The sequence below is a fragment of the Salinivibrio sp. ML290 genome, from assembly GCF_001995695.1.
Taxonomy (GTDB): domain Bacteria; phylum Pseudomonadota; class Gammaproteobacteria; order Enterobacterales; family Vibrionaceae; genus Salinivibrio; species Salinivibrio siamensis.
On sequence record NZ_MUEY01000019.1, the window covers coordinates 1 to 57,671 of the forward strand.

The 57,671-nt window shown below is 51.8% G+C and carries 50 protein-coding genes, 4 tRNA genes and 2 rRNA genes (1 of these 56 running past the window's edge); 28 read left to right on the forward strand and 28 right to left on the reverse strand.

The genetic code is table 11. The annotated features are described in order from the left end of the window. Both BZG23_RS14470 and rrf read left to right on the forward strand, forming a co-directional pair. Positions 1–120, forward strand: a 23S ribosomal RNA gene (locus BZG23_RS14470); the annotation flags it as partial. 86 nt (positions 121–206) lie between these two features. Further along, positions 207–322, forward strand: a 5S ribosomal RNA gene (gene rrf, locus BZG23_RS14475). 326 nt (positions 323–648) lie between these two features. On the opposite strand, the gene BZG23_RS14480 is transcribed toward rrf, so the two are convergent. The 4 genes from BZG23_RS14480 to BZG23_RS14495 all read right to left on the reverse strand — a co-directional run bounded on the left by BZG23_RS14480 (position 649) and on the right by BZG23_RS14495 (position 5,984). Continuing rightward, on the reverse strand, positions 649–3,234 hold the full coding sequence (locus BZG23_RS14480; RefSeq protein WP_077607336.1) for a family 20 glycosylhydrolase: 2,586 nt from the start codon (positions 3,232–3,234) through the stop codon (positions 649–651). Positions 3,235–3,433: 199 nt separating this feature from the next. Beyond that, the gene (locus tag BZG23_RS14485; protein WP_077607337.1) at positions 3,434–4,078 is read right to left on the reverse strand and encodes a nicotinamidase; all 645 of its coding nucleotides are present in this window, start codon (positions 4,076–4,078) and stop codon (positions 3,434–3,436) included. Positions 4,079–4,089: 11 nt separating this feature from the next. Continuing rightward, complete coding sequence (pssA, locus tag BZG23_RS14490) at positions 4,090–5,439, reverse strand: CDP-diacylglycerol--serine O-phosphatidyltransferase (protein ID WP_046074503.1); 1,350 nt, start codon at positions 5,437–5,439, stop codon at positions 4,090–4,092. Positions 5,440–5,552: 113 nt separating this feature from the next. After that, positions 5,553–5,984 (reverse strand): GNAT family N-acetyltransferase, encoded by a 432-nt coding sequence (locus BZG23_RS14495; RefSeq protein WP_077607338.1) that lies wholly within the window; start codon positions 5,982–5,984, stop codon positions 5,553–5,555. A gap of 76 nt (positions 5,985–6,060) precedes the next feature. On the opposite strand from BZG23_RS14495, the gene murB reads away from it, so the two are divergent. Both murB and birA read left to right on the forward strand, forming a co-directional pair. Beyond that, positions 6,061–7,095 carry a UDP-N-acetylmuramate dehydrogenase gene (gene murB / locus BZG23_RS14500; protein ID WP_077607339.1) on the forward strand — a complete coding sequence of 345 codons (1,035 nt, stop codon included), beginning with the start codon at positions 6,061–6,063 and terminating at the stop codon, positions 7,093–7,095. Further along, a complete protein-coding gene (gene birA / locus BZG23_RS14505; protein WP_077607340.1) occupies positions 7,092–8,060 on the forward strand; it encodes a bifunctional biotin--[acetyl-CoA-carboxylase] ligase/biotin operon repressor BirA in 969 nt (322 codons plus the stop codon). The genes murB and birA overlap by 4 nt, the downstream gene beginning before the upstream one ends. An 18-nt stretch (positions 8,061–8,078) precedes the next feature. Here the strand turns inward: birA and coaA are convergent, their stop codons facing one another. After that, positions 8,079–9,017 (reverse strand): type I pantothenate kinase, encoded by a 939-nt coding sequence (gene coaA, locus BZG23_RS14510; protein ID WP_077579423.1) that lies wholly within the window; start codon positions 9,015–9,017, stop codon positions 8,079–8,081. A gap of 209 nt (positions 9,018–9,226) precedes the next feature. Between coaA and BZG23_RS14515 the strand changes: the two genes are divergently transcribed. From BZG23_RS14515 to rpoC, 13 genes are all read left to right on the forward strand, one after another. Then, a tRNA-Thr gene (locus tag BZG23_RS14515) sits at positions 9,227–9,302 on the forward strand. A 7-nt stretch (positions 9,303–9,309) separates the two neighbouring features. Then, a tRNA-Tyr gene (locus tag BZG23_RS14520) sits at positions 9,310–9,394 on the forward strand. 37 nt (positions 9,395–9,431) lie between these two features. Next, positions 9,432–9,506 (forward strand) — tRNA-Gly (locus BZG23_RS14525). Positions 9,507–9,519: 13 nt separating this feature from the next. After that, positions 9,520–9,595, forward strand: a tRNA-Thr gene (locus BZG23_RS14530). Between the two features lie 104 nt (positions 9,596–9,699). Next, complete coding sequence (gene tuf / locus BZG23_RS14535; RefSeq protein WP_077607341.1) at positions 9,700–10,884, forward strand: elongation factor Tu; 1,185 nt, start codon at positions 9,700–9,702, stop codon at positions 10,882–10,884. Between the two features lie 226 nt (positions 10,885–11,110). After that, positions 11,111–11,482, forward strand: coding sequence for a preprotein translocase subunit SecE (secE, locus tag BZG23_RS14540; RefSeq protein ID WP_025674747.1), 372 nt, complete (start codon positions 11,111–11,113; stop codon positions 11,480–11,482). 11 nt (positions 11,483–11,493) lie between these two features. Next, the gene (nusG, locus tag BZG23_RS14545; RefSeq protein ID WP_025744447.1) at positions 11,494–12,039 is read left to right on the forward strand and encodes a transcription termination/antitermination protein NusG; all 546 of its coding nucleotides are present in this window, start codon (positions 11,494–11,496) and stop codon (positions 12,037–12,039) included. A gap of 122 nt (positions 12,040–12,161) precedes the next feature. Continuing rightward, on the forward strand, positions 12,162–12,590 hold the full coding sequence (rplK, locus tag BZG23_RS14550) for a 50S ribosomal protein L11 (protein WP_046074509.1): 429 nt from the start codon (positions 12,162–12,164) through the stop codon (positions 12,588–12,590). A gap of 4 nt (positions 12,591–12,594) precedes the next feature. After that, entirely contained in the window at positions 12,595–13,299 is a 705-nt protein-coding gene (gene rplA / locus BZG23_RS14555; protein ID WP_046074510.1) for a 50S ribosomal protein L1, read from the forward strand. A gap of 229 nt (positions 13,300–13,528) precedes the next feature. Continuing rightward, on the forward strand, positions 13,529–14,017 hold the full coding sequence (rplJ, locus tag BZG23_RS14560; protein WP_046074511.1) for a 50S ribosomal protein L10: 489 nt from the start codon (positions 13,529–13,531) through the stop codon (positions 14,015–14,017). Positions 14,018–14,074: 57 nt separating this feature from the next. Continuing rightward, a complete protein-coding gene (rplL, locus tag BZG23_RS14565; protein WP_046074512.1) occupies positions 14,075–14,443 on the forward strand; it encodes a 50S ribosomal protein L7/L12 in 369 nt (122 codons plus the stop codon). A 229-nt stretch (positions 14,444–14,672) separates the two neighbouring features. Then, the gene (rpoB, locus tag BZG23_RS14570; protein ID WP_046074513.1) at positions 14,673–18,698 is read left to right on the forward strand and encodes a DNA-directed RNA polymerase subunit beta; all 4,026 of its coding nucleotides are present in this window, start codon (positions 14,673–14,675) and stop codon (positions 18,696–18,698) included. An 83-nt stretch (positions 18,699–18,781) separates the two neighbouring features. Further along, a complete protein-coding gene (gene rpoC, locus BZG23_RS14575) occupies positions 18,782–22,996 on the forward strand; it encodes a DNA-directed RNA polymerase subunit beta' (RefSeq protein ID WP_046074514.1) in 4,215 nt (1,404 codons plus the stop codon). Positions 22,997–23,153: 157 nt separating this feature from the next. Here the strand turns inward: rpoC and BZG23_RS14580 are convergent, their stop codons facing one another. Beyond that, complete coding sequence (locus BZG23_RS14580) at positions 23,154–23,639, reverse strand: Rsd/AlgQ family anti-sigma factor (protein ID WP_077607342.1); 486 nt, start codon at positions 23,637–23,639, stop codon at positions 23,154–23,156. A 144-nt stretch (positions 23,640–23,783) separates the two neighbouring features. Here BZG23_RS14580 and nudC point away from each other — a divergent pair, with 144 nt between their 5' ends. Further along, positions 23,784–24,554, forward strand: coding sequence for an NAD(+) diphosphatase (gene nudC / locus BZG23_RS14585; protein WP_077579420.1), 771 nt, complete (start codon positions 23,784–23,786; stop codon positions 24,552–24,554). A 217-nt stretch (positions 24,555–24,771) separates the two neighbouring features. Further along, complete coding sequence (gene hemE / locus BZG23_RS14590; RefSeq protein WP_077607343.1) at positions 24,772–25,836, forward strand: uroporphyrinogen decarboxylase; 1,065 nt, start codon at positions 24,772–24,774, stop codon at positions 25,834–25,836. 42 nt (positions 25,837–25,878) lie between these two features. Here hemE and BZG23_RS14595 read toward each other — a convergent pair whose 3' ends face one another. Together BZG23_RS14595 and BZG23_RS14600 are read right to left on the reverse strand one after the other, a co-directional pair. Beyond that, on the reverse strand, positions 25,879–26,466 hold the full coding sequence (locus tag BZG23_RS14595) for a uracil-DNA glycosylase family protein (RefSeq protein ID WP_077607344.1): 588 nt from the start codon (positions 26,464–26,466) through the stop codon (positions 25,879–25,881). After that, positions 26,466–27,371, reverse strand: coding sequence for a D-2-hydroxyacid dehydrogenase (locus tag BZG23_RS14600; RefSeq protein WP_077607345.1), 906 nt, complete (start codon positions 27,369–27,371; stop codon positions 26,466–26,468). Before BZG23_RS14600 ends, BZG23_RS14595 begins: the two co-directional genes overlap by 1 nt. Before the next feature lie 91 nt (positions 27,372–27,462). Between BZG23_RS14600 and BZG23_RS14605 the strand changes: the two genes are divergently transcribed. Next, positions 27,463–28,053, forward strand: coding sequence for a YjaG family protein (locus BZG23_RS14605; protein ID WP_077607346.1), 591 nt, complete (start codon positions 27,463–27,465; stop codon positions 28,051–28,053). 44 nt (positions 28,054–28,097) lie between these two features. On the opposite strand, the gene BZG23_RS14610 is transcribed toward BZG23_RS14605, so the two are convergent. Beyond that, positions 28,098–29,186, reverse strand: a complete 1,089-nt coding sequence (locus tag BZG23_RS14610) for a CNNM domain-containing protein (RefSeq protein WP_046074521.1) — start codon at positions 29,184–29,186, stop codon at positions 28,098–28,100. Between the two features lie 223 nt (positions 29,187–29,409). Here BZG23_RS14610 and hupA point away from each other — a divergent pair, with 223 nt between their 5' ends. Both hupA and BZG23_RS14620 read left to right on the forward strand, forming a co-directional pair. Then, positions 29,410–29,682 carry a nucleoid-associated protein HU-alpha gene (hupA, locus tag BZG23_RS14615; protein WP_046074522.1) on the forward strand — a complete coding sequence of 91 codons (273 nt, stop codon included), beginning with the start codon at positions 29,410–29,412 and terminating at the stop codon, positions 29,680–29,682. A 59-nt stretch (positions 29,683–29,741) separates the two neighbouring features. Beyond that, positions 29,742–30,416, forward strand: coding sequence for a DUF1481 domain-containing protein (locus BZG23_RS14620; protein WP_077607347.1), 675 nt, complete (start codon positions 29,742–29,744; stop codon positions 30,414–30,416). 62 nt (positions 30,417–30,478) lie between these two features. On the opposite strand, the gene purD is transcribed toward BZG23_RS14620, so the two are convergent. Together purD and purH are read right to left on the reverse strand one after the other, a co-directional pair. Beyond that, positions 30,479–31,765 carry a phosphoribosylamine--glycine ligase gene (purD, locus tag BZG23_RS14625; RefSeq protein ID WP_077607348.1) on the reverse strand — a complete coding sequence of 429 codons (1,287 nt, stop codon included), beginning with the start codon at positions 31,763–31,765 and terminating at the stop codon, positions 30,479–30,481. A gap of 20 nt (positions 31,766–31,785) precedes the next feature. Further along, positions 31,786–33,375 (reverse strand): bifunctional phosphoribosylaminoimidazolecarboxamide formyltransferase/IMP cyclohydrolase, encoded by a 1,590-nt coding sequence (gene purH, locus BZG23_RS14630; protein ID WP_077607349.1) that lies wholly within the window; start codon positions 33,373–33,375, stop codon positions 31,786–31,788. 273 nt (positions 33,376–33,648) lie between these two features. On the opposite strand from purH, the gene zntR reads away from it, so the two are divergent. Next, entirely contained in the window at positions 33,649–34,074 is a 426-nt protein-coding gene (gene zntR, locus BZG23_RS14635) for a Zn(2+)-responsive transcriptional regulator (protein WP_369795702.1), read from the forward strand. Between the two features lie 91 nt (positions 34,075–34,165). Here zntR and fis read toward each other — a convergent pair whose 3' ends face one another. The 3 genes from fis to prmA form a co-directional block, all read right to left on the reverse strand. Further along, entirely contained in the window at positions 34,166–34,462 is a 297-nt protein-coding gene (fis, locus tag BZG23_RS14640) for a DNA-binding transcriptional regulator Fis (RefSeq protein ID WP_021024113.1), read from the reverse strand. A gap of 22 nt (positions 34,463–34,484) precedes the next feature. Then, a complete protein-coding gene (gene dusB, locus BZG23_RS14645; protein ID WP_046074526.1) occupies positions 34,485–35,450 on the reverse strand; it encodes a tRNA dihydrouridine synthase DusB in 966 nt (321 codons plus the stop codon). Positions 35,451–35,680: 230 nt separating this feature from the next. Further along, positions 35,681–36,568: a 50S ribosomal protein L11 methyltransferase gene (gene prmA, locus BZG23_RS14650; protein ID WP_046074527.1), complete on the reverse strand. Its 888-nt coding sequence runs from the start codon at positions 36,566–36,568 to the stop codon at positions 35,681–35,683. 241 nt (positions 36,569–36,809) lie between these two features. On the opposite strand from prmA, the gene BZG23_RS14655 reads away from it, so the two are divergent. After that, positions 36,810–38,444 carry a methyl-accepting chemotaxis protein gene (locus BZG23_RS14655; RefSeq protein ID WP_077607350.1) on the forward strand — a complete coding sequence of 545 codons (1,635 nt, stop codon included), beginning with the start codon at positions 36,810–36,812 and terminating at the stop codon, positions 38,442–38,444. Positions 38,445–38,551: 107 nt separating this feature from the next. On the opposite strand, the gene accC is transcribed toward BZG23_RS14655, so the two are convergent. The 6 genes from accC to BZG23_RS14685 all read right to left on the reverse strand — a co-directional run bounded on the left by accC (position 38,552) and on the right by BZG23_RS14685 (position 45,800). Continuing rightward, positions 38,552–39,895: an acetyl-CoA carboxylase biotin carboxylase subunit gene (accC, locus tag BZG23_RS14660; protein ID WP_046074529.1), complete on the reverse strand. Its 1,344-nt coding sequence runs from the start codon at positions 39,893–39,895 to the stop codon at positions 38,552–38,554. 10 nt (positions 39,896–39,905) lie between these two features. Then, complete coding sequence (accB, locus tag BZG23_RS14665; RefSeq protein WP_046074530.1) at positions 39,906–40,364, reverse strand: acetyl-CoA carboxylase biotin carboxyl carrier protein; 459 nt, start codon at positions 40,362–40,364, stop codon at positions 39,906–39,908. Positions 40,365–40,390: 26 nt separating this feature from the next. Next, positions 40,391–40,846, reverse strand: a complete 456-nt coding sequence (gene aroQ, locus BZG23_RS14670; protein ID WP_046074531.1) for a type II 3-dehydroquinate dehydratase — start codon at positions 40,844–40,846, stop codon at positions 40,391–40,393. 339 nt (positions 40,847–41,185) lie between these two features. Then, entirely contained in the window at positions 41,186–43,135 is a 1,950-nt protein-coding gene (gene acs / locus BZG23_RS14675) for an acetate--CoA ligase (RefSeq protein WP_077607351.1), read from the reverse strand. A 243-nt stretch (positions 43,136–43,378) separates the two neighbouring features. Then, the gene (locus tag BZG23_RS14680; RefSeq protein WP_046074533.1) at positions 43,379–44,002 is read right to left on the reverse strand and encodes a 3'-5' exonuclease; all 624 of its coding nucleotides are present in this window, start codon (positions 44,000–44,002) and stop codon (positions 43,379–43,381) included. A 1-nt stretch (position 44,003) separates the two neighbouring features. Beyond that, positions 44,004–45,800, reverse strand: a complete 1,797-nt coding sequence (locus tag BZG23_RS14685; protein WP_077579411.1) for a DUF294 nucleotidyltransferase-like domain-containing protein — start codon at positions 45,798–45,800, stop codon at positions 44,004–44,006. Between the two features lie 195 nt (positions 45,801–45,995). On the opposite strand from BZG23_RS14685, the gene BZG23_RS14690 reads away from it, so the two are divergent. The 3 genes from BZG23_RS14690 (at position 45,996) to BZG23_RS14700 (ending at position 50,989) form a co-directional block, all read left to right on the forward strand. Then, a complete protein-coding gene (locus tag BZG23_RS14690) occupies positions 45,996–47,171 on the forward strand; it encodes a 3-phenylpropionate MFS transporter (RefSeq protein WP_046074535.1) in 1,176 nt (391 codons plus the stop codon). A 150-nt stretch (positions 47,172–47,321) separates the two neighbouring features. Continuing rightward, positions 47,322–50,768, forward strand: a complete 3,447-nt coding sequence (locus tag BZG23_RS14695) for a hybrid sensor histidine kinase/response regulator (protein ID WP_077607352.1) — start codon at positions 47,322–47,324, stop codon at positions 50,766–50,768. Beyond that, positions 50,765–50,989: a hypothetical protein gene (locus tag BZG23_RS14700; RefSeq protein ID WP_077579409.1), complete on the forward strand. Its 225-nt coding sequence runs from the start codon at positions 50,765–50,767 to the stop codon at positions 50,987–50,989. The genes BZG23_RS14695 and BZG23_RS14700 overlap by 4 nt, the downstream gene beginning before the upstream one ends. A gap of 17 nt (positions 50,990–51,006) precedes the next feature. On the opposite strand, the gene BZG23_RS14705 is transcribed toward BZG23_RS14700, so the two are convergent. The 8 genes from BZG23_RS14705 to BZG23_RS14740 form a co-directional block, all read right to left on the reverse strand. Continuing rightward, entirely contained in the window at positions 51,007–51,519 is a 513-nt protein-coding gene (locus BZG23_RS14705; protein WP_046074538.1) for a hypothetical protein, read from the reverse strand. A 69-nt stretch (positions 51,520–51,588) separates the two neighbouring features. Continuing rightward, on the reverse strand, positions 51,589–53,316 hold the full coding sequence (locus BZG23_RS14710; RefSeq protein WP_077579408.1) for a sodium:solute symporter family protein: 1,728 nt from the start codon (positions 53,314–53,316) through the stop codon (positions 51,589–51,591). A 12-nt stretch (positions 53,317–53,328) separates the two neighbouring features. Further along, complete coding sequence (locus tag BZG23_RS14715; protein WP_046074540.1) at positions 53,329–53,595, reverse strand: DUF4212 domain-containing protein; 267 nt, start codon at positions 53,593–53,595, stop codon at positions 53,329–53,331. Between the two features lie 180 nt (positions 53,596–53,775). Next, complete coding sequence (locus BZG23_RS14720; protein ID WP_046074541.1) at positions 53,776–54,408, reverse strand: MarC family protein; 633 nt, start codon at positions 54,406–54,408, stop codon at positions 53,776–53,778. Between the two features lie 36 nt (positions 54,409–54,444). Beyond that, on the reverse strand, positions 54,445–55,077 hold the full coding sequence (locus BZG23_RS14725) for a response regulator (RefSeq protein ID WP_046074542.1): 633 nt from the start codon (positions 55,075–55,077) through the stop codon (positions 54,445–54,447). Between the two features lie 87 nt (positions 55,078–55,164). Continuing rightward, on the reverse strand, positions 55,165–55,674 hold the full coding sequence (locus BZG23_RS14730) for a thioredoxin fold domain-containing protein (RefSeq protein ID WP_052708048.1): 510 nt from the start codon (positions 55,672–55,674) through the stop codon (positions 55,165–55,167). Positions 55,675–55,807: 133 nt separating this feature from the next. Beyond that, positions 55,808–55,951 (reverse strand): type B 50S ribosomal protein L36, encoded by a 144-nt coding sequence (ykgO, locus tag BZG23_RS14735; protein ID WP_046074543.1) that lies wholly within the window; start codon positions 55,949–55,951, stop codon positions 55,808–55,810. Then, entirely contained in the window at positions 55,948–56,217 is a 270-nt protein-coding gene (locus BZG23_RS14740) for a type B 50S ribosomal protein L31 (RefSeq protein WP_046074544.1), read from the reverse strand. Before BZG23_RS14740 ends, ykgO begins: the two co-directional genes overlap by 4 nt. 357 nt (positions 56,218–56,574) lie before the next feature. On the opposite strand from BZG23_RS14740, the gene BZG23_RS14745 reads away from it, so the two are divergent. Next, positions 56,575–57,671, forward strand: the 5' portion of a protein-coding gene (locus BZG23_RS14745; RefSeq protein ID WP_046074545.1) for an anaerobic C4-dicarboxylate transporter family protein. It continues 214 nt past the right edge of the window; the window shows 1,097 of its 1,311 coding nt (coding positions 1–1,097); it begins with the start codon at positions 56,575–56,577; the stop codon falls past the right edge of the window.

The window sequence follows — 57,671 nt, forward strand, 5'->3', positions numbered from 1 at the left end:
ATCCCTAGAGCTTCGAGCTCTCTAAAGGGTTGTTCTAGACTAGAACGTTGATAGGCAGGGTGTGTAAGCGCTGTGAGGCGTTGAGCTAACCTGTACTAATTGCCCGTGAGGCTTAACCATACAACACCCAAGAGGTTTTGGGTTGGACTCGAATAAAGCCAGTTGATTGTGGCGAGAACGAACAGCTTTCTAGATTACCGAATTTGCTTGGCGACCATAGCGCTTTGGACCCACCTGACTCCATGCCGAACTCAGTAGTGAAACGAAGCAGCGCCGATGGTAGTGTGGGGTCTCCCCATGTGAGAGTAGGACATCGCCAGGCTTTGATTATAAATTGCGCCTATTGCTTGCGATTTTTGATAGATGCGATGCTCATGTATTGGCATACACTGTGCGTCTCGCTTCAAAACTCACTGCGCATAGCTCGCAATTTAAGCATCAAAGCAAATAGATGTAAGACTTTGATGAGAAAACACCAAGCCCTGACCTCACGGTCGGGGCTTTTTTGTATCTTGAGGGTGTATTAGCCCTGTGCGCTTTGCTTTAAACTGCCTGCCGAGTAGATGTCTTTTCCTTTTCCATCTATCCAATAAAAAGCCCCGTCTTGTCGACGGGGCTTTGTTTTTTCTAAGCTGTGTAATAGCTTGATTATTGAATTTTACTGACTCGACTTACTCGATCACCTGAAATGGTACGCAGCTGCACTGGTGCAGTGACGTGAGGAGCGTTCGCCGCATCATAGGTCTGCCAGCTTGCACCATTATCGGTTGAGTACTCAATGGTGAGTCCAGGGAATGGCGAGTTCGCTTTCAATATACCACTTTCTATCACTCCACCCGGAACGGGTAAGCGGAAGCCCACACCCTGTTGCTCTAGTTGTGGGAACCAGTAGTTCGCTAACTGATTAGCAAAGAGGTTGTAATCAATGTTGCGCTTGGTTTGATTCGCCTCTTGTCCGGTTTGAGTGCTTGCTTCCCATTCGGCACGGTGCCAAGCTCGCTCAGCCATGGCGAAGAGGCGAGGGAAGGTCATGGATTCAAATTGGCCATCGGAGCGAATAGTTTCGCTCCAAATAGATGCCTGTAAACCAAGCACATTGTCTGGACGCGTCAGTGTTTTCACGGTGGCAGCGTCTAGTACTTCCTGTTTGGTGATAGGTGCACCGTTGCGCTTTGCATCTGCGTTAGCGTAGAGATCATCGGGCATAAAGCTAAACGTCTTACGGGTATCGGTAAAACGGGGTGCCCAATAATAGCCACGCTCACTTGGGTCTGGTTCATAGGGGTGGTCAAAATAGAGATGTGTGGCTTGGTTATAGATAACGCCATAGCCATTGTTGGCGAGATTATAGGCGCGATCGGCAACGCCCCACTCCCAGATATTTTGCCACGCGTTGCCATAGACGTGCTCATTGGCAAGTTGTGCGCGTGGATAGACTTTATTGTTGTGCATGAGGCCATCTTCCCAACCACCGAGATCGAGCTGATGACGTTGGGTAATGTGCGAAATACGCTCAACAAAGTACTGACTCAGATCGTCAACACTGTTCACACCTGCATCGTTATCTGCAATAAAGGACTGACAGACGGGCGACTCTTTCCAGGCACCGGCAATTTCATCACCGCCAAAGTGAAATGTATCGAGCGGCTGTATGTCTCGATGCGCGTCGACGAGCGCGGCAACCACCGTATCGACGAAGCGATAACTGGATTCCATACAGACATTTATCGCGTTGTCGGTAAACATCTGCACAGAGAGGTATTGTGTGTCGTCTTCAAAGTCCGTGAGCAAATATTCTTTCGCTTTGGCTTCATCACCTTGTGCCATGTACTTGTGGTAACGCGCTTCCATCGCTTTGATGGCCGCGTGCGCGTGACCTGGCATATCTACTTCTGGAATGACGGTGATATTGAGCGCCTCTGCTTTACGCAAGATCGCTTGATAATCTTCCGTGGTGTAATACCCATTGGATGCTTCTGTGCCGTCAGGCCCTGCACCTAAGAAGGGCAACACGCAGCGGGTTTCCGACAAATCATGACAGCGTTTGCTACCGACGTCCGCCAGTTCTGGCAGCGCTGGGATCTCAATACGCCATGCTTCATCATCACTGAGGCGTAGATGCAGTTTGTTGAGTTTCAAAGCGGCCATCTGATCGAGTAACTTAAAGATGGCTTCTTTGCTGCGGAAGTTTCGCGCCGCATCGACAGACAGGCCTCGGTAAGCAAAGCGTGGTGCGTCAGTTAGCGTCACCGCCTTGAGTGCGTCGCCGGTTTTGAGTTGCAGCAGGCTTTGCGCAGCATATAGGGCTCCCGCTTGATCAGGGGCATCGATGTCAATACGCTGCTGCTCAGGTTGTACATCTAAGCGATACGCTTCATGCCACTGGTCGCTTCCATTCAGGCTGACTTTTCCCCAGCCCACATGAATAACTTTTTGGTTGGTAGGTGCCCAGTCGGTGGCTGAAATGCCAAGTTGATCGGCAAGCCATTGTGCTTGCGCTTGATAGCCATTGTCGTAGACCACGGTCCACTCGCTATCGAGGATGACATGGCCATTTTTCTCAATGCGACTGGCAGGGGTGGGTAGCACGTGCCCTTGGGTATTGACCAACGACAGATCAGCATTGCGCGCATAGCGCTGTTCGGCCGTGAACGGGTCATAATGGTCGGTGAGTGCACCGCCGTAGCGCTTCCACTGTGCGGGCGTGTCAAAGTCACCGACAAAGGCGAGCTCATCATCCGGCTTGGTGGGCACTTGGCCATTTTTGTGGTTACTGGTACTGGTAATCAATGCGGTATGCATGCCAGCTTCACCGTCGGACGCTAAATACCAGTTTGGCATGATATCGGATTTTGCGACTTGCCAGTCAGAGGCATTAAAGCCGACGACTAATTGATCACCAGGGGCGAGCGGAACAAAGCTGTCCGTGGGCTCGAGTTTGAAGAGATCCCCATTGACGTGTGAGACTTTAAGTTGATCGGTATCGATCGAATTGATCATGCGGATGTGACTGAAATAAATCGCCCAGCCTGTTTTAGGCAGTGTCTGAGTGCTTTGGTTGGTAAAGGCGACGTTACCCATAAATGAACGCCAGTCATCTTGCTTATTATCAATGACTTGGTATTGGACATCGAGGCCGTTTCCGAGTGCATCAAGCTGCGATGCAGGCATCGCCCAAGCGGTGCTACACAATGACGCGCCGATCAGGAGACCCAGTGCGGTAGGTTTGAGCATGCTATCCTCCAAACTTATTTTTTATTGTGAAAATAGTTAACAAGACAGTAGAGGATAGTGGTTAACAAGCCTAGTAATCTTGTTAGTCAAAATGCATTTATGTCTAAAGACTCAAACTTATTGATGTGTGCGGGCTATGATTTTCGTTAAAATAGCGAGGAAGATCGCAGCGGAAATTGATGATCCACTGCGATACAAATTAACGCGGAAGTAAGCAGCTTAACGCGATTTGACTATCCACGAGTCGAATACCGACGGCGACCATTTCGTCACAAGCCGACGATACCGTGTCGGGGTTAATACCACGACACGCGGCAAGGTTGACAATGACGTCAAAACGGCCGCGCTTTTTCAATTGGATAGCCGTGGTTTTGACGCAGTAATCGGTAGCTAAGCCACCGACAACCACGGTTTCTACTTCTTGGCTGTGTAGCCATTCAATCAAGCCCGTGCTGAGTTTTTCTTCAATATCATGAAAGCATGCACCGTAGGGGTGAAGATCAGGCTCAATACCTTTCCAAACCACATAGTCGTATTCGGTGACCGGGGGCAAGCCATCGATGGTTTCAAATCCTTTGGTGCCGGGCACAGCATGCTTGACCCAAGTTAGATCAGCATTCTTATGTGCTAAGGGCTGCAACATATCAGCAGGTTTATCAACCACCCAGACAGCATTGGTGGGGTGTGCATCTTTGGTGAGTACGCGTAGGTCAGCCAATGCCGCTTGCTGATTCAGAGCTGGCCCGATGGTGTCGCCCTCAGGCACAGGCAGCTCATCAGGACAAAGCGGTGTGAATGTGCATTGTGCATCAACGTCAATCGCGGCAATTTTGGCTTGTTTCATCGCATCATCACCTAGAGTATTTGATTGAGTAAATGATCGGCCTTAACCCGCTTAATCCGCTTGAGCAGACGTTTGACCGGGACGGGATAGTCCTCCATTTTTTCGATCTGTTTATAGCTGCCGACCAACTGAGTGTGTGCCAGTATCTTATCTACTTCTTGCTGTTTCTGCGCTTCGAGTTGCTGATGCTTATCATGGATCAAGATAGCGTTTTCTAAGTCTAGCTTCCATGCGCGTGGATTCAGGTTATTGCCCGTCAGCAACATGTATTGGCGATCGACCCAGATTCCTTTTAAGTGAAAACTGTTGTCATCATGCTTCCAAATATGGATGTTTAACTGGCGTTTGGCAATGGCTGCTTCGTTACGGCGCGCAAAGTTACGTAGGTTGACTTCATACAGGTAGGGGAGTGCCGAAATGGTCTTAAAGGGCGCTTCTGGCGGCGAGTAAAAGTCATTGGCGGTTTTATCGCCAACAATGATGCTCACTGTCACACCTCGGCGTAGTGCACGGCGGATTTCTCTGACCACACTGCGTGGCGGATTAAAGTAAGGGGTGCAAATCACCAACTCTTTTTGCGCGCTCGCAATTAGATGGCAGATATAGCGATTGAGCTTGTTCTTACGTTTACCCAATCCGACCATAGGAGTTAGCCCGACTTGATCCTCACGGAGAGGCTCATTATCGTAGCGATAACTCGCACGCTGCAGCTGAGTTCGAAACTCACGAATGCTAGGCTTAAGTGCTTTGCTATTTGGCCGATCTGGCGAGGTGAGGCAATTGACCGCACTATCCGCCGTTAGGGTATTAACAATAAAGTCTGCCATGGTGTCGGCAAGCGCTTTATTGTCGAGCACATGATAGCGGTCGTATCGATATCTATTATGTTGCGCTAAATAAACATCGTTTAAGCTTGCACCGCTGTAGAGCACTGTGTCATCAAACACAAAGCCTTTTAGGTGCAGCACGCCAAACACCTCTCGGTTTCTGACTGGTACGCCGAGTACCTCTATTTTGTGCGGGTAACGCTCAGCATAGGCGCGATATAATCCCGCATTGCCGTCAGATTGCTCTGCCCCGATCAAGCCTCTTTGCGCGCGATGCCAATCGACTAATACCTTGATATCCAGATCAGGATTGGCCTGTTTCGCTTCATACAGTGCATCAAGCACGCTACGTCCAGCCTCATCATCCTGCAGATACAAGGCGACGAGGTAAATCCTGGATTTCGCCTTTTTTATTTCACTAAGCAAGCGCTCTCTAAACGAGACGGCATCTAATAAGGTTTCGAGATTTTCTGGCTGGTGCGCAATGGTGGGCAGACGGTCGATAAGCTGCCGGTTTGCGTTCGCTGAATCCATTGTTACCTCTTGTTGTTCGACGGCCAGAGTCGAGCGGTTTGATGCTAAACCCTGAATTATACCAGAAATTAGGTCAAGTCACGGATGACTGCGCGGTGGCTTTGTTGTAAATGTCACGCTTTAGGTGCGTATTGCATCGCGACTAAGTCTTTACCGCTATGACAGTAGCTTTGGTAGCGTGCCGCCAATTCCTCTGGCAGGGCTGGCGTGTCCACACTGCTGAAACCGTGTTGCACGTATAAAGCGGTCAATGGTCGAAATGCCAAGCAAAAGCTTGGACGATGCGCCAATACGGGCTGGACGGCGTCGAGTAGTCGATGACTTAGCCCCGACCCGCGCAAGTGTGGGTGCAGCAACATGCCAGTGAGTAATTGGTAATTTTGACGTTGTTGAAAGCGGACCGCACCACATAAGCCGCTGGGTCCATCCACCACCCAGATATGTTCATCTTTTTTCGGTTTACCCGGTGGATAGTAGGTTTTATAGAATCGTGCCACGAGAGGAAACCGTAACGGCTCGAGTGGGTGAATGTGGTAATTATCCATAGCCTAATAGATGCGCAATACGAGCAGGACAGGTAGTATACCTATCCATGATTTTTTCTGACAGCGTAATGCATTGATGAAGTGGTTATCTGATGTGTCCTTGACACCCCATCACACCTTTGGTCTCCCCGCCCACGCTCATGCGATCGTGGAAGCGCACACCGTGGAGGATTTATATGCGATTTGGCAGCATGCTGACGATCTGACGCTTCCTAAGCTAGTGGTGGGAGAAGGCAGCAACCTGCTTTTTTGCCAAGACTTTCAGGGCGTGGTGGTGCTTAATCGCCTGGCTGGTATATCAGTCGATGATGAGGGCGACCACTGGGTATTGCATGTAGGGGCTGGAGAATCCTGGCATAACTTAGTCGCTTGGAGCATTGATAATGGGTTCCCTGGGCTGGAAAACCTCGCGCTTATTCCTGGCTGTGTTGGTGCGGCGCCGATTCAAAACATTGGTGCTTACGGTGTCGAGTTTTGCGAGCGGTGCGCGTATGTCGATATCGTCAATCCATTGACTCAGCAAACACGTCGTTTGACCCGAGCAGCCTGCCAATTTGGCTATCGCGACTCGATATTTAAAACCGACGCGATGACAGGGTGGGTGATTACGCAAGTGGGGTTGCGATTAGCGAAGACGTGGCAGCCCGTGCTCAAATATGGTGCGCTGGCGGATCTCGATCCAGAGCGGGTATCAGCGCAAACCATTTTTGACGCGGTCTGTGCGATTCGCCAAGCCAAGCTCCCTGATCCCCGTGAGTGTGGCAATGCGGGAAGCTTTTTCAAAAACCCAGTGATTGATGCACACCAGGCGCAAACCTTGCAAACCTGTTATCCCGAGATACCCATGTACTTTGCCGGAGAGGGGAAAAAGAAGCTCGCCGCAGGCTGGCTGATTGACCAATGTGGTTTGAAAGGCAAGCAAGTGGGAGGCGCGCGTGTACATCCAAAACAAGCCTTAGTGCTGACCAACGCTAATCATGCAACCAGCCAAGACGTCATTCAGTTAGCAAAGCAGGTGGTCGACGAAGTCAAGGCGCGGTTTGGTGTGACCTTGCACCATGAGGTGCGCTTTATGGGCGCCAAGGGCGAAACCAGCTTGGAGGCACAATGAGCAGTGCACATACCGCAAGGCTTACCCTTATCGATCGTTTATCCGATGGTGAGTTCCACTCTGGCGAAATGCTAGGCGATGCGCTAGGCATGAGCCGAGCGGCGGTCAGCAAACATATCAAAGTGTTGCAATCGTGGGGACTGGATATCTATCGGGTGCAGGGCAAAGGCTATTGCTTATCACAACCGATTGAGTTGCTCGATGACGTCTGGCTCAGTGAGCATACCGATGTGCCCGCTTTATCCGTGATCCCGGTCATTGATTCGACCAATCAGTACTTGATGGAACGTGTTGGACAACTTGCGTCAGGCAGTGTTTGCTTGGCTGAATATCAGCAGCAAGGACGGGGTCGCCGTGGTCGCGCGTGGCAGTCGCCTTTTGGCAGTAACTTGTATTTGTCGATGTATTGGCGTTTAGATGCCGGCCCTGCGGCGGCGATGGGACTGAGCCTAGTGGTTGGTGTGGCGATCACCAAAGCACTCCATGAACTAGGCGCGCCAGGTGTGAAGGTGAAATGGCCCAACGACCTGTATTTTCAGGATCAAAAGCTCGCTGGCATCTTAGTGGAAATGACGGGGCAAACGGGCGATGCGGCTCACCTTGTGATCGGCATGGGGTTGAATATTGGTATGGGGGCGCATTTGCGTGACAGCATCGATCAGCCTTGGGCTCGATTAGCGGACGCTTGCCATCCAATGCCATCGCGCAATACATTGGCGGCAACCTTGATTGAGCGTTTAAAAGAAGCACTGATTGACTATGAGCAACATGGGCTATCGAGCATCATGGCCGACTGGCCCAAGTTGGATAACTTTATTGATCGCCCCGTCAAACTACTCATGGGAGAGCGGGAAGTCCGCGGTATTGAGCGCGGTATCGACGAACACGGTGCCTTATTACTTGACGTTGAGGGTGACATCACGCCTTATTTAGGTGGAGAGATTTCTCTAAGACGCGATGACTAATCTCGGCGATTGTAAGGACTATTTGCGCACACGGATGCGTTGAACAGAGTGGTTGGCACCTTTTTCTAGGATTAAACTGGCGCGCTCACGGGTGGGTAAAATGTTTTCCGATAAGTTTTTCCCGTTAATGTCATCCCAGATGGTCGCCGCCTTTTGAGTGGCTTCGTCGACCGATAGCCGCGTGTAGTGATGAAAGTAAGCCTGTGGATCGAGAAAGGCACCTCGGCGGAACTTCATAAAGCGCTCAATATACCAATGCTTTAGTAACTCTGGTTCGGCGTCGACATAGATAGAAAAGTCGAGAAAGTCGGAAATAAACACATGATGTGGGTCATGCGGGTAATCCATGCCACTTTGCAGGACGTTGAGCCCTTCGAGGATCAATATGTCGGGTTTCTCCACTTTTTGCACGTCAGGAGTGATGTCGTACACCAAGTGAGAATAAATCGGCGCGGTGACGCAGTCTTTTCCTGATTTGACGTCGGCCACAAACTCAACCAGCTTGCGCATGTCATAAGATTGCGGAAACCCTTTTTTATGCATAATGCCACGCGACTCAAGCTCGGCGTTGGGGTATAAAAAGCCGTCAGTGGTCACGAGTGCAACTTTAGGATGATCTGGCCACCGTGTCAGCAGGGCTTTTAAAAGACGTGCGGTGGTACTTTTCCCCACGGCGACGCTGCCCGCGATGCCAATGACATAGGGCACATGATTTGAGACGGGCTGGGATAAAAACTCGTCTAGCACTTCCGTCCGGCTTTTGCGCGCTTTCACATAGAGATTAAGCAGCCGGGATAGAGGAAGATAAATATCGCGCACCTCATCCATCGACAAATGCTCGTTAAGGCCGCGCAAGCGGTCAATGTCATCTTCGGTGAGCGTCATGGGCACTGCATCCCTCAGTTCAGCCCATTGTTGACGCTCGAACGACAAATAAGGCGTTAGCGTTGCATTCATGATCCATGTGCCTTAAGCCAGTAAAGAGGTTGACGATACCGCAAACGAAAGGGAAGGAAAAGCGCCGACGATTGGCGTTGAGTGGGCGGGCTGGTTATTTTCGCAACAATCACGCGAAAAAATGCGCAAAAGACGAAAAAATCACCCATTTTTTTAAAATTCCCTATTGCACCCCTCAAATCCATGGCATAGAATGCGCAGCACTTGTCGCCGGCTTAGCTCAGTTGGTAGAGCAACTGACTTGTAATCAGTAGGTCGCCAGTTCGATTCCGGCAGCCGGCACCAAAATTTAGGTGGAATTCCCGAGCGGTCAAAGGGATCAGACTGTAAATCTGACGGCTCAGCCTTCGAAGGTTCGAATCCTTCTTCCACCACCATTTTCAAATTGTTTGAATAGCTCTACGAGTAACGATTGCGGGCATCGTATAATGGCTATTACCTCAGCCTTCCAAGCTGATGATGCGGGTTCGATTCCCGCTGCCCGCTCCACTCTTTTTAGAGTGCTGATATAGCTCAGTCGGTAGAGCGCACCCTTGGTAAGGGTGAGGTCGGCAGTTCAAATCTGCCTATCAGCACCATCCTCTCCAAGGTAACTTCAAGCCGTTTGATATATACTCAACAAACCTGATTGTTGGTTGTGTGGTCGTAATGCCACCGAAATACCGTGCTTAGAGGGACTGTCATGTCTAAAGAAAAATTTGAACGTACGAAAACGCACGTTAACGTTGGTACTATTGGCCACGTTGACCATGGTAAAACTACGCTGACCGCAGCTATCTGTACGGTACTTGCAAAAGYACACGGCGGTGCTGCTCGTGACTTCGCGTCAATCGATAACGCACCAGAAGAGCGTGATCGTGGTATCACCATCGCAACGTCTCACGTTGAGTACGATACGCCAAACCGTCACTACGCACACGTTGACTGCCCAGGACACGCTGACTATGTGAAAAACATGATCACCGGTGCGGCGCAGATGGACGGTGGTATCCTGGTTGTAGCAGCAACTGATGGCCCAATGCCACAGACGCGTGAGCACATCCTACTTGGCCGTCAGGTTGGTATTCCAAACATCATCGTGTTCATGAACAAATGTGACATGGTTGATGACGAAGAGCTGCTTGAGCTGGTTGAAATGGAAGTACGTGAACTACTTTCAGAGTACGACTTCCCAGGTGACGACTGCCCAGTAATCCAAGGTTCAGCGCTGGGTGCCCTGAACGGTGAAGAGCAGTGGGAGCAAAAGATCGTTGAGCTATCTGAAGCGCTGGATTCTTACATCCCAGAGCCAGAGCGTGCGATCGACAAGCCGTTCATCCTGCCAATCGAAGACGTCTTCTCAATCCAAGGCCGTGGTACCGTAGTCACTGGTCGTGTTGAGCAAGGCATCATCACTGTGGGTGACGACGTTGAAATCGTGGGCATGAAAGACACCACCAAGACCACTTGTACGGGTGTTGAAATGTTCCGTAAGCTTCTAGACGAAGGCCGTGCGGGTGAGAACGTTGGTGTTCTTCTGCGTGGTACTAAGCGTGACGAAGTAGAGCGTGGTCAAGTACTGGCGAAGCCTGGTTCAATCACTCCGCACACCAAGTTCGAGTCAGAAGTATACGTACTGGGCAAAGACGAAGGTGGCCGTCATACGCCGTTCTTCAAAGGCTATCGTCCACAGTTCTACTTCCGTACGACTGACGTAACCGGTACTATCGAGCTGCCAGAAGGCGTTGAGATGGTAATGCCTGGTGACAACATCAAGATGGTTGTTACGCTCATCGCACCTATCGCGATGGACGAAGGCCTACGTTTCGCTATCCGTGAAGGTGGCCGTACTGTAGGCGCTGGTGTTGTTGCTAACATCATTGAATAATGATTTGACGAAACACTAGTAAAAAGGGCATCATTTGATGCCCTTTTTCTGCGTTTGACGCTCCTATTGGTGTGAATTTAGCCAGCAGTCGTTAGCAAGCGCAGAGTTTAGTGATCGTATCGTGCTTGATTGAGACGTTATGGTCACCATGCGCCTTTGCCAAACACTGATTGTGGATGGCTGAAAAGGCACTGCCGTCTATGTAGACTTGTTACAGGTAGAATGTATGAAAGCGAACGCTGAGACCCAATCCGGTTCGATGGACATCCTTAAATGGGGTGTTGTTTTTGTCCTATTGGCCGCAGCCGTGATAGGGAATAGCCTGTACAGTGACGTGTCTGTGGTAGTGCGAGCTGCTGCCGTGGTGGTATTGGTTGCCGCTGCCGGTGGTGTCGCTGCACTCACGATGAAAGGAAAAGCTGCGATCACGTTTGCACGCGAATCGCGTATGGAAGTGCGTAAAGTGATTTGGCCAACCCGCCAAGAGACTTTACAGACTTCTCTCATCGTTCTGGCTGTTACTGTTGTTATGGCGCTCATCTTGTGGGGCGTTGACGGAATCATGGTCCGTCTAGTCCGCCTAATCACTGGCGTGTGAGGTAAAAGTACATGAGCGAAGCTCCCAAAAAACGTTGGTATGTGGTCCAGGCTTTCTCTGGTTTTGAAAGCCGTGTTGCGCAGTCACTGCGCGAACATATCAAAATGCACGAAATGGAAGACTATTTCGGGGAAGTCTTGGTGCCAACCGAAGAAGTGGTTGAAATGCGCCAGGGACAACGTCGCAAGAGCGAGCGTAAATTCTTCCCAGGTTATGTGCTCGTCCAAATGGTGATGAACGATGAATCTTGGCACTTGGTACGTGGTGTGCCACGTGTGATGGGTTTCATTGGTGGCACCTCAGATCGCCCAGCACCTATTTCTGATAAAGAAGCGGACTCTATTCTCAATCGCTTAGAAAAAGCGAGCGAGTCTCCGGTTCATAAAACCGTGTTTGAAGCGGGCGAAGTGGTGCGTGTGACCGAAGGACCGTTTGCAGACTTTAATGGTGTCGTAGAGCAAGTTGACTACGATAAGAACCGCCTTAAAGTCTCGGTGTCTATATTCGGCCGTGCGACCCCTGTTGAGCTGGAATTCGGTCAGGTAGAAAAAACCTGATCAAAAAAGCACCGCTAATGGTTGGCAAGGGCGCGAAATTTGACTATAATTTCGCGCCCTTTTGTTAAACGGGGAGTTTATCGCAAGATAGACGTTAGTACCCAAAATAAGGTAATTGAATAATGGCAAAGAAAGTAGAAGCTTACATCAAGCTGCAAGTTGCAGCGGGTGCAGCTAACCCATCGCCACCGGTTGGTCCTGCTCTGGGTCAACACGGTGTGAACATCATGGAGTTCTGTAAAGCGTTTAACGCGAAGACCGAATCTATCGAGAAAGGTCTACCAACTCCAGTTGTTATCACTGTATACAGTGACCGTTCTTTCACCTTCGTAACCAAGACTCCGCCAGCCGCGATTCTTCTTAAGAAAGCAGCAGGCGTGAAATCTGGTTCAGGTCGTCCGAACACTGAAAAAGTGGGTACCGTGACTGACGCGCAGATCCAAGAGATCGCAGAAACCAAAGCGGCAGACATGACCGGTGCGGACATCGAAGCGATGAAACGCTCCATTGCGGGTACTGCCCGTTCAATGGGCCTGAACGTAGAGGGTTAAGACAATGGCTAAAATGACTAAGCGCATGCGCGTAATCCGCGAAAAAGTTGATGTGACCAAAGAGTACGACATCAACGAAGCCGTTGCTCTACTGAAGGAACTGGCGACTGCAAAATTCGTTGAAAGTGTTGATGTTTCTGTCAACCTTGGCATCGATGCTCGTAAATCAGACCAAAACGTTCGTGGCGCGACTGTACTGCCTAACGGTACAGGCCGTGACATCCGTGTTGCTGTGTTCACACAAGGTGCGAACGCTGACGCGGCGAAAGAAGCGGGTGCTGATATCGTAGGTATGGAAGATCTTGCTGAGCAAGTGAAGAAAGGCGAAATGAACTTTGACGTCGTCGTCGCTTCACCAGACGCAATGCGCGTTGTTGGCCAGCTAGGTACCATCCTAGGCCCACGTGGCCTGATGCCAAACCCGAAAGTGGGTACTGTCACGCCTAACGTTGCTGAAGCGGTTAAAAACGCGAAAGCAGGTCAGGTTCGTTACCGTAACGACAAGAACGGCATCGTTCATACCACCATCGGTAAAGTTGACTTTGACGCAGACAGCCTGAAAGAAAACCTGGAAGCGCTGTTGGTGGCACTGAAGAAGGCGAAGCCAACTTCAGCTAAAGGTACTTACATCAAGAAAGTTAGCCTTTCAACAACCATGGGTGCTGGTGTTTCTCTAGACCAGAACTCTTTGGAAGCAAGCGTTAACTAATTGCGACAAGCGAGTGAGTAGTTTATACTCTCTCGCTTGACAATTTTATGGCTGAGTTTGCCACGGCAAACTTCGTCCAAGACCGTAGGCGTTCATTACGAACTTAATATTTCCTACGTAGACGGTGCCAGAACATGATAGATTTCTCGTCTTTCTTGGATCTGCACCGTACAAGCTCTCTCTGCAAGGCTGTAGAGAGTGGTGTTAAACAATCCAGGAGCAAATCCAAATGGCTTTAAACCTTCAAGACAAAAAAGCAATTGTTGCTGAAGTCAACGAAGCTGCCAGTGGAGCCCTGTCTGCAGTAGTTGCTGATTCTCGCGGTGTTGCCGTTGACGCAATGACTTCTCTACGTAAACAAGCGCGTGAAGCGGGCGTTTACATGAAAGTTGTGCGTAACACACTGGCTCGCCGTGCAGTTGAAGGCACTGAGTATGAGTGTCTGCAAGACACTTTTGTTGGCCCAACTCTGATTGCGTTTTCTAACGAGCACCCAGGTGCCGCTGCGCGTCTTTTCAAAGACTTCGCAAAAGAAAACAAAGAGTTTGAGGTTAAATCTGCTGCATTCGAAGGCGCGATCACTGACCCAGAGGTACTGGCGACACTGCCAACGTACGACGAAGCAATTGCACGCCTAATGATGGGCTTGAAAGAAGCTTCTGCCGGCAAGCTGGTTCGTACTATCGCCGCTGTTCGCGATCAAAAAGACGCGGCCTAATCGCCCGTTTAATTTGGTTGCTTAATCCTTTTATTGTTGACTTTAAAGAGAATTGTTATGTCTATCACTAACGAGCAAATCCTAGACGCAATTGCAGACATGTCTGTAATGCAAGTTGTTGAGCTTATCGAAGCTATGGAAGAAAAATTCGGCGTATCAGCGGCAGCAGCCGTTGTTGCTGGCGGTGCTGCTGAAGGCGGCGCGGCTGAAGAGCAAACCGAATTTGACGTTATCCTAACTGAAGCGGGTGCGAACAAAGTAGCCGTTATCAAAGCGGTACGTGGCGCAACTGGTCTAGGCCTGAAAGAAGCGAAAGCGCTTGTTGACGGCGCGCCTGCACCTCTGAAAGAAGGTGTTGAGAAAGAAGAAGCTGACGCGCTTAAAGCTCAGCTAGAAGAAGCTGGTGCTTCTGTTGAAGTTAAGTAATTTATACTTAATTTCCTAGCCTGAAAAGGCATTGGCTGGTGGCTAAAAAGCCACCGGCCTTTTTGCGCTGTAGGGCAGTAGTGAAATTTTCACCCCGTTTTATCACTGCTGACCATGCAAAAAAAATCAAAGCAAGCGCTTTGATTTTCCTACACTAAACGGTGGTTGTTTAGTCACTGTCCCTTGTACTGGACAGTTTGGGTCACTTATCAGCGAGCTGAGGAACCCTATGGTTTACTCTTATACCGAGAAAAAGCGTATCCGTAAGGATTTTGGTAAGCGTCCGCAAGTTCTGGACGTGCCATACTTGCTGTCGATCCAGCTTGAATCTTTTAAGAACTTTATCGAGCAGGATCCAGAAGGGCAATACGGTCTTGAAGCTGCCTTTCGCTCTGTCTTTCCAATTCAGAGCTACAACGGCAATTCCGAGCTGCAATACGTTAGCTATCGTCTCGGTGAGCCAGTTTTCGATGTCAAAGAATGCCAAATTCGCGGCGTAACCTATTCGGCCCCACTGCGCGTCAAACTGCGCTTGGTGATGTTTGATAAGGATGCCCCGGCTGGTACCGTTAAAGACATCAAAGAACAAGAAGTCTATATGGGCGAAATACCGCTCATGACTGAAAATGGTACCTTTGTCATCAATGGTACTGAGAGGGTTATCGTATCCCAGCTGCACCGTAGTCCGGGCGTCTTTTTCGACAGCGATAAGGGTAAAACCCATTCCTCAGGAAAAGTGCTATATAACGCACGCGTGATCCCATACCGTGGTTCATGGTTGGATTTCGAATTCGATCCTAAGGATATCGTATACGTTCGTATCGATCGTCGTCGTAAGCTGCCAGCTTCGATTATTCTGCGTGCGCTGGAATACACCACTGAAGAGATCCTAGACCTGTTCTTCGAAAAAGTTGTTTTCGAAGTAAAAGGCAAGTCTCTGGTGATGGAACTGGTGCCTGAGCGTCTACGTGGCGAAACCGCCAGCTTTGATATCGAAGCGGACGGTAAAGTCTACGTGGAGCAGGGTCGTCGAATCACTGCACGTCATATCCGTCAGTTGACGAAAGATAACGTTGATCACATCGAAGTGCCAGTTGAGTACATTGCGGGCAAGATTTCTGCGCGTGAGTATGTCAATCAGGACACAGGTGAAGTGATTGTCTCGGCTAACCAAGAGGTCAGCCTGGAGACACTGGCGCAGTTGTCGCAAGCAGGTCACAAACGTATCGAAACCCTGTTTACCAATGACCTGGACCATGGCCCGTACATGTCCGATACCTTGCGTATCGACAACACCACGGATCGTCTCACGGCGCTAGTCGAAATCTATCGCATGATGCGTCCTGGCGAGCCGCCAACGCGTGAAGCAGCCGAGCAACTGTTTGAGAGCCTGTTCTTCTCAGATGACCGCTATGATTTATCATCTGTTGGTCGTATGAAGTTCAACAGCTCGTTGGGTCGTGACGACCTCACCGGGCCTGGCGTACTGAGCAAAGAAGACATCATCGAGGTGATGCGTAAACTTATCCATATCCGTAACGGTATTGGTGAAGTGGACGATATTGATCACCTGGGTAACCGCCGTATTCGCTCTGTGGGTGAAATGGCAGAAAACCAGTTCCGTGTTGGTTTGGTACGTGTAGAGCGTGCCGTTAAAGAGCGTTTGAGCTTGGGCGATCTCGATAACGTGATGCCACAAGACTTGATTAACGCCAAGCCTATCTCTGCGGCAGTGAAAGAGTTCTTTGGTTCTTCGCAGCTGTCACAGTTTATGGACCAAAACAACCCATTGTCTGAGGTGACGCATAAGCGTCGTATCTCTGCCTTGGGTCCAGGTGGTCTGACGCGTGAGCGCGCCGGCTTTGAAGTGCGTGACGTTCATGCGACGCACTACGGTCGTCTTTGTCCGATCGAAACACCGGAAGGGCCGAACATCGGTCTGATTAACTCACTGTCTGCGTTTGCGCGTTGCAACGCTTATGGCTTCCTCGAAACACCTTACCGGAAAGTCGTTGACGGTAAAGTGACGGATCAAATCGATTACTTATCAGCGATTGAAGAAGGTCACTACGTCATTGCGCAGGCAAACGCCGCGTTAAATGAAGATGGCTCATTCACTGACGAACTGATCACGGCCCGTAAGACAGGCGAATCAGGCTTGCACCCACGAGACCATGTCCAGTACATGGACGTTGCGACCAACCAAGTCGTATCGGTGGCTGCTTCTCTGATCCCGTTCCTCGAGCATGACGATGCGAACCGTGCCTTGATGGGCGCGAACATGCAACGTCAGGCCGTGCCAACATTGCGTGCGCAAAAGCCGCTGGTTGGTACGGGTATCGAGCGTAACGTCGCCGTTGACTCGGGTGTTACCGCGGTAGCAAAACGTGGCGGTACCATTCAGTCCGTTGACGCCTCACGTATCGTAGTGAAAGTGAATGAAGATGAACTGGTACCAGGCGAAGCCGGTATCGACATCTACAGCTTGATCAAATACACACGTTCTAACCAGAACACCTGTATTAACCAGCGTCCAACAGTGATGCCGGGCCACGAAGTGGCAAAAGGTGATGTACTGGCTGACGGCCCATCGACTGACTTGGGCGAGCTGGCACTGGGTCAGAACATGCGTATCGCGTTTATGCCGTGGAACGGTTACAACTTTGAGGATTCCATCCTTATTTCTGAGCGTGTTGCTCAGGAAGACCGTTTGACCACTATCCACATTCAAGAGCTGTCTTGTGTGGCGCGTGACACCAAGCTGGGTAGCGAAGAAATCACCGCGGATATTCCAAACGTGGGTGAAGCTGCGCTGTCTAAGCTGGATGAGTCAGGTGTTGTGTATATCGGTGCCGAAGTGAAAGGCGGCGATATCATGGTCGGCAAAGTGACGCCAAAAGGCGAAACACAACTGACACCAGAAGAGAAGCTGCTGCGTGCCATTTTCGGTGAAAAAGCGTCTGACGTGAAAGACTCGTCACTGCGTGTACCGAATGGTGTGTCTGGTACGGTTATCGATGTACAAGTCTTTACTCGCGATGGCGTAGAGAAAGACAAGCGTGCACTCGAAATCGAAGAAATGCAGTTGAAAGAAGCCAAGAAAGACCTGACCGAGGAGTTCTCTATCCTTGAAGGCGGTCTGATGGCGCGTGTTCGCACACTGCTTTCTCAAGCCGGTTATACCGACAACCAGCTCGACGGCATGGATCGTCAGACCATGTTGACGCAAACGCTGGATGATGAAGCACAGCAAACCCAGCTTGAGCAATTGGCTGAGCAATACGACGAAATCAAAGCCGACTTTGATAAGAAATTCGACACCAAGCGTCGCAAGATCACTCAAGGTGATGACCTTGCCCCAGGCGTGTTGAAGATTGTTAAAGTCTACCTTGCGGTGAAACGTCGCATTCAGCCAGGCGATAAGATGGCCGGTCGTCACGGTAACAAAGGTGTTATCTCTAAGATCAACCCGATCGAAGATATGCCTTACGACGAGTCAGGCGAGCCTGTTGACTTAGTGCTGAACCCACTGGGTGTTCCTTCGCGGATGAACATCGGTCAGATCCTAGAAACGCACTTGGGTCTGGCGGCGAAAGGTATTGGTGACAAGATCAATCGCATGCTCAAAGAGCAGCAGGAACTGGCGAAATTCCGTGAGTTCTTGCAGAAGGTCTATGATCTGGGTGAGACCCGTCAGGAAGTGGACATCAGTAAACTGACTGACGAGGAAGTTCGCACGTTGATCAATAACCTGCGTGATGGTCTGCCAACCGCGTCTCCTGTCTTTGATGGTGCGCCTGAGCCGGTTGTCAAAGAGCTATTGAAACTGGGTGATTTGCCAGAGTCAGGTCAGCTTGACCTTTACGATGGCCGCACGGGTGAGAAGTTTGAGCGTCCAGTAACCGTGGGTTACATGTACATGCTGAAACTCAACCACCTTGTTGACGATAAGATGCACGCCCGTTCAACAGGCTCTTACAGCTTGGTCACTCAGCAGCCGCTGGGTGGTAAGGCACAGTTCGGTGGTCAGCGCTTCGGTGAGATGGAAGTATGGGCACTGGAAGCATACGGTGCTGCCTATACCCTGCAAGAAATGCTCACCGTGAAGTCGGATGACGTTAATGGCCGTACCAAGATGTATAAAAACATCGTTGATGGCGACCATCGTATGGAGCCGGGCATGCCGGAATCTTTCAACGTATTGCTGAAAGAAATCCGCTCGTTGGGTATCAACATCGAGCTGGAAGACGAGTAAGCCACGCGCTACTCTCTCCGGTAAGAATATGAAGGCGCTGCCGGTCAGCGCCTTTATGGGTCAACTCCTCACAGGAGCCGATTGTGAAAGACTTACTTAAGTTTCTGAAAGCACAACATAAGACCGAAGAATTTGATTCAATCAAGATCGGTCTTGCCTCACCTGACATGATTCGTTCATGGTCGTTTGGTGAAGTGAAAAAGCCAGAAACCATTAACTACCGTACCTTTAAGCCTGAACGTGACGGTTTGTTCTGTGCACGTATCTTTGGCCCGGTCAAAGACTATGAGTGTCTTTGCGGTAAGTACAAGCGCCTCAAGCACCGCGGCGTCATTTGTGAAAAATGTGGCGTTGAAGTTACTCAGACCAAAGTACGCCGTGAGCGTATGGGTCACATTGAGCTGGCTTCTCCTGTTGCCCACATTTGGTTCCTGAAGTCGCTGCCATCGCGCATCGGCTTGCTGATGGACATGCCACTGCGTGACATCGAGCGCGTGCTCTACTTTGAGTCGTACATTGTTATTGAACCAGGCATGACCAACCTCGAGCGTGGTCAGATGATGTCTGAAGAACAATATCTAGACGCACTCGAAGAGTGGGGCGACGAATTTGACGCGCGCATGGGCGCTGAAGCAGTCAAAGCACTGCTGGCGAACATGGATCTGTCGGTTGAGACAGAACAAATGCGTGAGCAGCTCGAAGAGACCAACTCTGAGACCAAGCGTAAGAAGATCACCAAGCGTTTGAAGCTGGTTGAATCCTTCTTGCAATCAGGTAACAACCCTGAGTGGATGATCCTGACCGTGCTGCCTGTGCTGCCGCCGGATCTGCGTCCATTGGTACCGTTGGATGGTGGTCGCTTTGCGACGTCAGATCTTAACGACCTGTATCGCCGCGTGATCAACCGTAACAACCGTTTGAAGCGCCTGCTTGATCTTGCTGCCCCAGACATCATCGTGCGCAACGAAAAGCGCATGCTGCAAGAGTCTGTGGATGCTATGCTGGATAACGGCCGTCGTGGTCGTGCGATCACCGGTTCGAATAAGCGTCCGCTGAAATCGCTGGCTGACATGATCAAAGGTAAGCAGGGTCGTTTCCGTCAGAACCTGCTGGGTAAACGTGTTGATTACTCTGGCCGTTCGGTGATTACCGTGGGTCCATACTTGCGCCTGCATCAGTGTGGTCTGCCAAAGAAAATGGCACTAGAGCTGTTTAAACCGTTTATCTACGGCAAGCTTGAGACTCGTGGTCTAGCGACCACCATCAAAGCGGCCAAGAAGATGGTTGAGCGCGAAGAAGCCGTGGTATGGGATATCTTGGATGAAGTCATCCGTGAACACCCTGTCCTGCTAAACCGTGCACCAACACTTCACCGTTTGGGTATCCAAGCGTTTGAACCTGTGCTTATCGAAGGTAAGGCGATTCAGCTACACCCATTGGTGTGTGCGGCCTATAACGCCGACTTCGATGGTGACCAGATGGCGGTTCACGTACCGCTGACGCTGGAAGCCCAGCTCGAAGCGCGTGCGTTGATGATGTCAACCAACAACATTCTTTCGCCAGCATCGGGTGATCCTATCATTGTACCGTCTCAGGACGTGGTACTGGGTCTTTACTACATGACCCGTGAGAAGGTGAACGGCAAAGGCGAAGGCATGTACCTGGCAGGCCCAGGCGAAGCTGAAAAAGTTTACCGTACCGGTCATGCTGAACTGCATAGTCGTGTAAAAGTGCGCATCAAGCAAATCGATATCGATGAGATGGGTGCACGCACCGAGAAAGAAGCGCTCGTCGATACCACCGTCGGTCGTGCCATGCTGTGGACTATTGTTCCAGACGGCCTGCCCTACGAGTTGGTTAACCAGCCGCTAGGCAAAAAGCAAATCTCTAATTTGCTCAACACGTGCTACCGTAAGCTGGGTCTGAAAGATACGGTTATCTTTGCTGACCAAATCATGTACACAGGTTTTGCCTATTCCGCGCTATCGGGCACCTCTGTCGGCATCGACGATATGGTGATCCCACAAGCGAAATACGATCTGATTGAAGCGGCTGAAAGCGAAGTTGCGGAAATCCAAGAGCAATTCCAGTCGGGTCTGGTGACCGCTGGTGAGCGCTATAACAAAGTGATCGATATTTGGGCGGCGGCGAACGAGCAAGTCGCGAAAGCCATGATGGATAACCTGTCTAATGAGACAGTGATTAACCGTGACGGTGAAGAAGAGACGCAAAGCTCGTTCAACAGCGTATATATGATGGCCGATTCCGGGGCGCGTGGTTCTGCCGCACAGATCCGTCAGCTGGCGGGTATGCGTGGTCTGATGGCGAAGCCAGATGGCTCTATCATCGAAACGCCAATCACCGCGAACTTCCGTGAAGGTCTGAACGTACTGCAGTACTTTATCTCTACGCACGGTGCGCGTAAGGGTCTCGCCGATACCGCACTGAAGACAGCGAACTCAGGCTACCTGACGCGTCGCCTGGTTGACGTTGCCCAAGACGTGGTGGTGACCGAAACCGATTGTGGTACCGAAGGTGGTATCCACATGATGGCGGTTATCGAAGGTGGGGACGTAAAAGAAGCCCTGCGTGAGCGTGTGCTGGGTCGTGTGGTGGCTGAAGATGTGCTTAAGCCGGGCACAGAAGAAGTGCTGGCGCCACGTAACACCCTGTTGGACGAGAAATGGTGTGACATTCTTGAGCATCACTCTGTCGACAAGGTAAAAGTGCGCTCTGTCGTGACCTGTGAAACTGACTTTGGTTGTTGTGCGAACTGTTACGGCCGTGACTTGGCACGTGGTCACTTGGTTAACCACGGCGAGTCTGTGGGTGTTATCGCCGCACAGTCTATCGGTGAGCCAGGCACACAGCTGACCATGCGTACCTTCCACATCGGTGGTGCGGCATCGCGTGCAGCAGCAGAAAACAACATCCAGGTGAAGAACAAAGGTTCTATGCACCTGCACAATGTGAAATCTGTGACCAATAGCGACGGTAAGCTAGTGATTACCTCGCGTGCGTCAGAGATGACCATTGTGGATGAGTTTGGCCGTACCAAAGAGAGCTACAAAGTCCCTTACGGTGCCATGCTGAGCAAGCAAGACGGCGAAGCCGTTGAAGCCGGCGACGTGGTAGCTAACTGGGACCCACACACCATGCCAATCATCACTGAGGTAGAAGGTAGCCTTCGCTTCGTGGATATGATTGATGGTGCGACTATGCAGCGTCAAACGGACGAGCTCACGGGTCTGTCTTCTATCGTGGTTATGGATGCCTCTGAGCGCCCATCATCCGGTAAAGACAAGCGTCCTGCGGTGAAGTTGGTGGATGCACAAGGCAACGATGTGATGGTACCTGGCACTGATATGCCAGTTCAGTACTTCTTGCCTGGTAAAGCGATCGTTCAACTGGACGACGGCGCAAGCGTTGGTATTGGTGACACCCTTGCTCGTATCCCGCAAGAAAGCGGCGGTACCAAGGATATCACTGGTGGTCTACCACGTGTTGCTGACCTGTTTGAAGCACGTAAGCCAAAAGAGCCTGCTATCTTGGCAGAGATCACAGGTACTGTTTCCTTCGGTAAAGAAACCAAAGGTAAGCGCCGCCTGATTATCACGCCAGAAGAGGGTAAAGCTTACGAAGAGATGATTCCAAAATGGCGTCAGCTCAACGTATTCGAAGGTGAAAAAGTCGAGAAAGGTGATGTGATCGCAGACGGTCCTGAATCACCACACGACATTCTGCGTTTGCGTGGTATTCACGCGGTAGCAGAATACATCACTAACGAAGTCCAAGACGTTTACCGTCTGCAGGGTGTTAAGATCAACGATAAGCACATCGAGACCATCGTGCGTCAGATGCTGCGTAAAGTGACCATTAAGTCTGCCGGTGATACGGAGTTCTTGGAAGGCGAGCAGGTGGAATACTCACGTGTGATGATTGCTAACCGTGATCTCGAAGCGGAAGGCAAGCAGCCGGCGACCTTTGGTCGTGATCTGCTGGGTATCACCAAAGCCTCGTTGGCGACTGAGTCATTCATCTCAGCGGCATCGTTCCAGGAAACCACGCGCGTGCTGACTGAAGCAGCCGTGGCAGGTAAGCGTGATGACTTGCGTGGACTGAAAGAGAACGTGATTGTGGGTCGTCTGATCCCAGCCGGTACCGGCTTCGCGTATCACAAAGACCGTCAAGCAAAACGTGCCGAGCCAGAGCAGCCAGTAGCCCCTCAGGTCGATGCAGAGCAAGCTTCGCAAGATCTTGCTGCGCTACTGAACGCGGGTCTGAACGACGATAGCTAAGCGTGGAAGCGTTGATAACATCAACGCCCACAGCGAAATAAAAAGGCACCTCTTCGGAGGTGCCTTTTGTTTATCTGGCGTGTGGGGTTGTCAGTGACGACAGCAACAAAAAAGCCGCCTAGGTTGGCGGCGTTATACAGCTGACAGGCAGGTTGACTTACGCACCCGGTGGGTGAGCAAGGCTGTCGGCAATGACGCGAATTAGGGTATCTTCTAACTCAAAACGCTGCTCTAACCACTCGCCAATCGCAGACATATCTTGATCGAAATACGTGGCGTCATAATCATCATCGTCGAGGTCGATCGCGCTAAATTTATCGTTGTAGTCCAACAGTGGATCGGTCGTATCGACAATACGGAAATAGAGGTTGTCGGTCTCTTTGGTGGCAGAGAAGCCTGTCGACTGCCAACGCTCCATGACCATGTTATAAATTTTGAAGTGACCGGTGGAGATGTAATCGACTAGGTAGTCACAAAAACGGTCAAGCTCGGCTTTGGTTGGCAAGGCTTGCTTCTTTTTCGCGGCCACGCCGGCCACATTGTAATACTCCACCAACAGTTGGCGACGTAGCTCGAGCCAGTAATCGATAACCTCGTCGTAACCGCTCCATTGTGCTTTGGTTCGTTCGAGTTGTCTCAGCATGATCGGTATCCTCGTGATCGATCAGCGAATGAATGGCACTATAAAAGGCCAGCTGAAAATTAACGGGCTGCTCAATCCTTTGCATCACGTTATAAAGCTAGATTGCCAGTATTCAAGTATAGCTGCAAGGCTAAGGAAGTGACCATGTCTCAGAATCAACAAGCCGTCTATGTGTGCGCGATTACCAAGGGCAAACTCTGGCTACCCAAAGGGGAGCTGCCATGTATCCCCTTGTCGCAGTTACCCTTTTCTGGCGGTGAAACCGTAACAGTCGGTGATTATCAGCACACGCCCGTCGTGGGGGTATTTAATTGTAACCCGATGCTTCCCCATGATGAGATGGCGGGTTTACGAGACTTACTTCCCTCCCTGTCAGCCGACTTATTTGCATTAGTGGGGTGTGTGGTTCAGCTCGATTATATGCGCCAGCAGCAAGCATTCTGTGGTCGTTGTGGTCAGCGCACTGCGTTCGACGCTCAGGCGGTGGCGATGCGGTGCGCTAACTGTCAGCGTCACGATTATCCGCGTGTCTCGCCGTGTGTGATTGTGGCGGTGCGCGATGATAAGCGGTTACTACTGGCACAACATCCAAGGCATAAAACCGGGATGTATACCGTGATTGCTGGGTTCGTCGAGCCCGGAGAAACGCTCGAACAGTGTGTGGCGCGCGAGGTCGAGGAGGAGACGGGGATTCAGGTTAAAAATATCCGTTATATGGATAGCCAGCCTTGGGCGTTTCCCTCTAATTTGATGATGGGCTTTTTAGCAGAGTATGCGGGCGGTGAGTTAAAGCCTGACTACGAAGAGCTCAGTGACGCACAATGGTTTGATTGCGACGCCCTACCGCCAGTGGCGCCAAGGGGGACGATTGCCCGACGCTTGATTGAGGCCAGTTGCACCTGGGCGCAGGCATAAAAAAACCCGGCCGTAGGGGAGCCGGGGTAAGATGCGAACATATTGTCTTTCGTAGACCTATTGTCGTTATGGGTCGGTTGTAACATGCGGTTAAATGATCAGCAATCCTTTGCTGCCCCTAGGTGACAGTTTTATGATCCTGTTAACAAAGCTTGGCTTTTGTTGCTACCGCACAGTGATACAATGAGCGCCACTATTCGCACACAGGTTTAACACAATGACCGAATTAAAAAACGATCGTTATTTACGCGCCCTTTACAAGCAGTCAGTCGATTGCACCCCCGTATGGATGATGCGCCAAGCGGGTCGCTATCTACCGGAGTATCGTGAATTGCGTGCGCAAGCGGGGGATTTTTTGTCATTGTGTAAAAACGCCGAGCTGGCTTGCGAAGTCACCATGCAGCCACTGCGTCGTTTCGATTTAGATGCGGCGATCTTGTTCTCAGACATCCTCACCATTCCGGATGCGATGGGGCTCGGGCTGTACTTTGAAACAGGTGAGGGTCCCAAGTTTTCCCGCCCCATCACCTGTAAAGCCGACGTGGATAAAATTGGCATGCCTGATCCCGAAGGGGAACTGCAGTATGTGATGAATGCGGTACGTACCATCCGTCGTGAGTTAAACGGTGACGTGCCGTTAATTGGTTTTTCGGGAAGCCCGTGGACCTTGGCGACCTACATGGTGGAAGGTGGCACCTCAAAAGCCTTTACCAAAATTAAGAAGATGATGTATGTCGAGCCTCAAACTCTGCATGCCTTACTCGATAAACTCGCTGACAGCGTGACCAGTTATTTGAATGCGCAAATTAAAGCCGGCGCCCAGTCGGTTATGGTGTTTGATACCTGGGGGGGCGTGCTCACGCCACGCGACTACAACGACTTTTCTTTGCAGTATATGCAGAAAATCGTTGATGGCCTTATTCGCGAAAATGACGGTCGCCGTGTCCCTGTTACCTTGTTCACCAAAAATGCGGGGATGTGGTTAGAGCATATCGCGGCCACAGGGTGTGACGGTGTGGGACTAGACTGGACCATTAACATTGCGGATGCCAAAGCGCGAATTGGCGACAAAGTGGCGCTGCAAGGCAATATGGATCCATCGATGCTCTATGCGAGCCCAGAGCGCATTCGCCAAGAGGTCGCCACCATCCTCGAAGGGTTTGGAGAGGGCACGGGCCATGTGTTTAACCTTGGGCATGGCATTCATTTGGATGTGCCGCCAGAAAACGCAGGCGCCTTTATTGATGCGGTGCATGAACTCTCGCGCCCTTACCACGATTAGTCAAACACGCTCGCCGTCTGGCGAGCGTTGTTCTTTTTAGCCTCAATCGTATAAAGCCTGTTGAACGTGATAACGCATGGCGGGCACCACCTGCTCTTCAAACCACGGATTGCGGCGCAGCCATAAGCTATTTCTGGGAGAAGGGTGAGGCAGTGCAAAGGTATGAGGGGCCCACTTTTGCCAGTGCTTGACGGTCTCGGTCAAAGTTTTGGGTTTATTGGCTAAATAGTACTGCTGTGCATATTGGCCAATCAGCAAGGTTACCGCAACATGAGGAAGGTGCGCTTTGATTGCCTGGTGCCATACGGGGGCGCAGATACGCGCCGGCGGTAGATCGCCCGATTTACCTTTGCCGGGATAACAAAAGCCCATGGGCATGATGGCAAATAAATCCGACTGATAAAACTGCTCACGTGTGACCCCCAGCCATTCACGCAGGCGGTCGCCACTGGGGTCATTAAACGGCAGCCCACTCTCATGGACACGTCTACCTGGTGCTTGGCCGATAATCAGAACTCGAGCGTCACCACTGGCCTGGATCACCGGCCGAGGGCCGTCTGCTAGCCAATGCTGACACAAACGGCATTCACGTGCTGCGGCTAAAGCCGTGTCTAAATCCGGAAAGAGCATTAGTACCCTTTGTCAAAGTCGACAGTGTGAATCAGAGGCTGGCCTGCATGCCAGCGACGATAATTATCCGCAAAGAGCGCAAAAACCTGCTCAGGAAAACTGACGGCAGCAATATGTGGCGTCACGCTCACGTTGGGGTGTGTCCAAAAGGGGTGCTGCTTCGGCAGCGGCTCTTGTTGCATCACATCCAAGACCGCCAGGCGTAGTTTTTTGTTGTCTAAAGCGTCGAGCAGGGCGAGCTCATCCACGGTCGCGCCACGGCCAACGTTAATAAACAAGAGATGTTGCCCATGCTGCCAAAAAACTGCATTCAGGCATTGGTATGTGGCTGGCGTCGTGGGCAAGGTACTGACCAAAACATCTACCTCGCCCAAGCGTTGCTGTAATGCTGGCAGCGTCAGTGTGTGATCAAAGCTATCGACTGGCCGCCCATCTTGGTTGACGCCAAGTACCGTCATGCCAAAGGCGTGTGCGACGGTCGCGATATGCTGGCCAATCGCCCCTGTGCCTAAGATGGCGAGCGTTTGCCCTCGCAATGACTGATAGGGTTGAGGCTGCCAGTGACACTGCGCTTGTTGCTTCGCGTACTGACCAATATGTCGGCTTTCATTGAGCACAAACCCGAAGACATATTCGGCCATCAGTGCCCCGAATATGCCGCGCACGTTGGTGAGTTGATAATGACGGAAAGGGGCTTTAATCAGGGCATCGGTACCGGCAAAGGTCGACTGGAGCCAACGCAACGCCTTGGCTTTGGGCAATAGCGGGGCCGCAAGCGGCGGATCGGCCAACCAGATACTGGCCTCCTCTGCGGATGAGGTGATAGCGAGATCGGGGAGCTGAGCCGTTTCAATCAACTGGTGATAAGTCTCGGCATGCTCGCTGACAACGTAAATTTTATCCACAAAGGCTCCTTTTTATGGTGGGGGGAATCAAGTACACTGAGCGCATTCTATGAGGATAACACTCCTTCTCGCTATTAAAGATCAACTGGCTATGTTACGAAACCCTTTACAACTACGTTTGGAAAAATGTGAGAATTGGCAGCATATTTGTTTTATGGCTGCGCTGGTGGAGCGTATGGTGCCCAACTATGCCCTTTACTGTGCGCAAACCGAGTTTGCTGATCCCCAAGCGTTTCGCAATATTCTCGATGCAGTGTGGGAGTCGCAAACAGTCAAAACGGCCAAGATTGATTTTGAGCGGCAGCTGGAGAAGCTGGAGCCATTGATCCCGGTGGCTGACGATGAGGCCATTTACCTGATCTACCCGGCAATTGATGCTTGCATCGCCTTGTCTCAGCTTGTTCACGCCCTGTTGGATCGTGATGAAATACTCCCTATTACCCTGAAAGTCTCTCAGCAATCTGTCCACAGCGTAGCGCAGCTAGAAGAGGCGCAGACGGGTGAGGCGGTGACGGATGAGAATCAAAAGACGTTTGAAGCGGTTTGCGAAGAATGGGATGCCCAATGGGCCATTTTTCGCGTGCTGAAAAGTGCGGAAAGCCGTGATGTGGAGATGATCAAAAGCATTCGCCAAGAGCTGCGTGAGGCGGGCGTGAGTAACCTTGGGTTAAGTGTCGAGTAAGCACACTTTATCCGAGAAAAGGCGGCGCAAGCCGCCTTTTCTGATCATGACTCATCCGTATGTCGCTGCACCGGGGGTTCATCGTCGTCTTGGCTTTCAATCATGTTGTGCTGCTTCTTCCAAGCATCCCAACGCTGATAAGCGAGTTGTTGCATATCGGTGACCGTGTCCGCCTCATCGATGATTTCTCGCCCCGTTAAGTACTCAAACACATCCTCCAAGGTGATAATACCTTGCACCGTGCCATATTCATCGACAATCATCGCCAACTGGGCGCGGCGGATCATCAATATATCAAACGCTTGCAAAACACTGTTGCCGGGAAGGATCACCGCGAGGGGGCGCATGAGATTGCCTATCGGCGTTTGGCCAGCGCCTTGGGTTTTGGCTTCATAGATATTGGACTTATGGACAAAGCCTAGAATATCGTCACGCTGTTCACCGTAAACCAGTGGGCGAGAGAATGGGCAGTCACCGTGTTCGTCGAGGAAGGTATTCACATCCATCTCGGCAGGAATGCGAAACAGGACCGGGCGCGGTGTCATCAGCTGTGTTGCGGGCAGGTCACGTAACTTCAGCATGTTATGAAGCATTTGCGTTTCGTCCTCACCCATTTCTCCACTTTCTGAGGCCAGCATCGCCATCGCTGAGATTTCGTCCCGCAGTTTAACATGGGTGGTGTCCGCACTAAGTCGCTTGGTAATTTGTTCAGACAGCCAAACGAATGGCGTCAGCGCCCACACCATCCACTTGAGTACCAGCGCCGCGCCAGGTGCCAATTGCGGCCAGAAGTTCGCGCCAATGGTTTTAGGGATGATTTCTGAGAGAAGCAGAATCGCAAGCGTCAATACGGCAGAGAAAACCCCGACCCACGCATCGCCAAACACGTGAGCCGCTTGCGCCCCCGCGCCAGCTGCCCCGACTGTATGGGCGATGGTATTGAGGGTTAAAATGGAGGCCAAAGGGCGATCAATATCCTTCTTAAGCGCATTGAGCCGCTCGGCGGCAGGATGCGCTTGATGGCGCAGGTTCGCTATGTAGCTAGGGGTGATGCTAAGCAAAATCGCTTCGAGCACAGAGCAGATGAATGAGACACCAATAGAAAGCGAAATAAAAAGAACCAGAATGAGCATAGGTTTCCGGAGTTAAAAGCCAATCAACACCCTAAAGATCAGGCCATTGGCGGGCTTTTACAACCATTCAACTGAGAAAAAACGCAACAAATTGTGAGATCGCGCTCAGTTTGTGGTTAAAGAGCCTCCATACAGCCACACTCAGCGCCACAAACCTTTGCCAGCCGGGCTTCTTTTGAATTAGAGTGACTTCGTCTCTAAAAAACCTAGAAGGGAAGACATAATGAACAAGACCCAACTGATCGACCTGATCGCGGAAAAAGCAGACCTTTCAAAAGCACAAGCGAAAACAGCTTTGGAAGCGACTTTGGGCGGTATTGAAGGCGCCTTAAAAGAAGGCGAGCAGGTACAACTGATTGGCTTCGGTACGTTTAAGCTTAACCACCGTGCAGCACGCACCGGTCGTAACCCACAAACGGGTCAAGAAATTCAAATCGCTGCAGCAAACGTCCCTGCGTTTGTCGCAGGTAAAGCGTTAAAAGACGCGGTTAAGTAAGCACGCATGCTGATGTCGCCATAGCCTCCTGCTATGGCGTTTTTGTCTCTGAGCCCGCCATGCGATTTTACCTCTGTATACTTGCCTTAGTAATGGCACTGACAGGCTGTTCTAGCGGTAAGCCGCCAAAGCCCGTCACTCATACTACCGCATTCTCAGCGGGAGATTATCGCGCCGTTTATTGGCTAGATAGCCAACAAGGGCAGGTTATCGGTTTAGCGGAGAAAGCGTGGCAAGGCGATTACGGTCAGTACCGCAGTGAATATGCTTGGCGAGCGGGTAGTCTGCGTGCGTTAAAACGTGAAGGGAAAAAGCTGGTCGATAACCGCTTGGTGCCCTTTTCGATGCACGTACGGTTTGACGCCAATGGTGAGCCGGTTTTCCAGCGCTATCATCAAGGTGATGCGCTGTTGCCTTTAGACAGTGCGACTTTATCCCGCCTGTATCAAGAAGCGAATCAAATTGAGCGCCAAGCGCAGGCGCAATTAGCCAACAATGTCTCGGTGCTGCAAGCGCAGCGACAAGGTGAATATTGGCTTGATTGCGACAACGATCGTCAGCGTTGGGCATTTCCCGAGACGATGACACCGTCTTTAGTGCAGCGTCTCAACCAGCCTGGCACGTTTGTGATTGCAGGAGGGAGCCCAAGTATCGGTCGCGACCAGATAGACTTTTTGGTACATGTCGAGGGGGAAAAGCGTTGTTTACAGCGCCCTCGCTTACTGGATGAGTAAAGTGAAGAGCGGTGAAAAAATGCGCCTACTTGGCGCATTTTTTATATCATGTGTTGCGACAATTATGCCATTTGCTCGCGTGAAACGGCGCGGTGGGCGATGTCACAGCGGTAGAAACAACCGGGCCAATGAATCAAGGCCGCGAGCGCGTCAGCCCCTTGTTTTGCCGTGGTCACATTCTCACCTAATGCGGTAGCACAGAGTACACGCCCGCCAGCGGTCACGATATCGCCGTCTTTTAGCGCGGTACCTGCGTGAAACACTTTGGCCGTCTCACTATCGGTGGGCAACCCAGTGATACGATCGCCTTTTCGATACTCACCTGGATAACCGCCAGCGGCTAAGACCACACCCACGGCTGCACGCTGATCCCAGTGAGACTCGACCTTATCAAGGCGTCCCTCTGTGCCCGCCAAGCAAAGCGCAACCAAGTCAGATTGCAAGCGCATCATAATTGGTTGGGTTTCCGGATCGCCGAAGCGACAGTTAAACTCGATCACTTTTGGGGTGCCATCGGCGGTAATCATGAGTCCAGCGTACAAAAAGCCGGTGTAGGGCACACCGTCTTCATGCATCCCTTTCACGGTGGGCATGATCACCTCTTCCATCACGCGTTGGTGAATCGCATCGGTCACCACAGGGGCGGGTGAGTATGCACCCATCCCGCCGGTATTCAGGCCGGTATCGCCTTCACCGACCCGTTTGTGGTCTTGGCTGGTGGCCATGGGGAGCACATGCTCGCCATCCACCATGACGATAAAGCTTGCTTCTTCACCTTGCAGGAATTCCTCGATGACCACACGGTGGCCTGCTTCACCAAATGCGTTACCCGAGAGCATATCGCGTACCGCGTCGGTGGCTTCTTGCTCGGTCATTGCCACAATGACGCCCTTACCGGCGGCCAAGCCATCGGCTTTGACCACAATGGGCGCACCTTTTTCAGCGATGTAGGCTAGCGCGGGCTCAACCGTAGAAAAGGTTTGGTAGTCAGCGGTGGGAATACCGTGACGTGCCAAAAAGTCTTTACTGAAGGCTTTTGAGCCTTCAAGTTGTGCCGCTGCTTGGGTAGGGCCAAAGATAGCCAAGCCGTGTTCACGGAAGGCATCGACCACGCCCAAGACCAGTGGCGCTTCTGGGCCCACGATGGTTAAGCCAATCTGTTGCTCGCGCGCAAAGGCCAGCAATCCCTCAACGTCATCAGCAGCAATGGCGATATTGCTGACTTTTTCCTCGTGGGCGGTGCCGGCATTGCCCGGTGCGCAATATACGATTTCAACGTTTGATGACTGCGCGGCTTTCCACGCTAGGGCATGTTCACGGCCACCGCCACCAATCACTAATACCTTCATGTTTTCTCCTTCATACCCACTTAGTGGCGGAAATGGCGCATACCGGTAAAGACCATCGCCATGCCATGCTCATTGGCGGCGGCAATCACTTCTTCATCACGCATCGAACCACCCGGTTGGATCACGCAGGTGATCCCAGCGTTTGCCGCAGCATCAATACCGTCACGGAAAGGGAAGAAAGCATCGGAGGCCATCACGCTACCGGCCACTTCGAGCTGCTCATCGGCCGCTTTAATACCGGCTATTTTCGCCGAGTAGACGCGGCTCATTTGGCCGGCGCCCACGCCAATGGTCATGCTGTCTTTAGCATACACAATCGCGTTCGATTTCACGTATTTTGCCACTTTCCAGCAAAATAGCGCATCGTTTAGCTCTTTGTCTGTGGGCTGGCGCTCAGTGACAATACGCAAATCGTCTAAACCGACCATGCCTTGGTCGCGGGCTTGGACTAACAAGCCGCCGTTAACCCGCTTACTATCCCAACCTGTGGTGCGCGTTTGCCATTGACCACACTCGAGAAGGCGTACGTTCTTCTTCGCTGCGACCACCGCTTTGGCGGCGTCACTGACGCGAGGGGCGATGATCACTTCAACAAATTGACGTTCGACAATGGCTTGTGCCGTGTCGCTGTCCAGTTCACGGTTAAAGGCAATAATGCCACCAAATGCTGAGGTAGGATCGGTTTGATAAGCACGTTGATAGGCGCTGAGTAAGTCTTCACCGATGGCAACGCCACAGGGATTGGCGTGCTTTACAATCACGCAAGCAGGCTGTTCAAACTCTTTCACGCACTCTAATGCCGCATCGGTGTCAGCGATATTGTTATAAGACAGCGCCTTGCCCTGTAGTTGGGTCGCCGTCGCTACCGAGGCCTCTTGCGGTTGAGTTTCAGTATAAAACGCGCCTGCCTGATGGCTGTTCTCGCCATAGCGCATGTCTTGCTTTTTGACCCAATGTTGCGTCAGGGTGCGCGGGAATGGCGAGTCTTGGCTCTCTTCGGCGTGATGGTAGGCAGGGACTTGGGTGCCAAAGTAATTTGCAATCATGGCATCGTAGGCCGCGGTGTGCTCAAACGCGGCAATGGCTAAATCAAAGCGCGTGGCATGTGTCAAAGAGTGCTGATGCTGATCCATCTCGGTCAGCACGCGATCATAGTCTTGGCTGTTCACCACAATGGTGACGTCGGCATGGTTTTTCGCCGCTGAACGTACCATGGTCGGACCGCCGATATCGATATTTTCGATGGCTTGCTCACGTGTGCAGTCTGGGTTGGCAACGGTCTGTGCGAACGGGTAGAGATTCACCACCACCATATCAATCGGTGCGATCTGATGGCTTTCCATCACCGCATCGTCTTGACCGCGTCGGCCCAAAATGCCGCCGTGAATTTTCGGATGGAGGGTTTTCACGCGGCCATCCATCATTTCGGGGAAGCCGGTATGCTCGGAGACTTCGGTGACCGCAAGGCCGCTTTCTGCGAGTAAACGGGCCGTGCCGCCGGTCGAAAGCAGTTCGACACCGCGTTGGGCGAGCGCTTGGGCAAACTCGACCACACCGGTTTTATCAGACACGCTCAGTAACGCGCGACGAATAGGACGCAGATTTTCCATGGCTTAGTTCTCTTCACTGACAGATTGAATGCTTATCAAAGCCCATCGTGTCTATCAACATGGATAAGCTTTATTAAATCGCCAACTGTCAAAGCGGCGATATTCTATCTGATTTTGTTTGCGCAATCGATTGCTATTTGCTGATGGCGACACTTTTATTGTTTTTACACTTCAGCTTTTTCTGGTTCTCATGCAATGCTGGTCATAAGGTCGCGGCTTTGCTACAAAAAGAAGGATCAATCGCATTACGATAGAGGAGCGGTGATGACCAAATTGCTGCAAATTGGCGAGCTTGCCAAGCACTGTGGTGTCTCTACCGACACACTGCGTTTTTATGAAAAATCAGGCTTGCTGGCGCCGAGTGCGCGCACCGAAGGTGGATACCGGCTTTATGCCGATGAGGCCATTAGCCAAGTGATGTTCATTTTGCGCGGCAAAGAGATGGGGTTATCGCTTGATGAAATTCACGAGTTGTCCGACATTCGCGAAGAAGCGACCTTACACACTTGTGCAGAAGTAAAAGGGATCACCCAGCGGCGCCTGAATGAGGTCTCAGAGAAGATAGCGGCGCTTGAGCGGGTCAAGCATGCACTGACACGTTTAAATGCCGCCTGCTGCGGTATGGACGACGATGACGCGACCCATTGCTCGATATTGGAAACCCTGGCGGAGAGTGAGGACTCCAACTCATGCTGCTAAAGAGGGAGCACTTATGCGCAGTCAGAGGCAACAAAAACGGGCTAGCCGGTTGACGGTTAGCCCGTTTTATCACAACCAAACCAATGGTTGATTAGTTCATGCCGTATTTTTTCAGTTTTTTACGCAATGTACCGCGGTTAATGCCCATCATGGTGGCTGCGCGCGTTTGGTTACCGCGCGTGTATTGCATGATGGTATCCAGCAGTGGCTGCTCAACTTCTGCGAGGACAAGCTCATACAGATCGTTGACTTCCTGGCCATTCAATTGCGCGAGGTAGTTCTTCAAGGACGCTTTTACAGAGTCACGAAGTGGCTTTTGCGTAATTTGATCTTGTGAAGTTACAGTCGTTACTGTCAATGTTTCGGAAGTCAGGTTTTGTTCGAACATATTCTGTCAGCTCTTCTCGTATTTATGCAACGTTGTCGAAGTAGCCTTGCAGCGCATCGATCTGCTGTGGTGCATCTTCGATTGCGTTGAAGGTGCGGCGAAAGTCGCCAATTTGGTCATGCTCTTTTAGGTACCAGCCCACGTGTTTACGGGCAATACGTAACCCTTTGAGCTCCCCATAAAACTGATGAAGCTCTTGAACATGACCCAACAAAATTGTCCTAACCTCTTCTAGTGAAGGGGCAGGCAAGTGCTCACCTGTGGTGAGATAGTGGTGGATTTCGCGAAAAATCCACGGGCGTCCTTGAGCAGGGCGACCAATCATTACCGCATCCGCACCCGTGTAGTCGAGGACATACTGAGCTTTTTCTGGTGAGTCAATGTCGCCATTGGCAATCACCGGAATGGATACCGCTGCCTTGGCAGCCTTAATGCTGTCGTATTCTGCTTCACCTTTGTACATACAGGCACGCGTGCGGCCATGCAGTGCAAGGGCTTGGATGCCACAATCTTCCGCCATCCGGGCGATCTCAACACAATTCTTATTGTCCGGATCCCAGCCTGTGCGCGTTTTGAGTGTCACGGGAACATCCACCGCGTTTACCGTGGCTTTGAGGATTTGCTCAATGAGATCAGGCCGCGTTAGCAAGGCAGAGCCTGCTAACTTTTTATTGACCTTCTTCACCGGACAACCCATGTTGATGTCGATAATTTGCGCCCCGTTTTCAACACAAAACTGCGCTGCGTCAGCCATAAGCTCGGGTTCAGCCCCCGCGATTTGCACCGAACGCAGACCGGACTCGTCAATATGAACCATGCGCTTTTGCGATTTGCTCGTCCGCCACAACGCTGGATTCGACGACATCATTTCGCTAATAGCCATGCCCGCACCATGTGCAAGACATAACTCACGAAATGGTCTATCTGTCACGCCTGCCATTGGGGCAACGATCAAGGGGACATCCAGGGTGTAGGGTCCGATACGCAAAAGCTCTAAATCCTCTTCAGCCGCTCTGAGTCAGCAAGGGCGCGCATTTTACGCATTTTTTCAGCATCTGAAAAGGACAATATTTGAGCATTGATGGCTTGATTTTTACAGCAGTTTTTGTATCGATGGTGTTTCGCTGATTAATCAAGCAGTTCGAGTAGCACGTCAGCCATGGCTTACCGACGACAGTGAATAGGGGCGGTAAGCCAATGGCATCATCATTTGGCCAGTTACTCGGGCAAATGACCGCTGATCCGGCACCACTCTTCGCGCTCGACAATCGGGTCGATAGTGAGACTATCACGGTAATGGTTCGCCACATCATCCGCTTGAGTTTCTAGCACGCCAGACATCGCCAGCTGACCACCGGGTTTGATCAGGCCTTTGATGACACTCGATAATTCACGCAATGGTCCGGCAAGAATATTGGCCACCACCACATCGGCGTTTAAGTCAGCCGGTTGATCGTTAGGAAGATAGAGGTGAAGTTGGTCGGCGACACCATTGCGCTCGGCGTTATCTTTTGATGCCAGCAGCGCTTGTGGGTCAATATCAATACCAATCACACGCTCGGCTCCAAGTTTAATCGCCGCAATTGCGAGAATGCCGGAGCCACAGCCAAAATCAATCACGGTTTTGCCGCTTAAATCCAGACTATCAAGCCATTCCAAGCATAATGCGGTGGTCGGGTGCGAGCCGGTGCCAAAGGCGAGGCCCGGGTCGAGCATCACGTTCACCGCGTTGTCATCAGGTACCTCACACCAGGTTGGACAGATCCACAACCGCTCGCCAAATTGAATTGGCTTAAAGTTATCCATCCATGCGCGTGTCCAGTCTTTGTCTTCCAACTGCTCGACTTTATGAGCAAAGTTTTCAGCCAGCAATGGACTGGCTTGTAATACCGCTAACACTGTGCCCATATCGGCTTGAGCATCGAACAAGGCCATGATGTCTGTTTCGCCCCACAAGCGCGTTTCGCCGGGTAAAGGCTCAAATACCGGGGTGTCTTTGGCATCTAAGAAGGTGACAGATAGGGCGCCCGTTTCTTCCATTAGCAGGTCGCCAATCGCTTCGGCGTTGTCAGACGTTGCATTCAGTTTGAGTTGGATCCAAGGCATGGTGTGTCTCGTGTCGGAAAAGGAATACGTCGATTTTACCAGATCCATACTGTGCTCGCTGCACAAGATGATGACAGCATGATGAGCATTGAGGGTGGGTGGGATTTTTTGCAAGTTAGCGCGGGTTTTATGCAAATAGCCCTTTATTTATTATGGCTATTGACTACATTATTGCTCCGCGACTGGTAGCAAGTTTGGCGGCTTTGCGCCTCACTGTCATGGATAAGCGAAGGATTGGAGAATGAGAGATACGGGCCCAGTGACACAAAAAGAGGTGATGTTTAACGGTTTAGGGGAGCTGGTATCGAAAACCGATCTTCACGGCAAGATACAATACGCCAATGATGCCTTTATCGAAATATGCGGTTATAGCCGTGATGAGCTAATCGGCAGCGACCATAATCTCGTTCGCCACCCTGATATGCCACCGGCCGCGTTCAAGGACCTTTGGCAGACCATCAAGGCCGGTAAAAATTGGCGCGGTATGGTTAAAAATCGGTGTAAAAACGGTGACCACTATTGGGTAAACGCCTTTGTATCACCGGTAGTAAAAGACGGGAACATCGTTGGTTATCAATCTGTGCGCAGCGAGCCTAGCCGCAATGAAGTTGCGGAGGCTGAGACGCTGTATCGCAAGCTGAGAGACAACCCGACACGCCCACTCCCCCCGGCTCCTCTGATGCAGCGTCTTCAGTTGCGATTCTTTTTCAACCTTTGTTTTGTGTTGGCGTTGGCGCTATGTACTTTAGGTATGGGACTGGCGCTCAGGCAGGGGCAACTCTCTTTGTTCGGCGTGATGGCGACACTGCTGCTGCTCACGGCAGGTATGACTTGGGTGATGCAAACCCGTGTAATTGGCGCAATCAAAGAGACCAGTGAGGCGTTGAAACACTTAGCTTCAGGGAACCTTGTCTCTGGGGATGAACCGGTTCGTCATGATGAATTGGGTGAGCTCAATGATAATTACCGCATGGTGAAAGCACGGTTTGGCGCGATCATCGGTCAAGTGGTGGAGAACACCCAAGTGCTCCTCGCACATGCGGATCATCTGGCGGCACGCGGCCGTAGCGTGCAAGACAACATGAGCACGCAATCGTCACAGATCACCCATGTTGCCAGCGCGATGACGCAAATGAGTGCCACCATTGAGCAAGTGGCACAAAACATGAACCGTACTGCCGACATTATCTCCCTCACGCAAGGGCGTGCGAGTGAGGGGGCCGATGTGGTCGGCCGTGCGACCACCAGCATGACTGACTTTATCCAAGAGTTGGAGCAGACCATTGCACACATTCAAGCCAGTGCTGAAGAAAGTCAAAAAATTACTCAGGTGACACAAACAATCAGTGACATTGCCGAGCAAACCAACTTACTGGCTCTGAATGCGGCTATCGAGGCTGCGAGAGCCGGAGAGCAGGGGCGAGGTTTTGCCGTCGTCGCCGATGAAGTACGGAGCCTAGCGCAGCGCACCCAACAGGCGACCCGTGATATAAAAACCATGCTAGAGGGGCTACATACGGGGATCCATCACTCCTCTGAACGAGTGCTAAGTAATAACCACATGGCGCAAGAAACGCTGGCAGTGGTGGCGGAATCGCGCGCGGTACTGGCAGACATCTTTGATAAAGTGAATCAAGTTAAGGTAATGGGGAGCGAAGTGGCGACAGCGGCGGATGAGCAGGCCAATGTGACCAAAGACATGAGTGAGTCGGTGGAGCAAATAAATGGTCAAAGCCACACCGCCAGTGAGCAGGCGACGCAAACGGCAGATATTGCGGCGCAACTGATGAGTCAGTCGTTGTACCTAAAAGAAACCTTGAATGATTTTAAGTTGGCCGGTCAGGCGAGAGATAAAGGTCAGCCTGCAAAGGCTTAAGAGAGCTCGCAAGATAATCATGCTAAAAAGGATAAAAAAACCGCCGATTGACGGCGGTTTTGTGCTTACCTTGAAGCGGTTATATCGCTTCTAGTGCCAAGATGTCATTACGACAAACCAAGCTTTTTCTCGAGGTAATGAATGTTAGCGCCCCCATGTTGGAAGTGCTCGTCATTCATAATATCGAGTTGTAGCGGAATATTGGTTTTAATCCCATCAATGACGGTTTCCGCGAGGGCATTACGCATGCGCGCAATGGCGACATCGCGGTTCTCTCCGTAACAGATAAGCTTGCCGACCATGGAGTCATAGTGGGGCGGTACTTGATAGCCTGCGTACACATGTGACTCCCAACGCACGCCCATCCCACCTGGCGAGTGGAAGCGTTCAATCTTCCCTGGACTAGGGATAAATCGCTCTGGATCTTCAGCGTTGATCCGGCATTCAACCGCATGGCCACGAATTTGGATGTCGTCTTGGGTGAACGACAGAGGTTGACCTGCTGCAATACGCAGTTGCTCTTTGACCAAGTCAATCCCGGTCACCATTTCGGTAACGGGGTGCTCGACCTGAATGCGAGTGTTCATTTCAATAAAGTAGAACTCGCCGTTTTCATATAAAAACTCAAAGGTACCTGCGCCGCGATAGCCAATTTCAACGCATGCGCGGCAGCAACGTTCGCCAATGAATTTTCGCATCTCTGCGGTAATACCAGGGGCTGGCGCTTCCTCAACCACTTTTTGATGGCGACGCTGCATCGAGCAATCTCGCTCACCCAGGTGAATCGCCCCGCCTTGACCGTCGGCGAGCACCTGTACTTCAACATGGCGTGGATTTTCCAGGAATTTTTCCATGTAAACCATGTCGTTGCTGAACGCCGATTTGGCTTCAGCACGGGTCATCGCAATCGCATCAACCAATTCAGCTTCGGAGCGAACCACGCGCATTCCCCGGCCACCGCCGCCGCCTGATGCTTTGATGATCACCGGGTAGCCAATGCGCTTAGCAATGGTTTTGTTTTTTTCCTGATCGCTGCCCAATGGACCGTCTGAACCAGGCACACAGGGCACCCCTGCTTTTTTCATTGCTTCAATGGCCGACACCTTATCGCCCATCAGACGGATGGTGTCAGCTTTGGGGCCGACAAAGACAAACCCTGAACGCTCAACTTGTTCGGCAAAATCCGCGTTTTCGGATAAGAATCCGTAACCGGGGTGAATCGCCACCGCGCCGGTAATTTCAGCCGCGCTGATAATGCGGGGAATGTTGAGGTAACTTTGGTTGCTTGGCGCCGGGCCAATACACACGGTTTCATCGGCGAGCAACACGTGTTTAAGATCACGGTCTGCGGTAGAGTGCACCGCGACGGTTTTAATCCCCAGCTCTTTACACGCACGTAAAATGCGCAGTGCAATTTCACCGCGGTTAGCAATTACAATTTTATCTAACATGCGCCCTCGCTTATTCGATGATCACGAGTGGTTCGTCGAATTCAACGGGCTGACCGTCTTCACATAGAATCGCTTTGACCACACCGCTCTTGTCGGCTTGGATTTGGTTCATCATCTTCATCGCTTCGACAATGCACAGGGCATCGCCTTCATTCACCTGGCTGCCGACTTCAACAAATGCGGCAGACTCAGGGCTTGGAGCGCGATAGAAGGTACCGACCATTGGGGAAAGCACTTGGTGTCCCGTCGGTTGTGGTGCACTTGCAGGCTCAGCAGCCGGCGCTTCAGGGGCGGCTGGCGCGGGGGCCGGGGCCGCTGGTGCCGCGTATTGCGGGGCGGCCATTTGTACCGGTGCAGCAGGGGAAGAGCGGCTGATACGAACTGACTCTTCACCTTCGGCAATTTCTAGCTCGGAGATGCCAGACTCTTCAACAAGTTCGATCAGTTTCTTAATCTTACGGATATCCATGATAGGTCTCTTCTATATGTTTTGTTTTACTCAGCCGCAAACGCTAAATGACGCGCGGCCGCTGTTAAGGCGAATTCATAACCATCAGCGCCAAACCCGCTGAGCACCCCGACGGCTTTGTCTGATAAGTACGAGTGATGCCGGAAGGGCTCTCGGGCATAAACATTCGACAAATGCACTTCGATAAAGGGGATACTCACACCCAGTAAAGCGTCACGCAGGGCTACGGAGGTGTGGGTCAGCGCGGCTGGGTTGATGATGATAAAATCCACGGTCTCCATCGCTTGGTGGATTTTATCGATAAGGCTAGCTTCGCTATTGGATTGAAAGTGTTCAAGATTGAGCCCCAAGGTCGTGGCTTGTGCCTCGAGAGCCGCCATGATTTGGCCAAGCGTTTGGGCGCCGTAATGTTCGGGCTCACGCTGACCGAGCAAATTAAGGTTTGGGCCATTTAACACTAAAACTTGGTTTCTTGTAGACATCTTGACGCTTACTTCTCCTATTCGCTGTTATTGTGCAGCTTAACGCGGATTCCAGCCGATGGACATGTTATGACGGCGCATACCATGCAATTTTGTCCTTACTGACAGCAATTATAGAGACTTCAGCGCAAATCGCAGCAAAATACTGGTCTAATCAGCACAGTTTGTCTGTTAGCGATATCAAAAGGGTTGCTCGTCGGCGGTTTGATGCGGGATGACACCGCAAGTCCCTACTTTTGTGTGATTGCGAGGGAGGGAAAGAGTTCAGTTTACCGTGTGCTGGGGATCAAAAAAGCCGCCCGAAGGCGGCAAAGGTTGCTAAGCAATCTTTCGTTAGGGTTAAACCACACTTTCTTTTTCTGCGATAAGCTTATCGACCACACTAGGATCGGCCAATGTGGAGGTATCGCCAAGACTACCGGTATCACCAGTGGCGATTTTGCGCAGAATGCGACGCATGATCTTGCCTGAACGGGTTTTAGGCAGTGCATCCGTCCAGTGGATGAAGTCGGGTGTCGCAATGGGGCCAATCTCTTTGCGCACCCACTCTTTGACTTCCTTGTGGAGTTCGGCGCTGGGCACTTCACCCGCATTGAGGGTGATATACGCATAGATCGCTTGGCCTTTGATATCGTGTGGCACACCAACAATCGCGGCTTCGGCAATCTTATCGAATGCGACGAGCGCCGACTCGATCTCTGCCGTTCCCATCCGGTGCCCCGAGATATTGAGGACATCATCGACACGGCCGGTTATCCAGTAATAGCCATCTTCATCGCGACGCGCCCCATCGCCGGTAAAGTACATCCCTTTAAAGGTGGAAAAGTAGGTTTGCTCAAAGCGGTCATGATCACCGAAGACGGTGCGCATTTGTCCTGGCCACGAGTCAAGCATGACCAGATTACCCTCGGTGGCACCGTCGAGTATATTGCCCATGTTATCCACTAATGCAGGCTGTACGCCAAAGAAAGGACGGGTTGCCGAGCCTGGTTTCAACGCGGTGGCGCCCGGTAGCGGGGTAATCAATATCCCACCGGTTTCTGTTTGCCACCAAGTGTCGACAATTGGACAGGCTTGGTTCCCTATGGTGCTGTGATACCACTCCCAAGCCTCTGGGTTGATGGGTTCACCCACCGAGCCCATGATCCGCAGTGAGTCGCGTTGGGTGCCCGCGACCGCTTCGTTGCCTTTTGCCATCAGTGCGCGAATCGCGGTGGGCGCGGTGTAAAGAATATTCACTTGGTGCTTATCGACCACTTCGCTCATGCGTGCCGTGCTTGGATAAGTGGGGACACCTTCAAATAAGATTGTTTTCGCACCATTGGCAAGCGGACCATAGACAAGGTAGCTGTGACCGGTGATCCAGCCGACATCTGCGGTACACCAGAACACGTCTCCCTCTTGATAGTCGAAGACATACTTAAAGGTCATCGCCGCGTACACCAGATAGCCACCGGTCGTGTGCAGTACCCCTTTTGGGGTGCCTGTGGAGCCTGATGTGTAAAGAATAAACAAAGGGTCTTCGGCTTTCATCTCTTCGGCGGGGCAGTCGTCTGACACCTTCGCGGCGGCCTCGTGCCACCACACATCACGATGACTGTGCCAGTCAATGTGTCCCCCGGTGCGTTGGTACACCACTACTTTTTCAATCGATTTCACTTTGGGGTTTGCTAGGGCATCATCGACGTTTTTCTTCAGGGGCACCGCACGGCCACCACGTATCCCTTCATCGGCTGTCACCACCACTTTGGCATTGGAGTCAATAATCCGACCGGCCAATGCTTCGGGAGAAAAGCCGCCAAATACCACGGTATGCACCGCACCGATACGGGCGCACGCCAGCATCGCGACGGCGGCTTCCATCACCATCGGCATATAAAGACACACCACATCGCCTTTTCTTACGCCGTTATCTTTTAGGACATTGGCAAATTGGCATACCTGCTGGTGGAGTTGGTGATAGGTGAGCGTGGCATCGTCTTTGGGGTCGTCGCCTTCCCAAATCAAGGCAACCTGATCGCCTCGCGCCTTGAGGTGACGATCGATACAGTTGGCTGCGACGTTGAGTGTGCCATCTTCAAACCAGCGGATATCCACGTGGCCGGTATCAAACGAGGTGTGTTTGACTTTGGTATAAGGCGTCATCCAATCCAGAATTTGCCCGTGCTCGCGCCAAAAGCCTTCTGGGTCGGCCACTGACTGCTGATAGAGTGCTTGATACTTGGCTTCATCCGCGTGTGCCTTTTGTGCTATTGAAGGCATGACGGGGTATACGTGACTATCGCTCATCCTGTTTCTCCTCGTGTCCGCGATGCTCCACGCGGCGCTTCCATGTCATGAGATGTCAGGCGTTACCGCTGCCTGGCAAACGAAAACCATGCAGTAAAGGTGTGACATATCGGGACGTCCGACAATTAGACTTTAGGATGACCCCATTGATTTTTAAGCGATTTGCGCAGTTGTCAGGCCAGATAGTGGGGGCTAGATCCCACTTTGTCTTTGCGTTCGTGCGCAAGTCGCGGCTTCGATGCGTTATTTGGATTGCAGCATGGGCATCTCACCTTGGGTGAGGCGGACATAAATCAATGCGGCGGCGAGCGCATCATCCAATGCATCATGCCGGGCCGGCAAAGGGACATCGAGGTGACGACTAATGGCTTCCATGCTGATGTCGTGATAGGCATTAGGTAGCAGGCGATCGAGTTTGCGTTGATAAATATCACTGACTTCAATCAGAGGGTTGGGGAGAGGAAAGCCGAGAAAATGCCGCGCGTAGCGATCGAGAATACTTTTATCATAACGAATGTGATAGCCGACCAATGGATGATTACCAATAAAGTCGACCAGTGCGGTGATTGCTTGATCTGCAGTGACACCGTGAACCAGATCCTGGTGGCGCAGACGATGAATTCTGACCGAGCCGGCGCTCAGACTCTCTGGCGCGGCCAGTGTCAAGGTGAGAGCGTGACTGGTGAGGATCCGATTGCCTTTAATCGGAGTGGCCGCAATCGTAACCAGCTCTGCACGGTGCGGATCCAAGCTGGTCGTTTCACAGTCCAGTGAAATCAGCGTGCTTGAGTCGGGGGGCAAAAATAAGTCCCGATAGGGTGAGTGTCGTAGACGATGACGGTACCAATGCCGAGTCAGCCAATTCAAATTAATCCCTCACGTGATAATGGAAAGCGAGTGACTCTTTGAACTTTTTCACCACATGCAGCCCGTGGCGCAGTAAGTCGCGTTCGCTAGAAGGGAGTTGAGCTACGTCGAGGTAGTTGCTTTGTGGTTCGCCACTCAATTGTTGTCTTAAACGTAATCGGATAAATAGCTTCAAGGCTTCGGAGAGGTTTTCCGCCGTTTCTTCCGCCAGTGCCCCTAGGTTGGCAAGCTGCTCCAGCCGCTCAAAGGTGTTGGTGTGTGGTACACCTTTTTCCAAGCTCATGGTACGTACGCCATGGACGATGGGAAAAATCCCCCCTTTTTTGATATCCAGCCCTTCTTTGCTGCTTTTGAGGGAGCCAAATACGGTCAAAGGAACGCGAAAGGCTAGCGCAGGACGGACAAAGGTGTTGAGCGTCAACATATTGTCGGTCAAGCTGTCTTTGAGTGGTGCTTGGATCGCATCAATCAGACTAAGATCGCCAGCGATCGGCTGGCTGTCAGCAAGGATCGCCAAGTCCATGACACTTTGATGGTTGGCACTTTGTGCCAGATTACGCACGGTTTGCTGCCATTGCGTGGCGGTTTTTACCCACTTGGGATTACTGACCATCACGTGACCCGGACAGGGCGGGTAACCGAGTTGATACAGTGTATGTGAAAAGGTCTCCATCACTTGCTGGCAATCGGGCCAGTTGAGATCGTCGGCGAGAATCAAGGCGTTGTCTTGGTCGGTTTTGAGTACTTGCTCGCCGCGCCCTTCAGAGCCCATGACCACCAAGCAGCACTGACGTTGGTAAGCCTCGGGCACTAACAAGCGAAAGGCTTTTTCCATGATTTGCTCATTCACCGTGGCGATAAGCTGCATCACAAAGCGGGTATGAATGCCATTGTTAAATAAGGTGTGTACCAGCTTGCTCTGGCTGTTTGCGGCGATCACCAGTTCGTCGATGGTTTGTGCGCGGGCAATCTGTAAGTTAAGCACGTGAGAGTGAGTCGAAAAGAGGCTCAGTACCTGAGGAAGATCGAGCATCCCTGCGGTGTTTCCGTGTTCATTGACGACCCGGACACGTTTTACACGCTGGCGTGTCATCTTAATCATGGCGTGAAAGAGAAAGTCGCCGCGTTCCACACTGATCACCGGACGTGTGGCCACCTCGCCAACAGGCACGGATTGATCGTAGCCCTCGAGCACGAGCGCATGAAGCAAATTGGTGCGGGTGATAATACCGCAGTCGCCATTTTCATCATCGACCAAGGCGCAGTCACAGCGCTCCGCTTTCATCTGGGCGGTAGCGGCATACAGGGGCACGTCGGGGGAGACACACAAGGCAGGTTGAATATTGCTGTCATCAATTCTTGTCAGCATAAACTCGGCGAGATTTTGTTGCTGACGAGCTTGCACCATCAGTGCTTGTCGGCGCTGAAGGTTGGTATCAAAGTAGCCTCGAAACGCGTGATTATGATGATAAATGGCGAGGAACACCTCGGCGGGTAACAGGTGGCAGAGGGTATCTTCTAGCGCGCGGTATCGGTGTTTGGCGGTGCCATTAAGCAGTGCTGGCACGTCGAATAAGTCGTCGGTGGTGTAATGAGAAAACACTTCCTTGCCGTCTTCTGACACTTCTTCCACGCTGCCTTTGATAATGATAAAGAGCTGCTCGCCCGTATCACCGGGCTGGATCAGGGTGTCGCCACGGCGAAAGTAGGCGACGTCGAGTGCTTGGCGGCATTGTTTGACTTGTGATGCGGTTAGGCAGTCAAAGGGCGCATGAGAGGTGTCAAAAGGTTCAGGCATAGTCGCACTCCTCACTGTGATATTCACAGTGTGTCTCACCCTTTCCGATCTCGCTAGCCGACTTTAGTCTAGCCAGTCATGCACCTGGACTGGTCACCACCATGTATTTGTCGACAATCGTGGCGCGCGTGTCTTTTTTTCCTCGCACAGAGCTGCGACACTTAGCGGGTATCTATCTTAATGTGAAGTAATGAGATGACCTTAACCCAATGTTCCCCGTTTCGCTGGCTGTCAGAATACTTTGGCGGTTTCTTTTTTTCCTATGGTGTGTATCTCCCGTTTTGGGCGGTTTGGTTTGAGTATCTTGGTCTCAATTCAGGCGTGATCGGCACCTTGATTGGGCTTGGTTTTGCAACCCGTTGTGTGGCCAACTTAGTGTTCACACCGCGCGTACAACAGGTTGAAGCCTTGTTGCCGGCGCTGCGGGCCTTGACACTCATGGCGTTAGTGACGTGTGCCTTGCATCCTATGATGGGTGCCAATGTGTGGTGGCTGGCTTTGGTGACCGTGTTATTTAATTTAGCCATTGGTCCCTCCGTCCCCCTGTCAGATGCGCTCGCCAACTATTATGCGCGCCATAAAGTTATCGACTATGGTCGAACTCGCCTCTGGGGATCGATAGCCTTTATTGTTGGGTCGAGTTTGACCGGATGGCTGGTGACCGAGCAATCGGCGGCGATTATTCCCTGGATCGCGATTGGCGGCTTGTCTGCCTGTTTGCTACTGACGTTGCGTCGACCGACATTGATGCCACAAAGCGAGCACGATATGACCAATAGCAAAGTCTCGATGCGTCAGCTTTTCCGCGACCGTCAGGTGGTCGTGTTCTTGTTAATCGCCTCCCTGCTGCAAGGCAGCCACGCAGCGTACTACAGTTTTAGTGCGATCTACTGGAAGCAGGCTGGATATAGCGAGAGCATCGTGGGCTATTTGTGGAGCCTCGGGGTTGTCGCGGAAGTGGCAGTATTTGCCTTGGGGGCGCGGCTTTTTAATGGCTGGTCATCAAAAGCCTTGTTCCAATTGGCGGCTGTGGGTGTATTGCTGCGCTGGGGGATCACAGGGACGACGACCGCTGCGGTGCCTGTGATACTGGTGCAACTGCTTCATGGTATTACGTTTGCCGGCGCACACCTTGGCGCGATGCAGTACATTCAGCGCGAGTGTGGGGCGCGATTGGTGGCCACACAAGCGGCGTACAATGCGCTACCAATGGGCGCAGTGGTGGCGGCGCTGACCACGGCAAGTGGGTGGATTTATGCTGTATCGCCCTCTGGCACTTTTTATACCATGGCGCTGCTTGCGTTGCCTGTTTTCGTTTTACCCCTGCGTGAGCCGGCATTTTGGCGTGCCAAGCAAGCTAAGGTGGCATAAACAGGCCTAAGCTGTAATAAACCACGATTAGGCTTGCAGTAAAGTTAGCTAAGGTGCCCACAAAGCGAATACGAGACGATTGAGTGGGCGCCGATACCGTGTTACACCCAGCTCAAGGGTTCGGCAAAGGATTGCGTCAGGAAGGGAGCCATGACACAAGGCTGGGTAATTGTCTCTGTTTCACTGCTTTATATGGGCGCACTGTTCGCGATTGCTTGGTATGGTGATCGTCAACCGCGCTGGTTACGCTCATGGCGCCCGTGGATTTATAGCCTTTCTATCGCGGTGTATTGCACCTCTTGGACCTTTTTTGGCACGGTTGGCCAAGCGTCCAGCTCACCATGGTCATTCCTACCGATTTACCTTGCCCCTATCTTGGTGTTTACCCTTGGGTGGCGTTTTCTTGCCCGAATGATCTTGATCGCCAAGCGCGAGCACATTACCTCCATTGCCGACTTTATTGCGGCGCGATATGGCAAATCGCAGGGCTTAGCGGTGATGGTGACCTTGATTGCCGTGGTCGGTGTGCTGCCCTATATCGCGTTGCAACTGCGCGGTATTGCCATGGGGCTCGATGTTCTGTCGCCAGAGCTGGGGCAAAGCATTGGCTTGGCACAGCCCCAAATCGCCTGGCTCGTATGTATCTCCTTGGCCGCATTTACCGTGTTATTTGGTACGCGTCATATTGACAGTACGGAGCACCACCGAGGGATGATGATGGCGGTCGCTTTCGAGTCGATCGTCAAGCTGGTCGCGTTTCTCGGGGTGGGTATTTTTGTGGTATGGCTGCTATTCCAAGCGCCCAGCTTGCCCGTGAGTCTTGAGGACTCTGGCGTGATTGGTCGCCCGGATGTGGGCAGCTTAATCATTCACACCTTGCTCACAGGGGCGGCAATCATTTGCTTGCCGCGCCAGTTTCACACCATGGTGGTGGAAAACACGCGCGCGAGTGATTTGAATACGGCGCGTAAAGTCTTCCCGACCTATTTGTTACTGATGCTGATTTTTGTGCTACCGCTCGCCTATGCGGGGCAAGCGTTGTTACCTGGAGCACCTGCTGATACGTATGTGATTCGGCTGCCGCTATCGGTAGGGGCTGAGGGGATGGCGCTACTGGCTTTTATGGGGGGCGCATCGGCTGCCAGCGGGATGGTGATTGTTTCAACCATTGCGTTGGCGATCATGGTATCGAATGATCTGGTGATGCCACTGTTGTTGCGGCGAATGAAGCTGAAATCCCGTAACTTTGCGCAGTTCTCTGGGCTGTTACTTAATGTTCGCCGTGCGCTGATCTTTTTGATCTTAATTGCCGCGTGGGGCTTCTATCATCTGATCCTCACTGTGCCCACGTTATCGGAAATTGGCTTTCTCTCCTTTGCGGCCATTGCTCAGTTTGCCCCTGCGATGATTGGCGCCTTGTACTGGCGTCAAGGCAACAAAAAAGGCGTATATGCTGGCTTACTCGTGGGGTTTTCACTGTGGTTGGTGACCATGATGACCCAAACCGGCATGCTGGCAGGAGATGGCCAATCTAACCTATTGATTTGGCTTATCACCCCTCCCGATTTTTCACCGTTTACTCACCTCAATACCGTGGATTGGGGACTGGCCTTCAGTGTGTTAATGAATGCTCTTGGCTTTGTGGTGGTTTCTTTACTCACGCGACCATCACTGAGTGAGCGTTTACAGGCCGCCGCGTTTGTTGGCATGCCACTGCCGGAAAACGATGATGCGCGCTTGTATCAAAGCCGGGTGACAGTGGCGGAGCTGGAGATGCTCGCGGCTCGCTTCGTGGGTCGCCGGCGCATGCGCCAGGCATTTAGCCAATTTGCAGAGCAGCGTGGTGAAGAGCTGATGCCCCAACAACAAGCCAGCGCACCGCTGATCCGTCATACCGAGCGGGTGTTGGCAGGCGTGTTTGGTTCGTCGTCGGCACGCTTAGTCCTTTCATCGGCCCTTCAGGGGCGCAATATGCAGTTGGAAGAAATTGCCACCATTGTTGATGAGGCCTCTGAGCTGTTTGATTTCTCGCGGGGATTACTGCAAGGGGCTATCGAGCATATCAACCAAGGGATCTCTGTGGTGGACAAGCAACTGCGGCTGGTGGCATGGAATCAGCGCTACATTGATATGTTTCAATTTCCACCTGGGCTTATCCAGGTCGGGCGACCGGTCGCGGACTTAATCCGATTCAATGCTCAGCGCGGACTTTGTGGGCCGGGTGATCCGGAAGAGCATGTCAGCAAGCGAGTGCTGCACTTAACACGACGAAAACCGCATACCTCTTCGCGAGTGCATCCAGACGGACGAGTGATTGAGCTGCAGGGCAACCCGATGCCGGGCGGTGGTTTTGTCATGACATTTACCGATATCACCGCGTTTCGGGATGCGGAAGCGGCGCTCAAGCAGTCTAATGAAACCCTTGAAGCGCGGGTGACTGAGCGAACGCGTGAATTAGAGCGGCTAAATAGCCGATTGATTGATGCGACCCGCAAGGCTGAATCCGCCTCACAGTCGAAGAGTCGCTTTTTGGCCGCGGTCAGTCACGATTTGATGCAGCCACTTAATGCTGCACGTTTGTTTGCTTCGTCACTCAGTGAGATGGCGGCAAACCGAGATACTGAAGCCGTTGCTCAGCACATAGAAAGCGCACTAGAAAGTGCGGAAGTGTTGATTGGTGATTTGCTCGATATCTCACGCCTGGAGTCGGGCAAAATGAAAGCACGTATCGAGACCTTTGCATTAAGCGAGGTGTTTCATGCGCTAGAGGCGGAGTTTGGCGTACTGGCTCGCCGCCAGGGGTTGGACTTTCGCGTTGTGACCAGCCAGGTGTTTGTTCAGTCTGATAAGAACTTGCTGCGCCGGGTGCTGCAAAACTTTTTGACCAATGCCTTTCGCTACAACCCTGAGGGCCGAGTGTTGTTAGGTGTGCGACGGGCAGGGCGCGACTACCGCATTGAGGTGTGGGACGATGGCGACGGGATCCCTGTCGATCGTCAGCAAGATATCTTTCAAGAGTTCACCCGCATTGACCGCGAAGGGGCCGAGCAAGGGCTGGGCTTAGGGTTGGCGATCGCGAAGGGCATTAGCCAAATCCTCTCTCAGCCTCTGGCATTGCAGTCCTGGCCGGGTCGGGGCACGGTGTTCTCAATCACAGTGAATGCGAGCCAAGCGGAAAAGGTCGAGCCAAGTCCTGTGGCGCCTGCCACCTCATCGGCGCGAGAGCTCGAAGGTTGCCGTGTCTTATGTGTGGACAATGAGCAAGACATCTTGGATGGGATGGCGCAGCTTTTATCACGGTGGGGATGCGACGTTCGCTGCGCCCCTGACGTGAGTGGTGCGATCAAGACGATCGGCGAGCAATGGCAGCCTGAGTTTGTCCTGAGTGACTATCACTTAACGAGCCAGCAAACGGGGTTGCAAGTGCTACAACAATGCCAACTAAAAGTAGGGTGCTGCTTTCAGGGGGTGATCATCAGTGCTGACCGCAGCGCCGAGACACAACAGACCGTGACTGGACTAGGCTTTATGTATCTCTCTAAACCGGTAAAGCCGCTTAAGTTGCGTGCATTATTACAACAGCGAGGAAAACGATGACCCCTTTTACCCTACCGCGCCTAGAGACAGATGTGGGTATTGTTAAAGTGGCAGGGCACTTTAACCCTGTTGATGGGCATATCGAGGTTGATGAATTGGCACACCTAGACGGTGATGGGTGGGCGGATGTGAGTCATTGGCTGACAGAGCAAGCGTATGAAAACAAAATCGCCACCATCGTAGCGGCGATCCGAACATCGTTGATGTCAATTGACGCGTGAATGGCAACCGTCTCACATTATGACGCATCCTGCGCCTGTTGGTGCTCGGTATAAAACGTTTTATGTTCGATAAAGGTCACTGGCGTTTCGGCATAATAGTGGCTCCCTTTCATACTCACGGCCAGGCGGATTTGCGTCTCTTCGCTGCGTGGTGCTGGCAGAGAGACCGTCCAGGTCATGCCTTGTTCATCGCGGATTTGCATGGTTTGCGGTGCGATGTTTGTCAGGCCGATTTGTGCGCCTTCCAGGGGCAGCTCGCTGACCAACCGCAGCGTTAACCGGTTGTTTTCGACGCCTTGCGATTCCAGTTTGAGTTTCATATCGCCATTTTCGAGCTGACAAAACCCGCTGGTATAACGGCAATTAGAACGGACCGCCAGCGGATAGCTTTGTCCTGGCTGAGCGGCTTTGGGCGTCTCAGACACACTGGCATCGACGGCAAAATAGGCGATCACCGCTAACACTGGCGCAACCAGCATCGCAATAACCACATGTTTATTGGTGAGTAAACGCGTGACCGTTGACATCATGCCTCTCCTTGGCTGGTCGTAACCAACAGTATAAAAGCCCCCGCAGGGGCTTGATAGGTTAACACGGGATTAGTGTGATTGCGCATCACCGGCTCCAGACGGCATACGAACGTGCTCGACCAAATCTTGCACCTCTTGCGGTGTTTCTTTCGTCATGCGCGAGACAATGATCGCCACGGCAAAGTTGCACACGGCCCCTACTGCGCCAAAGGCATTTGGCTCGATACCCAGTATCCAGTTGCTACCGAGGCTTTCTAAGTATGTCCAGTCAGAGATAAACAAAATCCCCTTGTGTTGGAATACGTAGAACAGGGTGACGCTGATCCCCGCGACCATACCGGCAATCGCCCCTTCTTTGTTAATGGTCTTGGTAAAGATCCCCATCATGAGTACCGGGAAAATCGATGACGCGGCTAAGCCGAACGCCAGTGCCACCGTCCCGGCCGCAAAGCCTGGTGGGTTGAGCCCTAAGTAGCCGGCCCCAGCAATGGCTAATGCCATAGATATCCGGCTTGCCAGCAGCTCGCCTTTTTCGCTGATATTTGGATTGACGACCCCTTTAATTAAGTCGTGGGATATGGCTGACGATATCGCAAGCAACAACCCGGCGGCAGTCGACAGTGCCGCGGCTAAGCCACCGGCGGCGACCAGGGCAATCACCCAGTTAGGTAGCTTGGCAATCTCTGGGTTGGCCAGCACCATGATGTCGCGGTCAACACGTAGCTCATTGGTTTCTGCATTCGAGGTGTATTGAATTTTCTGATCACCGTTTTTGTCTTCAAAGCCTAGCAGCCCGGTGGTTTCCCAGTTCTTAAACCAGTCTGGACGCTGGTCATAGGCGAGGTTGTCACCGTTCGGTAGATTCACCGTGTCCATTAAGTTCAAGCGCGCCATCGCCGCCACCGCAGGTGCTGAGGTATACAAAATCGCGATAAAGAACAGTGCCCAACCGGCAGATGTCCGTGCATCACGCACCTTAGGGACGGTGAAAAAGCGAATAATAACGTGGGGTAAACCGGCCGTACCTATCATCAGTGACATGGTGTAGGCAAACATGTTGAGTGTACTACCCCGCACGGCGGTGGTGTATTCGACAAAGCCGAGTTCGGTCACCACCTGATCGAGTCGGTCTAGCAAGTACTGATCCGTTCCCGCCATGGTGCTACCTAAACCAAGCTGTGGGAATGGGTTACCCGTCAGTTTGAGGGAGATGAAGATTGCGGGAATAGTGTAAGCTAAAATGAGCACGCAATACTGAGCAATTTGGGTGTAGGTAATGCCTTTCATCCCGCCCATCACGGAATACATAAAGACAATAACCATCCCGATTAATAGCCCGGTGGAATAGTCGACTTCTAAGAAGCGGCCAAAGGCGACGCCCACCCCTTTCATCTGGCCGATAACATAGGTGACGGAGGCGATGATCAAACAAACGACGGCAACAATGCGCGCGGTTTTTGAATAGAAGCGCTCACCGACAAACTCTGGCACGGTAAACTTGCCAAACTTACGTAGGTAAGGGGCGAGCAACAGTGCGAGGAGCACGAAGCCGCCCGTCCAGCCCATCAAAAAGACCGAGCCCCCATAGCCCATAAACGCGATTAAGCCGGCCATAGAAATGAACGAGGCAGCTGACATCCAGTCGGCAGCGGTCGCCATCCCGTTCGCCACTGGGTTCACCCCGCCACCGGCGACATAGAACTCTTTGGTGGAGCCTGCGCGTGCCCAGATCGCAATCCCAATATAGAGGGCGAACGTGAACCCGACAACAATATAAGTAATGGTTCTTAAATCCATGTGTTAGTCCTCTTACTCGTCGTCCACGCCGAACTCGCGATCGAGTTTGCGCATTTGTTTGGCATACACAAATATGATGCCGAGGAAGGTATAAATCGATCCCTGCTGAGCAAACCAAAACCCAAGTTTGTAGCCACCAATTTGAATAGTATTGAGGGCATCCACGAATAAGATCCCACAGCCGAATGAGACAACAAACCAGACAATCAGCAGACTGATCATCAGTTTTACGTTTCTGTCCCAGTAGGCTTTCGCGTGTTCCTTGCTTTGAAACGCCATCGCCTTCTCCTTGTTTAGCACGTTAATGGAATGTTACTTGAAGACGATAGCAGGGGATGGACGAAGCGACATTGCAACTTTAGTCGAGCGCAGTCAGCGATAATGAGCGGAAAAAGCAGGGTTTTTGTGAGCTAGGTACGGCTGACTCGGGTTGAGCCAGCCAAGTCTTTCGCCAAAGGTCTAACTGAGGTGATAAAACTTTTGGATGCCTTCGAGTAAATTCGCAACGGCGACCGAGGCAAGGATCAGCCCCATGACGCGGCTGATAATCGACGCCCCCACATTCCCAATCACTTTGTGAATCACATTGGCGCCGAGGAGTAAGACCAAGGTCGCGACCAAAACAACAAACATCACTCCAGCGGTCACCGCTTGTTCCGCAATGGCATACCGATTGTTATCTGTGAGCATGACTACCGCCATCATGGCACCGGGGGAGGCAATAGAAGGGACGGCGAGTGGATAAACCGCGGTGGCGGCAATTTCTGCTTTATCAACGTCTTCACTCAGCATTTTGGCTTCTTGGCCGGGTTTTCCTTCACCGAAAATCATGGTGAGGGAAAACAATAGCAACACCAAGCCACCGGCCGCTTGGAATGCGGGTAACGGGATTTGCATGGCTTCAAGCAAAATCTGACCGACAATTAAAAAGAACAGCAAAATGGCAAAGGCAATTGCCACGGCTTTCACCGCGACGCGGCGCTTTTGTTTGGCGGACATGTGGCTGGTTTGCGACAGATAGATGGGCACGCTACCGACAGGGTCGATCACGGCCCATAAAATCACGAATTGCGTAGCAAGAATACTTAACATAGGCGCTCCAAAGTCGGTGTCTAGAGCGCTAGCGTATCAAAGTTCGATATTAGATTGCTGCAATAAAATCACCGCCTGAGTGCGGTTTTTCACGCCCAGTTTGCGAAATATAGCCGTCATGTGGGCTTTAATGGTCGCTTCGGATACCGCTAAGTCATAAGCGATCTGCTTATTCAGCAAGCCATCGCAAAGCATTCGCAATACTTTGTACTGCTGTGGGGTCAGTGTGGCGAGTTTGTCAGATAAGCTTTCGCTCTCATCGTCTTCGCCGAGATTATCTGGAAAGCAAGGTGTGCCGTCGAGCACTTGGGTTAACGACTGTACCAACGCACGCATATCGCTGGATTTGGGAATAAAGCCAAAGGCGCCATGAGCGCGTACCTGACGGATCACACTCGGCTCTTCACTGGCAGAGATCACCACAATCGGTAGGGTTGGATACTGGTGACGCAGCGCAATCAGCCCTGACATGCCATTCGCGCCAGGCATTTTTAGGTCGAGCAGCACCAAGTCGACCTCAGCATCTCGCGCTAAGATCTGATTTAAACTGTCTAAGCTGTCTGCCTCTAGCAGGTTGGCTCCGCTTATCGCCATATGCACGGATTGAAAGAGGGCGTTCCGAAACAGTGGATGATCATCAGCGATAACGATGGTGTGTTGCGCTTCCATAATGCGGCTATCTTCCCTTTGTTTTCAATAAAGCTACCACCAGATATGGGGTTTATCAATTTTGTAACAAGAGAACTAAGAGATTGATCATTGCTCGCTTTTTACTTCATGTTTCAATCCATACTGGCGTAGGTGAGTAATGAAAGCTTGAGGTGCTAAAAAGCCGGTAATGCGAGCTGTCGCATGACGCTCTCCATTGGGCAACCAAAAGTCGAGTGTGGGTAGCCCGGCCACGTCTTGGGTGCGCATTAACGCAAAATCATCAGGACGATTTTCACTCAGATCCACTTTAATGCGGTGCATACGGCTGAGCTGCTGAGCCACAGCCGGATCCGTGAAGGTTTTTTGGGCGAATTGTTTACACGGAATGCACCAATCGGCGTAGTAATCAACCAAGGCGATTTGTTGATTAGCCGCAGCGCTGGCGAGCTCTGCATCAAGTGCTTCTTGCGAGTTGACGGTGATAAATGGCGGTGCGGTAGCAGAGGTTGTCGGTGGCACTGTCGCTTGGTGGGTTCGCGCAATATACAGCGCACTGGCACCCAGTGCAGCAATCAATAATCCAGCAGCCAGCGTGAAGCGACGACCCGGTTTCATACTTTTTCCTTTTGCGGCAGATAGGATGAGTATACACACATACCATGACTCGCCTCGAAAAAGGAAATGATGACCTCAAGATGTGCTCACATCGTGAGGCACTGCCACATCAGTGGCAGTGCGTCGCCGACGCTTAGCTGCGTTTTTTTGCGCGGCCTTGCACCGCCTTAAAACGTGGATTGGTTTTGCAAATGACGAACATGCGCCCGCGACGCCGAACGACCTGACAGTCAGGATGGCGTTGACGGGCACTTTTTAGTGAATTGACGACTTTCATGCCTGTTCCTTTTTGCGGCGACCGACTTGGCCAAACTTACGCGCAAAGTGGGCAACACGGCCTTCTTTGTTCGTCGCTCGTTGCTTTCCGGTATACACCGGGTGTGATGCGCTTGAGATATCTAGCGGGTAGTAAGGATAGGTTTTGCCATCTTGCCACTCGATGGTACGTGATGTTTGCAAGGTTGAGCCGACAATAAAATAGGCGTCAACGCTGGTGTCATGAAAAACGACAGAACGATATTCGGGGTGGATATTGGCTTTCATAACGACTCCCTATTGTTTGTTATGATATAACATAACACTTACTAAGGAGGATGAAAAGTCCATCAGTGTCTAGGTGAAAGATCTCAATTTCTGAACTTTTTGTTGTCAGTTCGCGAAAAGTGTTACTTTTTCTTACCTGAATCAACATGCGCGTGACTGTACCTGGTTAGGATTTGGCCATGGTGCTGAGCGCGGTTGCTCACATCTCCCACCAAGGATGGTGCTTATCGGTGGTGGTAAGCAGACGGAGGAATCGTCATATCGTATCTACGCCCCAATACGCCATGTGCGTGCCATAAGACAATGAATGCATGTGAACGGGCGTGTGGGGACGTCTATCCAAAGTAGGAGAAAGTTATGTTCTTGGTTGAGTTATTAGTGGTACTCAGCTGCATCTTAATCGGTGCCCGTATCGGCGGCATTGGTTTAGGTGTGATGGGCGGGGTCGGGCTCGCGGTACTCAGTTTTGGTTTCGGTTTGCAACCCACGCATCCACCTATCGACGTGTTGCTGATGATCATGGCGGTGGTCGCCGCTGCAGCAACCATGCAAGCTGCAGGTGGCTTGGATTTTTTAATTAAAATTGCCACCAATATATTACGTAAAAACCCACGTCACATTACCTTTGTTGCCCCTTTAGTGACTTATGTCTTCACCATGATGGCGGGAACCGGACACGTTGCCTATTCGGTCTTACCTGTTATCGCTGAAGTCAGTCGTAAAAGCGGCATTCGTCCGGCTCGCCCTTTGGGTATGGCGGTCATTGCCTCGCAATTTGCGATTGTAGCCAGCCCCATCGCGGCAGCGGTGGTTGCCTGTGTGGCCTTTTTAGAGCCGCAAGGCATTACCCTTACCGATGTGCTGTCGGTCACCATTCCTAGCACCTTTATTGGTCTTGCTTTGGCGTGTGTGATTGTTAATAAGCTGGGTAAAGAGCTTAAAGACGATCCTGAATATCAACGCCGTTTACAAGATCCCGACTTTCGTCGAGAAATGGAAGCGGATTTGGCGGTGGAAGATATCGAAGTCACGCCAGCAGCGAAGAAATCGGTTGGCTTGTTCTTATTTGGTGCTTTAGCGGTCGTCGTCATGGGGGCATTCCCAACCCTGCGACCGGCCTTTGATGGCGAGCCAATGGGAATGGCGCATACCATTGAAATCGTGATGTTGTCAGTCGGTGCACTGATCATTTTGACCTGTAAGCCAGATGGCAATGCGATTAGCCAAGGTTCGGTATTCCATGCGGGGATGCGTGCCATTGTCGCTATCTTTGGTATTGCGTGGCTAGGTGATACCTTGATTGGTGGCCATGGTGAGATGGTGAAAGAGGCGGTGTCTGGCTTGGTAGAAATGGCGCCATGGACATTTGCGTTTGCGCTGTTCGCCTTGTCAGTGATGGTGAACAGTCAAGGTGCGACGACAGCGGTATTGGTGCCGGTGGCGATTACCTTGGG

Excerpts from the sequence above, each read along its gene's own strand:
- BZG23_RS14690 (WP_046074535.1), top strand. The coding sequence starts at position 45,996 with ATGACCTTAACCCAATGTTCCCCGTTTCGCTGGCTGTCAGAATACTTT.
- rplJ (WP_046074511.1), top strand. The coding sequence starts at position 13,529 with ATGGCTTTAAACCTTCAAGACAAAAAAGCAATTGTTGCTGAAGTCAAC.
- birA (WP_077607340.1), top strand. The coding sequence starts at position 7,092 with ATGAGCAGTGCACATACCGCAAGGCTTACCCTTATCGATCGTTTATCC.
- BZG23_RS14715 (WP_046074540.1), bottom strand. The coding sequence starts at position 53,595 with ATGGCGTTTCAAAGCAAGGAACACGCGAAAGCCTACTGGGACAGAAAC.
- BZG23_RS14695 (WP_077607352.1), top strand. The coding sequence starts at position 47,322 with ATGACACAAGGCTGGGTAATTGTCTCTGTTTCACTGCTTTATATGGGC.
- BZG23_RS14740 (WP_046074544.1), bottom strand. The coding sequence starts at position 56,217 with ATGAAAGCCAATATCCACCCCGAATATCGTTCTGTCGTTTTTCATGAC.
- rplL (WP_046074512.1), top strand. The coding sequence starts at position 14,075 with ATGTCTATCACTAACGAGCAAATCCTAGACGCAATTGCAGACATGTCT.
- BZG23_RS14725 (WP_046074542.1), bottom strand. The coding sequence starts at position 55,077 with ATGGAAGCGCAACACACCATCGTTATCGCTGATGATCATCCACTGTTT.
- BZG23_RS14730 (WP_052708048.1), bottom strand. The coding sequence starts at position 55,674 with ATGAAACCGGGTCGTCGCTTCACGCTGGCTGCTGGATTATTGATTGCT.
- accB (WP_046074530.1), bottom strand. The coding sequence starts at position 40,364 with ATGGATATCCGTAAGATTAAGAAACTGATCGAACTTGTTGAAGAGTCT.
- nusG (WP_025744447.1), top strand. The coding sequence starts at position 11,494 with ATGAGCGAAGCTCCCAAAAAACGTTGGTATGTGGTCCAGGCTTTCTCT.
- BZG23_RS14480 (WP_077607336.1), bottom strand. The coding sequence starts at position 3,234 with ATGCTCAAACCTACCGCACTGGGTCTCCTGATCGGCGCGTCATTGTGT.
- BZG23_RS14655 (WP_077607350.1), top strand. The coding sequence starts at position 36,810 with ATGAGAGATACGGGCCCAGTGACACAAAAAGAGGTGATGTTTAACGGT.
- BZG23_RS14595 (WP_077607344.1), bottom strand. The coding sequence starts at position 26,466 with ATGCTCTTTCCGGATTTAGACACGGCTTTAGCCGCAGCACGTGAATGC.
- rplK (WP_046074509.1), top strand. The coding sequence starts at position 12,162 with ATGGCAAAGAAAGTAGAAGCTTACATCAAGCTGCAAGTTGCAGCGGGT.
- pssA (WP_046074503.1), bottom strand. The coding sequence starts at position 5,439 with ATGGATTCAGCGAACGCAAACCGGCAGCTTATCGACCGTCTGCCCACC.
- BZG23_RS14705 (WP_046074538.1), bottom strand. The coding sequence starts at position 51,519 with ATGATGTCAACGGTCACGCGTTTACTCACCAATAAACATGTGGTTATT.
- coaA (WP_077579423.1), bottom strand. The coding sequence starts at position 9,017 with ATGAATGCAACGCTAACGCCTTATTTGTCGTTCGAGCGTCAACAATGG.
- prmA (WP_046074527.1), bottom strand. The coding sequence starts at position 36,568 with ATGCCTTGGATCCAACTCAAACTGAATGCAACGTCTGACAACGCCGAA.
- BZG23_RS14710 (WP_077579408.1), bottom strand. The coding sequence starts at position 53,316 with ATGGATTTAAGAACCATTACTTATATTGTTGTCGGGTTCACGTTCGCC.
- rplA (WP_046074510.1), top strand. The coding sequence starts at position 12,595 with ATGGCTAAAATGACTAAGCGCATGCGCGTAATCCGCGAAAAAGTTGAT.
- acs (WP_077607351.1), bottom strand. The coding sequence starts at position 43,135 with ATGAGCGATAGTCACGTATACCCCGTCATGCCTTCAATAGCACAAAAG.
- BZG23_RS14610 (WP_046074521.1), bottom strand. The coding sequence starts at position 29,186 with ATGCTCATTCTGGTTCTTTTTATTTCGCTTTCTATTGGTGTCTCATTC.
- BZG23_RS14700 (WP_077579409.1), top strand. The coding sequence starts at position 50,765 with ATGACCCCTTTTACCCTACCGCGCCTAGAGACAGATGTGGGTATTGTT.
- fis (WP_021024113.1), bottom strand. The coding sequence starts at position 34,462 with ATGTTCGAACAAAACCTGACTTCCGAAACATTGACAGTAACGACTGTA.
- BZG23_RS14620 (WP_077607347.1), top strand. The coding sequence starts at position 29,742 with ATGCGATTTTACCTCTGTATACTTGCCTTAGTAATGGCACTGACAGGC.
- ykgO (WP_046074543.1), bottom strand. The coding sequence starts at position 55,951 with ATGAAAGTCGTCAATTCACTAAAAAGTGCCCGTCAACGCCATCCTGAC.
- nudC (WP_077579420.1), top strand. The coding sequence starts at position 23,784 with ATGTCTCAGAATCAACAAGCCGTCTATGTGTGCGCGATTACCAAGGGC.
- BZG23_RS14720 (WP_046074541.1), bottom strand. The coding sequence starts at position 54,408 with ATGTTAAGTATTCTTGCTACGCAATTCGTGATTTTATGGGCCGTGATC.
- secE (WP_025674747.1), top strand. The coding sequence starts at position 11,111 with ATGAAAGCGAACGCTGAGACCCAATCCGGTTCGATGGACATCCTTAAA.
- BZG23_RS14485 (WP_077607337.1), bottom strand. The coding sequence starts at position 4,078 with ATGAAACAAGCCAAAATTGCCGCGATTGACGTTGATGCACAATGCACA.
- rpoB (WP_046074513.1), top strand. The coding sequence starts at position 14,673 with ATGGTTTACTCTTATACCGAGAAAAAGCGTATCCGTAAGGATTTTGGT.
- purH (WP_077607349.1), bottom strand. The coding sequence starts at position 33,375 with ATGGAAAATCTGCGTCCTATTCGTCGCGCGTTACTGAGCGTGTCTGAT.
- accC (WP_046074529.1), bottom strand. The coding sequence starts at position 39,895 with ATGTTAGATAAAATTGTAATTGCTAACCGCGGTGAAATTGCACTGCGC.
- BZG23_RS14605 (WP_077607346.1), top strand. The coding sequence starts at position 27,463 with ATGTTACGAAACCCTTTACAACTACGTTTGGAAAAATGTGAGAATTGG.
- hemE (WP_077607343.1), top strand. The coding sequence starts at position 24,772 with ATGACCGAATTAAAAAACGATCGTTATTTACGCGCCCTTTACAAGCAG.
- BZG23_RS14495 (WP_077607338.1), bottom strand. The coding sequence starts at position 5,984 with ATGGATAATTACCACATTCACCCACTCGAGCCGTTACGGTTTCCTCTC.
- aroQ (WP_046074531.1), bottom strand. The coding sequence starts at position 40,846 with ATGTCTACAAGAAACCAAGTTTTAGTGTTAAATGGCCCAAACCTTAAT.
- purD (WP_077607348.1), bottom strand. The coding sequence starts at position 31,765 with ATGAAGGTATTAGTGATTGGTGGCGGTGGCCGTGAACATGCCCTAGCG.
- BZG23_RS14685 (WP_077579411.1), bottom strand. The coding sequence starts at position 45,800 with ATGCCTGAACCTTTTGACACCTCTCATGCGCCCTTTGACTGCCTAACC.
- murB (WP_077607339.1), top strand. The coding sequence starts at position 6,061 with ATGAAGTGGTTATCTGATGTGTCCTTGACACCCCATCACACCTTTGGT.
- hupA (WP_046074522.1), top strand. The coding sequence starts at position 29,410 with ATGAACAAGACCCAACTGATCGACCTGATCGCGGAAAAAGCAGACCTT.
- BZG23_RS14580 (WP_077607342.1), bottom strand. The coding sequence starts at position 23,639 with ATGCTGAGACAACTCGAACGAACCAAAGCACAATGGAGCGGTTACGAC.